Below are 56,839 nucleotides of genomic sequence, written 5' to 3' on the forward strand. Positions count from 1 at the left end.
TCACACAATGGGTCTGGTTGCCGGTCTCATCGGAATCGTCGGCGATCTCCTCCACCTGCTTCTCGGTGGCCTGTAGGCGCCCGCCGGCGCCGGGGAATGGTGCCCCTCACCGGACGCGGTGAGGGGCACCTTCTCGTGCGGGACGGGGCTCAGGCCTCCGGCGTCCCCTGCTGGAACGTCTGACGCCACGACCCGCCGGAGCGGACCCAGACCGAACTGCGCAGCGTGGAACCGTCGCCCGACCGCTCCCGCCACACGAGCAGGATCGACTGCGCCCCGACCCGGCGGGCCTCGATGAGATCCATCGTGCGTTCAGCCGTCGACCGACCGGATGATCCGGCGGCGGCGAGCCTGTCCGCGCGGGACCACACCTCGCCCCGGGCGCACACGTGGCTCCACGAGGGATCCAGCAACTCCTCCAGCCGGTCGCGGTCACCCCGGACCGCCTCCGTGAGCAGCGACCGCTCGAGATCCACGACCAGGTCCAGGTCCGTCCGGTCCGGCGCCTCGTCGGCGTCGTCGGCCAGGGAGAACAGATCGGGCTCGGCGGCGGAGGATGCCCTCGTCGTCGTCGCCTTCGTCGTCGTTTCCCTCGCCTTGCCCGCGCCTGCCGGGGCGGACGCCGGCACCGACGCGGACTCCGACCGCCGAGCGGTGCCACCCGCCGCTGGGGGAGCGGCCGGGTCGTCGCCGGCGCCGACGGCCTGCGCGCCCGGATAACCCGGGCCGGCCTCCGGCTCCTTCTTGGCGGCATGCGCTTTTGCGGCGCCGTTGGCGAGGACGTCAGCTTTCTCGTTGAGCTCGTGGCCGGCGTGGCCCTTGACCCACTCGAACGTGACCTTGCGGCCCTGCATGGCCTCGTCGAGGGCCTTCATCACCTCGACGTTGAGCACGGGCTTGCCGTCGGACTTCTTCCAGCCCTTGCGCTTCCAGCCCGCCATCCACTTGGTGATGGAGTTGATGACGTACTGCGAGTCGCACAGCACGTGAAGGGGCTCCGAGGCGTGCGCGGTCTGGCGCAGCAGGTCCAGGACAGCGGTGAGCTCGCCCTGGTTGTTGGTGCCGCGCTTCCAGCCGCCGCAGCGCCACGTCGAGTCGTCGATGTACCAGGCCCAGCCGGCGGGGCCGGGATTTCCGAGGGCGGAGCCGTCCGCTGCGGCGATGATCGTCACGGTCGACGATCCTGCCACCGTTGCGGACGCGACCATTCACCGGCTCCCCGAGGCTGAGCCGCGGACGGGCTGAACGACTGAGCCGCAGACGGGCTGAGCCTCAATCCAAGATCCACCGATCGAATTACGATCCACCTACGGAATTCCCTAGGTGGATCGCAATTCGATAGGTGGATTGCCTGGCGCGGTGGAGTTGGGCGGCGTCTCGGCGTCCCGGCGACCGCGGGCCACCGAGCCCCGTCGCGCGTGTCAGCCCTGGAGGTCGCCGTCCTCGATGCCGTCGAGATCGATCGCTTCGCCGTCCTTCCGCTCGGCTCGCCGGGAGATCTTGGCCGCCTCGCGCATCTCGATGCCCTCGGTGACGAAGTCGCCGACCTCCTTGGCGATCGAGCCGATCGCGTCCGTGATGATGACGGCGATACGTCCCACCAGCGACGCGCCCGCCTGGACACCTGCCTGGACCTGGTCCTTGTTGCGTTCGAAGTCGCTCATGGACCGCTCCCTTCGTCGGTGATGCCCTTAGACGGTACCCGCGGCTCAGGCGGCGACGGGAGTTTTCTTGCGCTCGATGATCACCGCAGGCGTGTCCGCCGCGGTGGGAGGCAGGGGCAGCGCCAGGCGGAACATCTTGGACCAGACGTTCGCGACCTGCTTCCACAACGGGCCGGTCGTGTACGGCAGGCCGTGCTCCTCGCAGATCGCGCGCACCTCGTCCGCGATCTCCGGGTAGCGGTGCGCGGGAAGATCCGGGAACAGGTGGTGCTCGATCTGGTGCGACAGGTTGCCGGTCGCCAGATGCATGAACGGGCTGCCCGAGATGTTGGCCGACCCCAGCATCTGCCGGACGTACCACTCGCCGCGGGTCTCCTCGGCCGTCTCCTCCTGCGTGAACACCTGGGCGCCGGACGGGAAGTGGCCACAGAAGATCACCGAGAACGCCCAGATGTTGCGGACGACGTTCGCGGTGAGGTTGCCGGCGAACGTGAGCGGGAACAGCGGCCCCGTGAGCGCCGGGTGCACGATGTAGTCCTTGGCCACCTGGCCGCGGACCTTGTTCCACCAGCCGGCGAGCAGGCCCTTGACGTCGGACCACTTGCGCTTGCCCTTGAGGACGTTGTCGTACTCGAGGTCGTGCATCATCACGCCCCACTCGAACAGCATCATCAGCGCGAACGCGTACACGGGATTGCCCAGGCGCAGCGGGGTCCACTTCTGCTCGTACTCCATCCGCAGCAGGCCGTAGCCGATGTCGCGGTCCAGGTCGAGGATGTTGGTGTACGTGTGGTGCATGTAGTTGTGCGAGTGCCGCCACTGGTCCGACGGGCACACGTTGTCCCACTCGAAGCTCGAGGAGTGGAGCATGTCGTCGCGCATCCAGTCGTACTGGCCGTGCATGACGTTGTGGCCGATCTCCATGTTGTCGAGGATCTTGGAAGCGCTCAGCGCGGCGACGCCGGCCAGCCAGGCCGGGGGCAGGAAGCCGAGGAACATCAGCCCGCGGCCGGCCAACTCCAGGCGGCGTTGGGTGCGCACCACCCGCAGGATGTAGTCGCGGTCGGCGGTGCCGAGGTCGGCCCTCACGCGGTCGCGGATGGCATCGAGTTCGCGGCCGATGATCTCGACCGACTCGGCCGACAGCACGATCGGCTCGGGGCCGGGGGTCTTCGCGGTCTTCGCGTCGGCGGACTTGCCGGCCGCCTTGCCGCTGGCCTTCGGCGCCTTCGGCGTGGTGGACTTCTTCGGGCGGAGGCCGGGCAGTTGCAGGAGTGTCATGACGGGGTCCTTCCGGGTCGTTCCGGGCGGGTGGGGATGCAGGTCTAGAGCTCGATCTCGACGTCGCCGACGGGCGCGTTGACGCAGATCTGGACGTGGCAGTCGGGCGTGGAGTCGACCTCGCCGGTGCGCAGATCGCGGGTGGTGCCGGAGACGCGCACGGCCGTGCAGGTGTGGCAGATGCCCATCCGGCAGCCGTGCTGGGGGCTCAGGCCGGCGGCCTCGGCGCCCTCGAGCAGGGTGGTTCCCTCGTTCCGGGCGGTGACGCCGCTGCGCAGGTGGGTCACGGTGCCGCCGTCCCCGTCGGGCACCGGCCCGGTCGCGGAGGTGAAACGCTCACGGAGGACGCCGGAGAACCGCTCGGCACCGAGGACCTCCTCGAGGCCCCGGGCCAGCGGTTCGGGGCCGCAGAGGAACACCGCGGCGTCATCGTGCCAGGGGGCTGTCTCCTCGAGATGGTCGGCGGAGAGGTGGCCGGACAGGCCGCTGGGGGTCGTCCCCTCGGCGGTGGGGACCACCGTGACCGTCACCCCGGACCGGGCCAGCTCACGGAGCTGGTCCCGGAAGGGCACGTCCTCCACGCGGCGGGCGTAGTGCAGCCACGCCACGCGGCCCGGCGCCCCGTCGCCGCAGTGGCCGTCTGAGGCGAGCGTCGAGGCGATCGCCAGCATCGGGGTGATGCCGCTGCCGCCGCTGACCAGCAGCACATCGGCGGGGCGGGCCTCGGGCAACGCCATCTCGCCGACCGGGCTACCCAGGAGAAGTCGCATCCCGGGCGCGGCCTCGTCCCAGAGATGGTTCGAGACCACGCCGTCGGGGTGCCTGCGAACGGCGATGGTCGCCAACCCGTCGCGGCGGGACGCCGGATCGACGGGGGAGTAGTGGCGGCGGTGGACGACGCCGTCCACCACGACCCCGATCTCGAGCGCGGCGCCGGGGGCGGGGCGGTCGACCCCGGCGGGCAACCGCAGGGTGAGGACCGTGACGTCGGGGACCGGCCGGTCGACTGTCACGACGGTCGCCCCGGTGGGGTCGTCGGACCAGTCCACGCCCAGGGAGCGGACGTAGTGTTCGACCGGATGGGGAGTGAGTAGGGTGCGCGTGACCCTGCGGGAGAAGAGTCTGCGGATGGGCGGGGCGGTCATGTGGACCTCCGTCGAGGATATGGGTCGGTGTGGTCGGACGCCGTCGGATGCGGTCGCTCCCCGGCGGTCGTCGCGCCTCGCACCGGGTCGGTGCCGTCGCGGTCGGGGTGCGCATCCGTCCGGTTCGACCACCGGACGTTTTTGAGTGTACAGCCGTTCTCTGAAATGGGAAGAGGGTCGATTTGTGGCCCGGCCCACACCCCGCGGACGGGTGGTTTCTGACGCGTCAGTCCAGGCTGTCGATAGGATGGCGAATGTGACGACGCCCAGGACACGTGCGGAACAGAAGCGGCACACCCGTGCACTCATCGTCGAGGCGGGCCGGAACGGGGTGGCCACGCGCGGCTTCACCGGGCTCGTCGTCCGCGAACTCGCGCGCGAGGTCGGCATCGTCCCCACCGCCTTCTACCGGCACTTCGAGTCCGTCGACGACCTCGCATCGGAACTCGCGTCCGGCGCGGCCGACGCCCTCGGGACGTTCATCGACGAGCTGATCTCCACCGCGACCGACGACCCCGCCACCGACTGGCCCCGCCTGGCCTCCGCCGCCGCCACCCGGGATCCGCAGACCTGGGCCATGCTCGCGCGCGGCCTGGTCGACACCGCGCACCCCGACCACCGGGTCCTCGCGGCCGCCGTCGATTCCGCCCGCCGTCGGCTGGGGATCACCCTGGGTCGGCTCGAGACGCTCTCCGGAGCGAACGACACCTCCATCGACATCGCGGCCGACCTCGTCGTCGTCGTCCTCCTCCGCGCCCTCGTCGAGATGGCCGACGATTCCGACGCCCGCACCACGGTCGACGAGTGCGCCGGGCGTCTGCGGGTCATTCTCGCCGGCGCCGGCGCCGTCTCCTGACCGGCCGTTCCCCGGCCGTTCCCCGACCGTACGCGCCGACGCGGCGGCCGCTACGGACGTGAGGCCGGGCCCCGGGCTAGTTCCGTGACCGCAGCGTGAGGACCGCCCCGGCCACCACGACGAGTCCCGCCGCGCCCAGCGCCAGCCACGTGCTGTAGCGCTCGAGCACCGAGCCGCCGACGATCGCCGTCTCCGGCGTGCCCGCACCGCCGAGGCCGCCGGCCAGGTGCTCGGTCGCGTGATCGGTCGAGTCCTGCGGCCCGGCCTCGAGCACGCCCACAGGGTCCGAGTCGCCCGCCGCGTACCCCGCGTCCAGCAGTGCGGCCGCCTGCTGCCACGGCGGGCTGGGCACACGCGTGCCGTCGAGCAGCACCACCGCGAGCCGCCGACCGTCCCGCTCGGCCGCCCCGATGAACGTGTGCCGGGCATCGTCGGTGAAACCGGTCTTGCCGCCGATCGCGCCCGGGTAGTTGTGGAGCAGCAGGTTGTCGTTGCCCAGCACGAAGCCGGGGTTGATCAGGACCCCGTCCGCGCCCATCGTCGGGCCGGTGTGCTCCGGTACCGCCGCCGGATCCGGTGGTTCGGTGCCCGGACCAGCGGGGTATCCGGGGAAGCCCGTGGACGGGGTGGCGACGATCTCCGCGAACGCCGGGCGGGCCATCGCGTCCCGGAAGATCAGCGACATGTCGTAGGCGGTGGACATCATGCCCGGGCCGTCGAGGCCGTTCACGGTGGCGACATGCGTACTGCGGGCCCCGAGCGCGACGGCGTGCGCGTTCATCGCGGCGCGCGTCTCCTCGATGCCTCCCAGCTGCCGCGCCAGGACGACCGCGGCGTCGTTGCCGGAGGCCATGAGCAGCCCGCTGAGGAGCCGTCCCACGGAGTACTCCCCGCCCGGCCCGATGCCCACGAGGCTGCCCTCGGCACCCTCAAGATCAGCGTCGGCGACCTCCACGACCCGGTCCAGGTCGAGCGAGTCCAGCGCGACGGAGGCGAGCAGTGTCTTGATCACGCTCGCTGGACGGTACCGGCCGTGCGGATCCTTGGCCGCCACGATCTCCCCGGTGTCCAGGTCGGAGACAAGCCACGCGCTGGCGGTGACGTCGCGTGGCACCTCGAATCCGTCGGTCGCCACGACCTCGCAGCCGGCGAGCCCATCCCCGCCCGGAGGGGTGTCGGGCACCGGGGGAGGGGTCGGGGACGTCTGCCCGGGGATCGGGACCTCGGACTCGTCGACGGGAGCGGGCGGGCTGGTGCGGTGCGGGCACCCGGTGATGTCACGCGGGGTGTCGAAGTACGACGGCGACGTGGTCGACGGCAGCACGGCGACCGGCGGCGGCTCCGTCAGCGGAACGGCGGGGGCCGGCTCCACTGCTGTCACGGGTGCCGCTGCCGCGAGCGGTGTCAGTGCGACGAGGGCTGCGGTCACGAGGCCGGCGGCTCGCTGGACGGGCCGTCGTCGGGTGCTGGTCACGGGGGTCGAGTCTACGTCCGGTCGACGTCGTCTCGGGTCGGACCCGCTGGCCCGGGTCTGACCCGCGCTCGCCACGCAGCCGCTCCCCGGGGTGGCGTCTCGCACCCGCTCCGGGGCATGCGAGACGCCATCTCGGCGTGCGGCTGTGGCCCGGGCATGCGGCTGTGGCCCCGGGCGTGCGGCTGGGGTCGCAGCGGGCAGGCGCGTGTGCGGATGCCGGGGGCGGCGGGGAGGGTCGGGGCCACGAGGGAAGGAAATGGCGGAGGGGCCGCACTCTCCGTCTGTGGAGAGTGCGGCCCCGGCCGGTGCTGTGAGGCGACGTCGGAACGCCGCGGGTCAGCGTGGTGGCTGCCCGGTGATCAGCGGGCGAACAGCAGCGCGCGCTTGACCTCCTGGATCGCCTGCGTCACCTGGATGCCACGGGGGCACGCGTCGGTGCAGTTGAAGGTGGTGCGGCAGCGCCACACGCCCTCGGCGTCGTTGAGGATCTCGAGACGCTCGGCGGCGCCCTCGTCACGGGAGTCGAAGATGAACCGGTGCGCGTTGACGATCGCCGCCGGCCCGAAGTACGACCCGTCCGCCCAGAACACGGGGCAGGAGGTCGTGCAGCAGGCGCAGAGGATGCACTTGGTGGTGTCGTCGAAGCGGGCGCGGTCGGTCTGCGACTGGATGCGCTCGGCGGTCGGCTGGTTACCGGACGTGATGAGGTACGGCATGACGTCGCGGTACGACTTGAAGAACGGCTCCATGTCGACGTAGAGGTCCTTCTCCACCGGCAGGCCGCGCAGCGGCGCCACCGTGATGGTGATGGACTTGCCGTCCTTGGGGAGCATGTCCTTCATGAGGACCTTGCACGCCAGGCGGTTCACGCCGTTGATGAGCATGGCGTCCGAACCGCAGATGCCGTGCGCACAGGACCGGCGGAACGCCAGGGACCCGTCGATGTAGTTCTTGACGTACATCAGCAGGTTGAGCAGACGGTCCGACGGCAGGGCCGGGACCTCGTACTCCTTCCAGCCGGCCGAGTCCGGATCCTCCGGGTTGAACCGGGCGATTTTCAGCGTGACCATCGTCGAGCCGGGCGGCACCGGACGGTTGGCGCCGGGGTCCTTGCCGTCGTTGGCCTTGGTGGTGTCGACTGCGGTGCTCATCAGTACTTACGCTCCATCGGCTCGTAGCGGGTCTGCACAACCGGCTTCCAATCCAGCCGGATGTCGGAGAGCAGGTCGAGACCGCCCTCCTTGAACGCCATCGTGTGTTTCATGTACGTGGCGTCGTCGCGGTCCGGGAAGTCCTCGCGGGAGTGACCGCCGCGGGACTCCTTGCGGTTGAGGGCACAGACGACCGTGACCTCCGCCAGCTCCAGCAGGAAGCCCAGTTCGACGGCCTCCAAGAGCTCGGTGTTGAAGCGCTTGCCCTTGTCCGAGACGGTGACGTCGGCGTAGCGGGCCTTGAGGGCGCGGAGCTCGTCACGGGCCTCGGTGAGCGACTGCTCGGTGCGGAAGACCGACGCCTTGTCGTCCATCATGGCCTGCATCTCGCTGCGGATGTCGGCGGCGTTCTCCTGGCCGTGGGGAGCCAGCATGCGCTCCATCCAGTCGCGCACCATCATCTCGGGCTCGGCGGGCAGCTCGACGAAGTCATGACCCGCGGCGTAGTCGGCGGCCGCGATGCCCGCACGTCGGCCGAAGACGTTGATGTCCAGCAGGGAGTTGGTGCCCAGACGGTTGGAGCCGTGGACGGAGACGCAGGCGCACTCGCCGGCGGCGTACAGGCCGGGGACGACGTCCTCGGAGTTGCGCAGCACCTCGCCCTTGATGTTGGTCGGGATGCCGCCCATGACGTAGTGGCAGGTGGGGAAGACCGGCACGAGCTCGGTCACCGGGTCCACACCGAGGTAGGTGCGCGAGAACTCGGTGATGTCGGGCAGCTTCTCCTCCAGCACGTCGGCGCCGAGGTGGGTCACGTCGATGTAGACGTAGTCCTTCTCGGGGCCGGCGCCGCGGCCCTCGCGGACCTCCAGGACCATCGAGCGGGCGACGATGTCACGCGGGGCGAGGTCCTTGATGGTGGGGGCGTAGCGCTCCATGAAGCGCTCACCGTCCGCGTTGCGCAGGATGCCGCCCTCACCGCGGACGGCCTCGGAGATGAGGATGCCCAGGCCGGCGAGGCCGGTCGGGTGGAACTGGTGGAACTCCATGTCCTCCAGCGGAAGGCCCTTGCGGAAGACCACGGCCATGCCGTCACCGGTGAGGGTGTGGGCGTTGGACGTGGTCTTGTACATGCGGCCCGAGCCGCCCGTGGCGAAGACCGTGGCCTTGGAGTGGAAGACGTGCAGGTCGCCGGAGGCGAGCTCGTAGGCGACGCAGCCGGTGGCGACGGGGCCCTCGGGGGTCTCGGTGAGGCACAGGTCCAGGACGTAGAACTCGTTGAAGAACTCGACGTTGTGCTTGACGCAGTTCTGGTAGAGCGTCTGCAGGATCATGTGACCGGTGCGGTCGGCCGCGTAGCAGGCGCGACGTACGGGAGCCTTGCCGTGGTCACGGGTGTGGCCGCCGAAGCGCCGCTGGTCGATCTTGCCCTCGGGCGTGCGGTTGAACGGCAGGCCCATGTTCTCCAGGTCGATGACGGCGGTGATGGCCTCCTTGGCCATGATCTCCGCGGCGTCCTGGTCGACGAGGTAGTCGCCACCCTTGACCGTGTCGAACGTGTGCCACTCCCAGTTGTCCTCCTCGACGTTCGCGAGGGCGGCGCACATGCCGCCCTGGGCGGCGCCGGTGTGGGAGCGGGTGGGGTAGAGCTTGGTGAGGACGGCGGTGCGGGTACGCGGGCCCGACTCGATGGCCGCGCGCATACCCGCGCCGCCGGCGCCGACGATCACGACGTCGTACTGATGCTGGTGGACCTGACGATCGGTCATGGGTTACTCAGTGCTCGCTTTCGGAGAAGTGAAGTCCGCAGACGAAGACGGCCGCGGTCAGAGGTCGTAGGCGAGGCCGAAGATGGCGTAGGTGCCCAGGACCAGGACGAGGCCGGTGGCGACGAACAGGATCGAGTTGAGCCAGAACCGGGTCGAGTCCTTGCGGGAGTAGTCCGCGATGACGGTGCGGACACCGTTGCCGCCGTGGAGCATGGCCAGCCAGAGCATGAGGAGGTCCCACACGGCCCAGAACGGGCTCTGCCAGCGGTCCGCCACGTACGCCCAGTCGATGCGTTGGACGCCCTCGTCGATCATCAGACCGACGGTGAGGTGACCGATCGTGAGGATGACCAGCGCGACGCCCGAGTAGCGCATGAAGATCCACGCCGAGCGTTCGAAGTTGCCGCGCGAGCGCAGGCGGGGCGAGCGCGGCTGCGCCAGGGAGGCCGGCCGGTCGTAGGACGTCTGGAGAACAGGTGCGTCTGCCATGGTGATCGTTCCCCTTAGAGGTGCTGGAAGAGAAGGAAGAGGAGGCGGGCGGTGGCCGCGGCGAACACCACGACCCAGATCGCCAGGACGGCCCACAGCATCTGACGCTGGTACTTGGCGCCCTTCGACCAGAAGTCGACGAGGACGATCCGGAGACCGTTGAGCGCGTGGAAGAGCACGAGCGCGACCAGGCCGATCTCCATGAGGCCGACGATCGGGGTCTTGTACGTGTCGATGACCGCGTTGTAACTCTCCGGGCTCACCGTGACGAGCGCGGTGTCGAGCACGTGTACGAAGAGGAAGAAGAAGATCGCGACGCCCGAGATGCGGTGCGCGACCCAGGACCACATCCCCGGGTCACCCTTGTAGAGGTTGAGCTTCTTTGTGGGGGCCGGACGCGCCGGCGCCTGCGCAGTACTCATGGGCTTGTCGTGCCTCCGAATCGTCTGGGCCTGATGCCATCGGCGCGCGTTCCGGCCCGAGAGCACAGCGGGCGCCTACTAGGACTTTAGACCTGAGATCTGACTAGGCGAAAGCAGGGTGGGTACCGTGGACCGAGCGGGTTCTCCCAGTTAGGGAAGCCTAAAAGATGTTACCGAGGGGTAGGCCAGGTGTCCCAGGACGAAACCGCAGCACAACACAACGCGATCGTCGCCGGCCTCGCCGACGCCGCCCTCGCCGCCGCACGGGGTGCCTACCGTCCGTACTCCGGGCTGGGGGTGGGGGCCGCCGCGCTGGCCGTTGGCCCGGACGCGGATCCGCCCGCCGGCGACCCCGACGGGCGGGTGCGGATGGTCGTCGGGTGCAACGTCGAGAACGCCTCCTACGGCCTGACCCTGTGCGCCGAGTGCTCGCTCGTCTCCGACCTCTACCGCACCGGGGGTGGGAGACTGCTCGAGCTCGTCGTCGTCTCCCACACCGGGGACCCCCTCGCGCCGTGCGGGCGCTGCCGACAACTCCTGCACGAACACGGCGGCCCCGGGCTGGTGGTCCACACCGCGCGCGGCGCGGTGCGCCTCGCCGAGCTCCTCCCGGACGCCTTCGGGCCGGGGGACCTGCGGTGAGTGGCTCCGGGATGAGCGCGCGACACGACGCCGTGCGGATCATCGAGGCCAAGCGGGACGGGCGGGAGCTCGACGACGACGAGATCGACTGGATCGTCGACGGGTTCACCCGCGGGGTCGTCGCACCCGAGCAGTTGTCCGCGCTCGCGATGGCGATCTATTTCCGCGGGATGACCGAGCGGGAGATCTCCCGGTGGACCACGGCGATGGTGGGCTCCGGGACCCGGATGGACCTGTCTGGCCTGACCCGCGGCGGCAGGGTGGTGCCCACCGTCGACAAGCACTCCACCGGCGGCGTGGGCGACGCGATCACCCTCGTCCTGACACCGCTGTTGGCGACGTGGGACGTGGCGGTGCCACAACTGTCGGGCCGGGGGCTCGGCCACACCGGCGGCACGCTCGACAAACTCGAGTCGATCCCCGGGTGGCGCGCGGACCTCGACGCCGACGAGATGCGTGCCGTCCTGACGCGGACCGGGGCCGTGATCTGCGCTGCCGGGGCCGACCTCGCCCCCGCCGACCGGGCCCTCTACGTGCTGCGGGACGTCACCGGCACCGTCCCGTCCATCCCGATGATCGCCGCGTCCATCATGAGCAAGAAGATCGCCGAGGGCACCGGTGCGCTGGTGCTGGACGTGAAGTTCGGCTCCGGCGCGTTCCTGGCCGACCCCGCCGACGCCGCCGAGCTGGCGCGGGTGATGGTCGGGATCGGCGCCGCCGCCGGTGTGCGGACCAGCGCCTTGGTGACCGCCAACCACACGCCCCTCGGTCGCGCCGTGGGCAACGCGCTCGAGGTGGCCGAGGCGCGGGAGATCCTCGCCGGCGGGGGGCCTGCCGACATGGTCGACCTGACCTGCGCGCTGGCGCTCGAGGCGCTCGCCGCGGTGGGGATCCCGGACGCCGACCCGCGTGCCCGGCTGGCGGACGGGCGGGCCATGGACTCCTACCGGGCGATGATCTCCGCGCAGGGCGGGGACCCGGACGCGGTCCTACCGCGGGCGGCGCACGTCGAGGAGGTGCGGGCCCCGGCGTCGGGTCCGATCAGGTGGGACGCGCTCGGGGTCGGTCGCGCGTCGTGGTTGTCCGGGGCGGGGCGTACCCGCCCCGGCGAGGCGGTCGACCCGGGCGCGGGCGTGATGCTGCACCGCGTCGAGGGCGAACACGTCCGCGTCGGCGAGGTGGTGGCCACCGTCCACGCGGGCGACACCGCACGGTTGCCGGCCGCACTCGACGAGGTGGCGGCCGCGTTCGGGACGGGCCCGGATCGCGGTCCTGCCGGCGTTGTGACCGAGCGACTGCGCGGCTGGTGACCGTCCGGGAACGGACGCCGGGGGCGACGCATCCCCGGATCAGGCGAGGTCGGGCGTGGTGACGAGCTTCTCGACGTCGTCGACCAGGTCACGCCACTCGGACGCCTCGTCGTCGTACGGTGCGGTCGGCTCGAGCAGCTTGGCGTCGTCGGGGTTGAGGACGTAGTGCAGGTAGCGCCGTAGCGCCGACCCGCGCCCGGTCACCGACGCCTCGAGTTCGGCGTCGCCGACGTAGGTGGCCAGGTCGGTGACGAACTCGACCGCCAGGCCGAGCTGGTCGGAGTCCACCATCTCCGGCCCGACCTCGATGTCGCGGTCGAGCCCGGCCAGGACGTACACGTTGTCGTCTGTGACGTGCACGTCCAGGCTGCCGTCGGTCGCGGCGATCTTGACGCGCTCGTAGGTGGCCACCCGGCTCAGGGTGTCGTCGTCGTTGTCGGCCAGGTAGCGGGACAGGCCGCGCGCACTGGTGAAGACGTACGCCTGGTCACCGTCGCCGAGGAACACCGGCCGGTCACCCAGGTAGCAGCGCAGACTCAGGTACTCCTGGTCGGCGAACACGATCCTGACGGGGTCGATCCCCACGCTCTCCCAGAGCGAGCCCTCCGGGTACCCGGTCGGGGCGGGCTCGGGCTCCGGCTCCGGCTCGGGGAGCGCGGCCTCGGCGGTCTCCAGGTCGTGGCGCGCACGCTCGACCTCGGCGCGGTCGATCTCCGGGGTGGTCATGACGTCCTGGATGGCGTCGAGGACGTCGTCCCAGCCCTTGGCGACCGTCTTGCGGATGGATTTCCACAGCTTGAGCCCGTCGCGGCCGTAGAACTCGTCCATGCCGTGCGTGACGGACGCGAGCACCGGGTTGCCGTTGAAGAACTTGGTGACGGTGTCCAGTTCGCACACCTCGCCGATCGAGCGGGCGATCGCGAAGGACTGATCGATCTCGTCGACCGACGACTCGGTCGGATCGTCCCCGAGGAGCTCGAGGACGCCGACGAGGTCGTAGCAGTTCTCCTCCGCGGCGCGGAAGGCGAGCACGTCCGATCCGGCGAACTCCTCCCACGAGGGGTGGTCCTGCAGATCGTGCTCCGCGCCGCTGCGGACCAGGGCGAGGAGTTCGGCCGTCGAGTCGAAGGCGTAGAGGTCCTCGTCCAGCCCGAGGAACGCCTCCCAGTCGTCGTTGTCCTCCCGCCAGCTGGGTGCCCAGAGGGTCGTGACGTCTCCCTCCGGGAGACCGAGCTCGATCGGGACGATGTCCTTGGCCATGCCGGTCAGCATATCCACGGCTCGTCAGGCGGTGCCACGGCCCGCCGGGGCGGGGTCGGTGTGATGACGGGCGGCGTTCTCGGCTGCCCGCCTCCGACCGCTCACGGCGAGGGCCACCGAGCCCGAGACCAGCTCCGCGCGACGGGTGTTGGCCTGCTCCACGGCAGCCGACGTGGCCTCGAGGATCGACGCCGCGACCACCTCGGACCCGTGCCTGCGCAACCCGGGCGCCAGCACGAGGTCCACCACGCTCCCGCCGGAGTCCGCGGTCGCGGTGGCGAGTCGGTCCCGGCTGGTCGTCGAAATGCGCAGGGTCTCCAGCTGGTCGTGTGCCGACTCCCACTCGGTCGCGATCCCGCGCAGACGATCGAGGAACGCCTCGACGTCCAGTCCTCCGGCGCTCACCTGACAGACCCGCCCGGCTCGTCGTCCCAGTCCCGCTCGTCCCAGTCCCGCTCGTCCCAGTCGTCGGCGGCGAGGCGTTCCAGCAGATCGCGGGCGTCGCCGGCGGCCGCGGTGAGGCTGCGCAGGACCGCGCGCGCCACCTCCGCGGGCGTGCGGTCGAGGAGGGCTTCCGGAAGGGCCAGGCCCACCGGGACGCCGTCGGTGCCGACCTCGGCGACCACCCCGGTCATCGGGTCGGTGTGCCGGCAGCTGTCGGGTGCCATCAGCCGGTCGGACGGTAGAAGCCGTGGAACGACATGCCGATATTGTCGGTGCGGAGCCCGGACACCGCTACAGGGTCCCCGGCCTCCACGATCTGACCGTTGCCGATGTACATGGCGACGTGGCCGTCCCACACGAGCAGGTCACCGGGCAGGACGTCCTGCGGGGACACCTGGACACCCACGCCCTGTTCCTGGGCCAGGCGGGGGATCTCCACACCGGCGTCCCCGTACGCCCACTGCGTCAGGCCACTGCAGTCCAGCCCCTGGCCGGGAGAGGTGCCGCCCCACACGTACGGCACACCCTGCTGACTGAGCGCGTTGCGGACAGCGCCGGCGGCCTGCTCGTTGGGGGCGGTGACGACCGAGCCGTCGGGCAGGGTCACCTCGGTTCCGCCGCCGATCACCCCGGACCCGGCGTCACCGAACCCCGCCGTCCCGGGCACGGACCCGGACCCGGCGGCGGACTCCGCCGCGACACCCGACGAACCGCCGTCAAACGAGCCGCCGCCCGCGCCGCCCGCGCCGCCGCCCGCAAGGAAAGCCGCGCCGCCCGCGCCGTCCGCGCCGCCGCCCGCAGCCAAGACCGCGCCGCCCGCGTCGCCGCCCGCAGCGAAGACCGCGTCCGGACCGGACTCGGTGTAGGCGACCATGGTGGCGTCGATCGCGCCGCCGGTGCCGGAACCGGCCCCGACCGTGCCCGGCATGCGGGGGGCCGGGGGGATACCGGCGGCGATGGCCCGCATCTCCGCGGTCGGCACCCTCAGCTCGGTCTGGACCCGCTCGGCCACCTGGATCCCACGCGCGAGGTGCTCGGCGGCCAGCCCGAGGAGGCCGGCCTGTCCCGGCGGGGTGAGGAGGGCCGGCCCCATGGCGGCCGCACGGGCGAGGAACTGCTGCACGATCCCTATCACCTCGACAGTCCCCCGGACCACGATCTCAGCGGCCACGGCGGTGACCCGCGCGATCTCCGCGGCGGACTCGCCGAGCGCGCCCATCGTCCGGCCGACCTCGGCGATCGAGTGCGCGGCCCCCAGGGAGGCCAGGGAGTCCCACGACTCCGACAGCAGACGTTCCAGCGGCGGGCCGAGTTGCTGCGCGGCCTCGAGTCCGTCACTGACCGGCCGCATGATGTCCTGCGCCTCGGCGGGGACGAACTCCTCCGCGGACAGCAGATCGAGGATCTGTTTGATGGGGCCGGCGTAGGCCAGCGCGTCGGCGATCACCGGATCACACCCACTTCCCGGTGAGATCGGCGCCGGCGGCGCCGGCGGCGCCGGCGGCACCGGCGGCACCGGCGGCGCCGATCGCCGCAGCGCCGGCGGCGTCGGACTCGTCGAAGAGCCTGGCCGTCTCCAACACGAGCTCCCCGGCGGCGTCGGTGACCCGCGTGAGCCCGGCCAACACCTCGCGGTGCCGCGCGGTCGCCGCCATGAGCGCGGACATGAAGTCGGCGCCCACGGGCCCGACCACGGGCGTCACCGCCTCGATCGGCAGCCCGTCCACCGCCTCGAGCGCACCCCCCAGCGTGTCGGCCAGGGTGGTCAGCCCCGCTCCCAGTTCGCGTAAACCGTCGACATGGACGTCGATCGCCCCGTCCGTCATGTCCTGCGTCCCCTCGTCGTTCTCTCTTGTCCCGTCACAGGGTTCGACGCGTCGAGAAGACGATCCGGTTCCAGCCGGTCCGGGATTTCCTCCGTATGGAATCCTGACGGGCATGGACATCACCGTCGTGGATCACCCGCTGGTCGGGGACCGGCTCCGTACGCTGCGCGACTCCGCCACCGACACGGCCGGGTTCCGCGCCGCGATGGACGCCCTCGGCACCATGCTCTGCTACGAGGCCTTCCGGTCGGTACCGACCACCGAGGTCACCGTGAGCACCCCGATCACGGACACGACCGCGGTCGCGGTGGACGGCGTGCCGCTCGTGGTGCCGGTGCTGCGGGCGGGCCTGGGCCTGTTGGATCCGGCCACTCGTCTGATGCCGGGCGCGCAGGTCGGGTTCATCGGCCTCGCGCGCGACGAGGAGAGCCACCAGCCGGTGTCGTACCTGTGCTCGCTGCCCGAGGACCTGGCCGGACGTCACGTCGTGGTCCTGGACCCGATGCTCGCGACGGGCGGATCGCTGGTGTCGACGCTGGAGACGCTCGCGGCGCGCGGCGCGACCGGGGTCACCGTGGTGTGCGTCCTGTGTGCGCCGGAGGGGATCGAGGCGGTGCGCGCCTCCGGGCTGGCCGCGACCCTGGTCACCGCGACGATCGACGAGCGCCTCGACGAGAACGCCTTCATCGTCCCCGGCCTCGGCGACGCGGGCGACCGCCTCTTCGGCCCCCGCTAACCGGCAACCGCCAACCGCCCACCGGCAAACGCTGAGCGCTAGCCGCCCACCGCGCCTGCGACCGCATCACCGAGCCGCGCGAGCCGGCGTGCGGCGTCGCGGCGGTCCGACGCGGAGGGCCCGGGCGGGGTCCACGCCTCGACGTACGTCTTGAGCAGCGGCTCCGTGCCCGAGGGCCGCACCACCGCGCGCGCACCATCCGAGTCCACGCGGATGCCGGCGGTCCCCTCCAGCGGTCGGACCTCGCCGACGGTGGTGAGAAGCCCGGCCGCCCGCCTCAGCGCCGCCGCCGGGTCCGCGTCGTCCGCCAGGGGCAGCGACACGTTGCGCCGGAGGTGCGCCCCGAACTCCGTGGCCAGTGCGTCGAGTCGCGCGCCGACCGTCGGTCCGCCTGATCCGACCATCGCGCACCACACCGCGGCCGCCGAGACCCCGTCCTTGTCGGCCACGACGTCCGGCAGGACACAGTGCCCGATGGCCTCCTCGTAGGCGTACCGCAGCGGCTCGCCGGCCCGCACGAGCCACTTGAACCCGGTCAGCGTCTCCACGTGCCGACCGCCGCGCGCCGGGACCAACAGCGACGGCACCCGCGAGGAGACGATCGTCGACGCGACGACCGGCACACCGAGCTCGTCGCCCGCGGCCGACCCCGGAAGCGGCGCGCGCAGCAGATGGTCGGCGAGCACCGCGCCCGTCTCGTCGCCGTCGAGCATCCGCCACCGCCCGTCCGGGTCGGCGAACCCCACGGCGCACCGGTCGGCGTCCGGGTCGAGCGCGATCGCGACGTCGGCATCGATCCGCGCCGCTAACGCCAGCAGCCGCGCGGTCGTCCCGGGCCGTTCGGGGTTCGGCGAGGCGACGGTGGGGAAGTCCGGGTCCGGGTCCGCCTGCTCGGCCACCAGCGTCACGTCGAGCACGCCGATCCCGGCCAGGACGCGGCGGCAGAGATCGCCTCCGACCCCGTGGACGGGGGTCAGTGCCACGCGGGGCGGCCGGACGGGCCGTGGCAGGGCCGCGACGACGGAGGCCACGTAGTCGTCGACGAGCACGGGGTCCACCCGCACCGATCCGGGCACGGCCGTGGGGACCGCGACCCCCTCCCGCGCCGCGGCGTGCAGGTGCCGCTCGATCCGGGAGTCGGTCGGCGGCACGATCTGCGCGCCGCCGCGTCCGTAGACCTTGATGCCGTTGTCGCTCGCGGGATTGTGGGAGGCGGTCACCACGAGCCCGGCCACCGCGCCGCGCGCGCGGACCGCCGCGGCCACCACCGGGGTGGGGACGGGCGCGCCGGGGACGACGACGACGAGGTCGTGCGCCGCCAGCACCGCAGCCACCACGTCGACGAATCGGGCCGACCCGTGCCGGGCGTCCCCGCCCACGATGACCGTCGACCCGGGTGGTTCATGTTCCCGCAGGTACCGGGCGACGGCGGTGGCCACGAGGGTGACCGTCTCGTCGTTCATCCGGCCCGGCCCCGGCCCCAGGGGAGCGCGGACGCCCGCGGTGCCGAAGGCCAGCGGTGCGGGATCGGGAACGGGCGCCGTCACGGGTGATGCCCCTCAGCAGCGGGCGACGGCGGGGACGAGGGCGCGCAGGGCCCCGGTGAGGCGGGCGGATCCGGCGGCTCCGGCGGCGAGCACCTCCGAATGGTCCAGCGGCTGCCCGGTGACGCCGGCGGCGAGGTTGGTCACGAGCGACACCGCGACCACGTCGAGGCCCAGCCCGCGGGCGGTGATGGTCTCGGGCACCGTCGACATGCCCACGAGGTCGGCGCCGAGGGTGCGGAGCATGTGGATCTCGGCCGGGGTCTCGTACTGGGGGCCGGGCATGGCGGCGTAGACGCCCTCGGAAGGGCGGCCCGCGTCCACCGCGGCCATCGCGTCGGCGGCCGCCGCGCGCAGGCGGGGGGAGTAGGCGTCGACCATGTCCACGAACAGCGGCCCGGTGAGCGGCGAGCGCCCGGTGAGGTTGAGGTGGTCACGGATGAGGACGAGGTCGCCGACGGCGAGGTCGTCCCGCAGTCCGCCGGCGGCGTTGGTGAGCACGAGCGCCCGCGCTCCGGAGGCGGCCGCGACGTGGGCGGGGTGCACGACGGGTCCGGTACCCCGGCCCTCGTAGAGGTGGGTGCGCCCGGCCACGGACAGCAGCGGCACCCCGTCGACCAGGCAACTGGTGACGGTCCCGCGGTGTCCGGCGACCGCGGGAGTGGCGAACCCGGGGAGGTCGGCGGGGGCGATGGTCACGGCGGAGCCCGGGTCGGCGAGTCCGGTCACGACCTCGGACCAGCCCGACCCCAGGACCAGGGCCACCTCGTGGTGCCCGCGGCCGCTCAGTTCGGCGATCCGGGCGGCGGCCGCGCGGGCCTCGTCGGTGGGCGTCAGCAGGGGCGCCATCCGCGTCAGGCGCCGGGGCCGACGTTGCGCGACGGGCGTGTGCGCAATTCGTGCACGTACTTCTCGGGGGCCCCCGCGCACTCGGCGGCGTCCGCGAGCAAGCCGAGGTAGCGCGCGGACGGCAGGCCGCCCTCGAAGGCGTCCATCACGTACAGCCATGCGAGCACGGTGTCGTCGGTGCCGGCCGGGGCGATGTCCACGGCGAACTCGGACTCCTGCGCGTCGACCGGGGGACCGTCGGGCACGGTGGGCCGGCGCGTGATGCGGACCCGGATCTTGCGGGCGGGCATCCGGTCCGTGCCCTCCCAGCGGTCGAGGGCGCGGACGTCCTCGTCCGGGACGTCGTAGAGCACCACGAACACCCTGGAGTCCGGGTCCTCGACGACGGTGGCGACGGCACCCTCCCACGTGGGGTCGTCCCCGGCGAAGGTCAGGCGCCAGCCCTCGAGCCAACCCGTCCCCGCGAAGGGCGAGTGCGGCGCGCGGGTGTTCATCTGATCGGGATACATGTTCGTCCCGTACGCGGCGTAGAGAGGCACGCCCACAACCCTAGCCCCTTCGGCGGTGGCGGCCAGATGTCCCGGCGTCCCCGATCGTGGCGTTCGACTACCGTGTACGGCGGACGTGACGCGATCCGCCACAGCGGGCTGCGGCGCCCGGCCCTTACCCCTGTGAGCCGTGGAGGACATGTGACGCAACGCATCATCATCATCGGCGGCGGCCCCGCCGGCTACGAGGCCGCGCTGGTCGCGGCCCAGTACGGTGCGGACGTCACGATCGTCGACTCCGACGGCATCGGCGGCAACTGTGTCCTCAGTGACTGCGTGCCGTCCAAGACGTTCATCGCCACCACCGGCGTGCGCACGGACATGCGCCGGGCCGAGGAGATGGGCGTCCAGGCGCACTTCGATCCCACCGCCTACAAGCTGGGTCAGGTCAACGGCCGGGTCAAGTCCCTGGCGCGCGCCCAGTCCGCGGACATCCGGTCGCAGCTCCAGCGTGAGGGCGTTCGGCTGCTGTCCGGACGGGCCCGTCTGCACGACTCCCAGCCCGGCATGGCCTCCCACCGGGTGGCCGTGACGTTCGACGACGGCCAGGAGAAGATCTTCGACGCCGACGTGGTGCTCATCGCCACCGGCTCCAGTCCCCGGGTGCTGTCGGGGGCCGAGCCGGACGGCGAGCGGATCCTCAACTGGCGTCAGCTCTACGACCTCACCGTGCTCCCGACGCACCTCGTGGTGGTGGGATCGGGTGTGACCGGTGCCGAGTTCGTCTCGGCGTTCACGGAGATGGGTGTCAAGGTCACCATGGTCTCCAGCCGCGACCGTGTGCTGCCGCACGAGGACGCCGACGCCGCCCTGGTGCTGGAGGAGGCGCTCAGTGAGCGGGGCGTCTCGCTGGTCAAGCACGCGCGCGCCGACGCGGTCGAGCACTTCCAGGACGGCATCATCGTCCGCCTCGGGGACGGTCGCACGGTCAAGGGGTCCCACGCCCTCATCTGCGTCGGTTCCGTGCCCAACACCGAGGGCCTCGGACTGGAGAGCGCCGGTGTCGAGTTGCAGCGCAGCGGCCACATCAAGGTCGACCGCGTCTCGCGTACCACCGCGCCGGGCATCTACGCCGGCGGCGACTGCACCGACTTGTTCCCGCTCGCCTCCGTGGCCGCCATGCAGGGGCGCATCGCGATGTACCACGCGCTGGGCGAGGGCGTCAGCCCCATCAAGCTCAAGACCGTGGCCTCGGCGGTGTTCACCCGGCCGGAGATCGCCACCGTCGGCATCTCGCACGCGCAGATCGAGAGCGGCGAGGTGCCGGCGCGCGTGGAGGTCATGCCGCTGGCCGGCAACCCCCGGGCCAAGATGCGCAGCCTGCGCCGCGGGTTCGTCAAGCTCTTCTGTCGCCCGGCGTCGGGCGTGGTGGTCGGCGGCGTGGTCGTCGCCCCCACCGCCTCCGAGCTCATCCTGCCGATCTCGGTGGCGGTGCGGAACCAGCTCACGGTGGGCGATCTCGCGGGCTCGTTCTCGGTCTACCCGTCGATGACGGGCACGATCACCGAGGCGGCGCGCCAGCTCATGCGCCACGACGACCTCGACTGACAGGCATCCGGCGCCCCGGCATCCGGTGCGATGGAGACGATGTCGCGTGCCCTGCGCACTGTCCGGAAGGGTCGTTCAGGTTAGGCTAAGCTCCGTCGACGTCGACGACACGGCGTCGGGAACCGCTAAGGAGCCACAATGAAGCTGCGTCGTGTTGCAGCCCTGGCCGCCGCCGGATCCCTCGTACTCGGGCTGGCGGCCTGCACCTCGGACTCCGACGAATCGGACGCACTGGTGCTCTACTCCGGTCGCAGCGAGAGCCTCGTGGCCCCGCTGATCGAGCAGATCTCGGACTCCACCGGGGTGGACATCGAGGTGCGGTACGCCTCCACCCCGGAGATGGCGGCGCAGATCGCGGAGGAGGGGGAGGCCAGCCCCGCGGACGTGTTCTTCTCACAGGACGCCGGGGCCCTCGGTGCCCTCGACAACGCGGGCCTGCTGCAGCAGCTCGACGAGTCCGTGACAGAGGCCGTCCCCGCGGAATACCGCGCGGCGGACGGCACCTGGGTCGCGACCAGCCTGCGGGCGCGCGTCCTGATCTACGACTCCCGGACACTGGACGAGGCCGAGGTGCCCGACACCATCGACGCGGTCCTGGCCCCCGAGTGGAAGGGGCGCGTGGGCTACGCGCCCACCAACGCGTCGTTCCAGTCCTTCGTCACGGCGCTGCGGGTGGACCGGGGCGACGAGGCCGCCGAGCAGTGGCTGCGGGACTTCCTCGCCAACGACCCGCAGACCTTCGAGAACAACAACGCGCTCCTGCAGGCCGTCGACGCGGGCGCCGTCGAACTCGGTCTGACCAACCACTACTACTGGTACAACTCGGCCGCGGAGAAGGGTGCGGAGAACATGCGCGCCCGCGTGAAGTACATGGCGCAGGGCGATCCGGGTGCGCTGGTCAACGTGGCGGGCGTCGCGATCCTCGCCTCCACGGACCGCCCCGACGACGCCCGCCGCGTCGTCGAGGCGTTCCTGGCCGAGCCGGCCCAGACGTATTTCGTCGAGGAGACAAGCGAGTACCCCGTGGTCCCGGGGATCGCCACGGACGCGGCCGGCCTCCCTCCGCTGGACACGCTCGGCGGCCCGGACATCGACCTCGGTCAGCTGGACGGTCTCGAGCAGACGCAGGCCATGCTCGCCCGCGTCGGCATGATCTGACGGACCGGACATCGACCTGCTGACGCGACTGCGCGGCGGCCGGCCCCTCCTCGGGGCGGCCGCCGTGCTGGCGTGTGCGGCGACCCTCATCCCGCTGGTCTACCTGGTCATCCGGGCGGGCGAACGGGGCCCGGCGTCCGCCGCCGAGGTGCTCGGCTCCGGTCGGACGCTGACCCTCCTCGGCAACACCGTCGTGCTGGTCGTGTTGGTCACCACCGCCAGCGTGATCGTCGGGGTGGGGATGGCGTGGCTCGTGGTCCGCACCGACCTACCGGGGGCCCCGGTCATCGGTGCGCTCCTGTGCGTTCCGCTGGCCACGCCGTCGTATGTCCTCGGCTACCTCTGGGTGGCCGACTTCCCGGAGGTCCTCGGGTTGCCGGGGGCCGTCGCGGTGCTCACCATTTCCTGCTACCCGTACGTGTTCCTCCCCGCCTCCGCCGCCCTCCGGCGGGTGGACCCGGGGCTCGAGGAGGTCGCGCGCACCCTCGGGCACGGCACCACCCGCGCCGTGTTCGGGGTGACCTTCCGACAGATCCGACCGGCGGTCGCCGCGGGCGGACTCCTGGTGGCGCTGTACACGCTGTCCGACTTCGGGGCGGTCGCGATGCTCCGCTACGAGGCGTTCACACTGGGCATCTACCACTCCTACCGGGCGGCGTTCGACCGTGTCCCGGCGGCTGTCCTGGCGTGCGTCCTCATCGTGTTGGCCCTGGTCGTGATGGTCGGGGAGCGGCGGGCCCGACGCGGCGAGGTCGCGAGGGTCGGCGCCGGGGTCGACTCGGCGCCCACCCGGCTACCGCTGGGTCGCCTGAAGGGGCTCGCCCTCGTCGTCGTCGCCGTCATCCTCGCGGGCGGGGTGTTCGGCCCGCTCGCCGGCCTCGCCCGGTGGGTGCGCGCCGCGGCGAGCGTGGACGTCTCGTGGACGCCGGTGTTCCAGGCCGCCGGCACCACCGCCGGGGTCTCGGCCGTGGCGGCGCTGGCCACCATCGTCCTGGCGCTGCCGATCGGGATCCTCGCGGCGCGCTCGGACGGGATCGTCGCGCGGTCCACCGAGACCATCGCCCAGGTCGGTTTCGCGCTCCCGGGCATCACGGTGGGCCTCGCGGTGGTGTTCGTGGGGATCCGGCTGGTGCCGGGGCTCTACCAGCAGACACCGATGCTGGTGTTCGCCTACGTGGTGCTGTTCCTGCCGCTCGCAGTGGGAGTGGTGCGCTCCTCGGTCAGCGCCATCCCGGTGAGCCTCGAGGACGTCTCGGCCGGCCTGGGCTCCGGGCGTCTGCGCACGTTCGCCCGGGTGGTCGCGCCACTGGCGATGCCGGGGATCCTCGCGGGCGCGAGCCTCGTGTTCCTCAGCGTGGCCAAGGAACTGCCCGCCACGTTGTTGTTGCGGCCCACGGGCACGGAGACCCTCGCCACCGCGATGTGGTCGCACACCGAGGTGGCGGCCTACTCGCAGGCGGCCCCCTACGCCGCCATGCTGGTCGTCGTGGCGGTCATCCCCGCGTTCGTGCTGAGTCGGTCGTTCGGCTGGGGCGCGGGCGGCCGACGCGACCCGGGCACGGCGACCGCGGCCCCGGGCCGGGCGAACGAGACCGAACGGAGCGCGACGTGACCTGGAAACCCAGCCCCGGCGGGGTACTCGAACTCGACTCCGTCTCGGGCGGCTACGACGGCTCCCCGGTGGTCCGCGGCGTCGCACTCCGGGTGGAGGCGGGAGAATCGGTGGCGGTCCTGGGCGCCTCCGGATCGGGGAAGACCACGATGCTGCGCATGATCGCGGGCCTGCACCCGGTGTCGTCCGGCCGGATCCTGCTGGACGGCCGCCGCATAGACCGGCTCAGTGCCCAGCGGCGCGGGATCGGGCTGGTCCCCCAGCAGGGTGCGCTGTTCCCCCACCTGGACGTGGCGCACAACGTGGGGTTCGGACTGGTGCCGCCGGGCCCCCTGGCGAGGTGGCGCGGCCGCGCCGAGCGTGCCGAGCGCGTCCGCGAGGTGCTCGACCTGGTCAGGCTGGCGGACCGGGCGGGTGACCGGCCGTCGCAGCTGTCGGGCGGTCAGCAGCAGCGGGTGGCGCTCGCGCGGGCACTCGCCCCCGGAGCCGGGCTGATCCTGCTCGACGAGCCCTTCAGCGCGCTCGACGCGGCCCTGCGCGGAGCGGTGAGAGCGGAGGTCGCGGCGTTGCTCGCCGAGGCCGGGGCCACCTCCATCCTCGTCACGCATGACCGTTCCGAGGCGATGGCGACGGCTGACCGCGTCGCGGTCCTCATCGACGGCGAGCTCGCCCAGGTCGACACCCCCGAGCGGCTTTACCACCATCCGGTCAGCCGCGGGGTCGCCGACCTCTCCGGCGAGACCGTCGCCCTGCCGGCCACCGCGACCGGCGCGACCGCGGAGACGGTCCTCGGCACCGTGCCGCTGGACTCGCCTGCCGAGGGACGGGGGACCGTCCTGTGGCGCCCCGAGAGCCTGGAGGTGCGGGGAGTCGAGGCCGCCGGGCTCGATGTCGGGTACGACGACGAGGAGATCCGGGGTCACGCCGTGTGCACCGCCGTCGAGTTCGGGGGTGCCCGGACCCTGGTGCGGATGCGATTCGACGGCACCGACCAGATCTGCGCCGTGCCGGTACCCACGGGTCAGCGCGTCGGGACGGGCTCCCGACTGGCCGTGCGTCCGCTGCGGCCGGCGGTCTTCCACGCCGTCTGACACCCCGTCGACCGCACCCGCCGACCGCACCCGTCGACCGCACCGGTCGCCGCCGGGTCAGCCCTCGACGTCCGCCCAGCCCAGCGTCCGCTCGACCGCCTCGTCCCACCGGTTGATCAACCGCTGACGTTCCTCCTCGGGCATCTGCGGCGTCCAGCGGCAGTCCTCCCTCCACAGCTCACGGAGCCGGTCGGGGGAGTCCCACTGACCCACCGCCAGCCCGGCGGCGAACGCGGCACCCAGTGCGGTGGTCTCGGTGACCTCCGGCCGGATCACGTCCACCCCGAGGATGTCGGCCTGGAACTGCATGAGGAAGTCGTTGACCACCATCCCACCGTCCACCCGCAGCGAATCGGCGGACTCCCCGGCGTCGGCGACCATCGCGGCGGCCATCTCGCGACTCTGGAAGGCCGTGGCCTCGAGCGCGGCCCGCGCCAGGTGCGCCCGGGTGTGGAAGCGGGTCAGGCCCACCATCACGCCGCGGGCGTCCGGCCGCCACCGCGGGGCGAGCAGCCCGGAGAACGCCGGCACCAGGTAGCAGTCGCCGTTGTCCTCCACTGACATCGCGAGGTCCTCGGTCTCGTCGGCGGTGGAGATCACCCCGAGGTTGTCGCGCAGCCACTGCACCAGCGACCCGGCAACCGCCACCGAGCCCTCCAGGGCGTACACGGGATCCGCATCGCCCAGTTGGTAGCACACGGTGGTGAGCAGACCGTTCTCGCTGAACTGCGGCGTCGTGCCCGTATTGAGCAGCAGGAACGCGCCCGTGCCGTAGGTGTTCTTGGCCTCGCCCGGCTCGAAGCAGGTCTGCCCGAACATCGCGGCCTGCTGGTCGCCGAGGATCCCGGCGATGGGCGTGCCGCCGAACATCCGCCGTGTCGTCACGTGCCCCAGCACGCCGGAGGAGGGGACGATCCGCGGCAGCATCGCCCGCGGGACGCCGACCTCACGGCACAGCTCGTCACCCCACTCCAGGGACCGCAGATCCATGAGCAGGGTCCGCGACGCGTTGGTGACATCCGTGACGTGGAGGGCCGCCTCGCCGTCGTCGCCACCCCGGCGCCCACCCGTGAGGTTCCACACCAACCACGAGTCGATGGTCCCCGCCAGCAGTTCCCCGGCCTCGGCCCGCTCGGTCCCGCGTTCGCCCCGCTCGTCCAGGTGCTCGAGGATCCACCGGATCTTGGGGCCGGCGAAGTACGTCGACAGGGGCAGGCCGGTGGCGGCGCGGAACCGGTCGTCGCCGTCCGGGTGGGCCTCGGACAGTCGTGCGCAGATGCCGGAGGTTCGGGTGTCCTGCCACACGATCGCGTTGTAGACCGGATCGCCGGTCTCCCGGTCCCACACCACCACCGTCTCGCGCTGATTGGTGATGCCGATGGCGGTCACCGCCGCCGGTTCGAGGTCCACGCTGCTCGCGACCTGGGCCATGGCGGCGCGGACGTTCTGCCAGATCTCCAGCGGGTCGTGCTCGACCCAGCCCGCCCTCGGCAGGATCTGCCGGTGCTCGACCTGCGCAGTCGCCGCGGGCACCGGCATGCCCCGGTCGTCGAAGAGGATCGCCCGTGTCGAGGTGGTGCCCTGGTCGATCGCGAGGATGTAGGAGCTGCGAGTCACACGGCCAAGACTACGTCCGCGTTCGCGTGGACACGTCCGCCTCGCGCGTAGAGTCGTCGGCAACGGGCCGGAACCCGCGCACGGCCCCGGAGGGAGCGCCCATGCCCACGACCAGGTCCCGATCCGTCCTCGGCCCCGACCGCCGCGCCGAGGCCTGGCGCAGACTGTCGGAGGACACCTTCGACATAGTGATCGTGGGCGGCGGTGTGGTGGGCACCGGCAGCGCGCTCGACGCGGCCACCAGGGGGCTGAACGTGGCGCTCGTCGAGGCCCGCGACTTCGCCGCCGGCACGTCCTCCCGCAGTTCGAAGATGTTCCACGGCGGGTTGCGCTACCTCGAGCAGCTCGATTTCGGCCTGGTGGCCGAAGCCCTCCACGAGCGCGAACTCAGCATGACGCGCCTGGCCCCGCACCTGGTCACGCCGCTGAAGTTCCTCTTCCCGCTCACCCGTCGGTTCTGGGAACGCCCCTATATGGCCGCGGGATTCGTGCTCTACGACGTGATGGGCGGCTCCAAGAGCGTCCCGCCGCAGAAGCACTACAGCCGCGCGGGAGCGCGCCGCGTGGCCCCGGGGCTGCGCGAGGACGCCGTCGTGGGCGGGATCCGTTACTGGGACACCCTCGTCGACGATGCCCGCCACACCCTCACCCTGGCGCGCACCGCCGCTCACCACGGGGCGGTCGTGGCCAACTCCACCCAGGTGATCGGCTACCTCCGCGACGGCGACCGGGTCACCGGGGTGCGGGTGCGTGACGCCGAGACCGGTCGCGAGACCGACGTCCGGGCCAGGGCCGTGCTCAACGCCGCCGGCGTGTGGACCGACCAGCTGCAGAAGATGCTCGGCGAGGAGGGCGGCTTCACCGTGCGGGCGTCCAAGGGCGTGCACATCGTGGTGGACCGCGACAAGGTGGACTCCGAGGCCGCGCTCATCCTGCGCACCGAGAAATCCGTGCTGTTCGTCATCCCGTGGGGCGAGTACTGGATCATCGGCACCACCGACACCGACTGGCAGCTCGACCTGGCCCACCCGGCGGCCACCGGCGCGGACATCGACTACATCCTCGGCCACGTCAACTCGGTGCTCACCACCCCGATCCGGCGCGAGGACGTCCGCGGCGTGTACGCCGGCCTGCGCCCGCTGCTCTCCGGCGGCGCCGACTCCACCGCCAAGCTCTCCCGCGAACACGCCGTGATGACCGTGGCCCCCGGCGCGGTGGTCGTGGCGGGCGGCAAGTACACGACCTACCGCGTGATGGCCGCCGACGCGGTGGACGCCGCCGTGGCGGAACTGGGGGAGCGGGCCGCCGAGGTGCCGCCGTCGACGACAGAGCGGATCCCGCTGCTGGGCGCCGACGGTTACCCCGGGATGGTCAACCGCGCCGACCGGATCGCCGACCAGTACGAGATCCGCGACGACCAGATGCAGCACCTGCTCGGGCGGTACGGGACGCTCGCCGAATACGTCCTCGAGCTCGCCGCCGACCGGCCCGACCTCCTCGATCCCGTCCGGGGAGCCGAGCGCTACCTGCGTGTGGAGATCGTGCACGCCGCCCTCGCGGAGGCCGCCCTGCACCTCGAGGACGTCCTCGTGCGCCGCACCCGGATCTCCATGGAGTACCAGCACGGTGGCGTCGACTGCGCTCGCGAGGTCGCCGAGTTGATGGCGGGAGTTCTCGGCTGGGACGACGACCGCATCGCCAGGGAGGTGGAGCTGTTCGAGCGGCGGGTCGCCGCCGAGGAGGCGAGCCAGGTGGCGGAGTCCGACGACGAGGCGGACGGATTCCTCCGGCGTGTGCCCGAGGTCCGGGAGTTCCTCGCGGACGCGACGTTCGATCCCGCCAGCGCCCAGCCCGTGGTCGACAGCTCGACCGGCTGACCCGGCACCGGACGGGCGGGCCGGCGGCGTCGGCCGGGTGGCCCGGGCGGGTGTCTCGGCCGCGTCCGCGCAGGCCGGTCGGGTGTCTCGGCCGCGTCCGGACTGCCTGACGACGAATCCGCCCCTCGGATCTCGACTCGCTCCCGGGGGCCGGGGCGGAGATCGAGATCCGAGGGGCGGATTCGAGTTCGACGCAGATGCGCCGGGAATTCGGCACGTGGTGGGCGCGAGAACGCCAACCACGTCACGAGGTCACTTGATCTCGCAGAGGACCGTTCCCTGGGTCACGGCGGCGCCGGCATCGACGGCGAGGTCGGTGATGACGCCGTCCTTGTGCGCGGTGACCGGGTTCTCCATCTTCATGGCCTCGAGCACGGCCACCAGGTCGCCGGCGGAGACCTCCTGGCCCTCCTCGACGGCGACCTTCACGACGGTGCCCTGCATCGGGGCCGACACGGCGTCCCCGGACGCGGCCGCACCGGCGGCGCCACCACGGGTGCGGGACTTGGCCTTGCGGCGGACCGTGCCGCCGGCATGGGAGCCGCCGAAGGCCAGGTCACCGGGCAGGGAGACCTCGACGCGACGTCCGTCCACCTCGACGACGACCTTCTTGCGCTCGACGGGCTCGTCGTCGTCGGCCGGCGCACCGGTGGGCGACCACGGCTCGATCGGGTTGTCCCACTCCTCCTCGATCCACTTGGTGTAGATGTCGAAGCTCTTGCCGTCGCCGACATACGCCGGGTTGGTGACGATGTGCTGGTGGAACGGCAGGACCGTGGCCATGCCCTCGACCTTGTACTCGGCCAGGGCGCGGGCCGAGCGGGCGAGCGCCTGGTCGCGGTCCTCGCCCCACACGATCAGCTTGGCGAGCATGGAGTCGAACTGGCCGCCGATGGTGTCACCCTGCTCGACGCCCGAGTCCATGCGCACTCCGGGGCCGGTGGGCTCGTGGTAACCGGTGATGGTGCCGGGGGCGGGCAGGAAGCCGCGACCCGCGTCCTCGCCGTTGATGCGGAACTCGAAGGCGTGGCCACGCGGGGCGGGGTCCTCGGTGAACTCGAGCACCTCGCCCTCTGCGATCTTGAACTGCTGCAGGACGAGGTCGATGCCCGCGGTCTCCTCGGTGACCGGGTGCTCCACCTGGAGGCGGGTGTTGACCTCGAGGAAGGAGATCGTGTCGCCCTGGACCATGTATTCGACGGTGCCGGCGCCGTAGTAGCCGGCCTCCTTGCAGATGGCCTTGGCGGAGTCGTGGATCCGCTTGCGCTGGTCATCGGTGAGGAACGGCGCGGGGGCCTCCTCGACGAGCTTCTGGAAGCGGCGCTGCAGGGTGCAGTCGCGGGTGCCGGCGACGATGACGTTGCCGTGCTGGTCGGCGAGGACCTGGGCCTCGACGTGGCGGGCCTTGTCGAGGTACTGCTCGACGAAGCACTCGCCGCGGCCGAACGCGGCGACGGCCTCACGGGTGGCCGACTCGAAGAGCTCGGCGACCTCCTCCATCCTGTGGGCGACCTTCATGCCGCGACCGCCACCGCCGAAGGCGGCCTTGATCGCGATGGGCAGGCCGTACTGCTCGGCGAACTTCACGACCTCGTCGGCCCCCGCGACGGGGTCCTTGGTACCGGCGGCCATGGGGGCGTTTGCCCGCTCGGCGATGTGGCGGGCGGTGACCTTGTCGCCGAGGTCCCGGATGGCCTGCGGCGGGGGGCCGATCCAGATCAGGCCGGCGTCGATGACGGCCTGCGCGAAGTCGGCGTTCTCGGAGAGGAAGCCGTAGCCGGGGTGGATGGCGTCCGCGCCGGACTTGGCGGCGGCGTCGAGGATCTTGTCGAAGACCAGGTACGACTCCGCGGAGGTGGTTCCTCCGAGAGCGAAGGCCTCGTCGGCCAGCTTGACGAACAGTGCGTCGGCGTCGGGCTCGGCGTATACGGCCACGCTGGCCAGGCCGGCGTCCTTCGCCGCACGGATCACACGGACGGCGATCTCGCCGCGGTTGGCGACGAGGACCTTGGTGATGTGAGAGCTGGCATGACTGGGCACTCAGGGCCTCCTGGAGGTAAGCGTCTCTACTGTCGATCGGCCGTGGGGCCCACCGAGTTCTTCCGCAGTCTAATGAGAGGCCCCCCTCATGTGTGGTGTTGGGGGTCCAAGGGCTGGCCCGCGGGGGCGGGCCAGCCGGGAGTCGGACGGCCTGACCTGCGAAGTTGTTGTGGCCGTCACGTCCTCGGGTGGGGAAACCCGGGTGGATTCACGTCCGGAGCTCGGGTCGCCAGACGCGGTGGGCGTTCATTCCGGCGCCCTCGAGGAGTCGCCGCAGCAGTGGCAGGCTGAGCCCGATCACGCTCGACGGGTCGCCCTCGATCCGGTCGATGAACCAGCCGCCGAGTGACTCGATCGTGAACGCGCCGGCGCACTCGAGCGGCTCGCCGGTGCGCAGGTACACGTCGAGGTCGGCGTCGGAAGGTGCGCCGAAGTGCACCGTGGTGTCGGACGTGTCGGTCTCGGAGTAGGTGACGGCGAGGGGGTCGTCGCCGGTGAGATCGGCCACGATCAGCGCGTGGCCGGTGAGCAGCACCCCGTGACGCCCGCGCATCCTCCGCCAGCGCTCCATGGCGCGCTCGTAGGTGTGGGGTTTGCCCTCCAGGTGACCGTCGACCAACAGCATCGAGTCGCACCCGACCACCACGAGTGTGTCGGCACCGGCCGACCTCGCCTCGGCCGCGAGAGACTCGCCCTCGCGCTGCAGGACGTCCTCCGCCTTGGCGCGGGCCAGTTCCTCCACGACCCGCACGTGCGGGGTCCCCGGCGGCAGGGCGGCCTGCAGGGCGTCCTCGTCGACCTGAGGGTGGCGGATGAGCGGGTCCACCCCCGCCTGCTCGAGGATCCGCAGTCGGGACGGGGAGGCGGAGGCGAGGACGAGCGCGATCATGGGCCTCAGCGTAGCCACCGGGTCAGGACCGCGGCAGCAGCATCGTGATGGTCAGCGTGGTGGGTTCGAGTGCCCGGACCCGGTGACGGAGCTTGGCGGTGAGGTGGAGGATCTCGCCGGTGCGCAGTTCGAGTGTGCGGTCCGGCAGGCCGAACTCCACGCGTCCCCGCAGCAGCTGGATCAGGATGGGGTGGAACGCGGCGTGGTCGGCCATCTCCTGGCCCTCGTCGAACTCGAACGCGACGATCTTGGCGGTCTCGTCCTGGTGGACGACCGTGGCCCCGGGGCGGGTGGCGGACGGCGCCGCCCTCCCGATGACGTCGGTGTGGTGCGTGGCGGTGCCCTCGTCGGTGCCGGCACGGCGGCCGTGATCGCGATCCTCGGCCGCGGGGTCGCGGGTGGGACCGCCGGATGCCCCGGCGTCCCGCCCGGGAGACGTGGCCTCCCGCCCGGCGGAGGTGGCTTCCTCGGACATCGACGGTCCTCCTCGGGAACTGCCCGCCGACCGGTCCGGCGGCGGTCCCACCACCCTACTGATCCGACGCAGCAGCCCTGATACGACACAGCCGCCCCCGTGCCCGTGCTCCAGCGCGTGCATCGGCACGCTGGGGGACGGGGACGGGGGCGGCTCGTGGTGCGGCCCGTCCTCTGCGCTCAGTACTGGCGGCGGTTGAGGAACGAGCTCGGGCTGTATCCGAACGGCGGACGCAGGCGGTCCTCGTAGGATCCCCAGTCATCCCTGACGCCGGTATCGTGCTCACTCGCGTGGGCGGCGTTCCCCTGCGCGGTCGCGAAGACCGCGGACAGGATGCCCACCTCCGTGGGAGTGGGGTTGCCGCCCACGATCTCGAAGAACGGCTTCTCCGGCTGCCCGGCGGGGTCCTGCTGCTGCTCGCCGGTCACAGCGGGATGTTCCCGTGCTTCTTGGCCGGCACCTCGACGACCTTGCGGTCGAGCAGCCGCAGTGCCTGGGCGACCTGCAGGCGGGTGTGCGAGGGCGGGATGACCGCGTCGACGTAGCCACGCTCGGCGGCGACGTACGGGTTGACGAGGGTGTCCTCGTACTCGGCCTGGAGCTTGAGCCGGAGCGCGTCGACGTCCTCGCCGTTGGCCGCGGCCTGCTTGAGCTGATCGCGGTAGACGAAGCCGACGGCTCCGGAGGCGCCCATGACGGCGATCTCGGCGGTCGGCCACGCGAGGTTGATGTCGGCGCCCATGTGCTTGGAGCCCATGACGTCGTACGCGCCACCGTAGGCCTTGCGGGTGATGACGGTGACCTTGCCGACGGTGGCCTCACCGTAGGCGTAGAGCAGCTTGGCGCCGCGGCGGATGATCCCGTCGAACTCCTGGCCGGTCCCGGGCAGGAAGCCCGGCACGTCGACCAGCGTGAGGATGGGGATGTTGAACGCATCGCAGGTGCGGACGAAGCGGGCGGCCTTCTCGGAGGCCTTGATGTCCAGGCAGCCGGCGAACTGGGTGGGCTGGTTGGCGACCACGCCCACGCTGCGGCCCTCGATGCGGCCGTAACCGACGATGACGTTCATCGCGTACTGGCCCTGGATCTCCAGGAACTCGCCGTCGTCGACGATGTGCGAGATGACCTCGTGCATGTCGTACGGGCTGTTGGAGGAGTCGGGGATGATCGTGTCGAGATCGTGGTCCTCGAGCGTGAGGTTGTCCTCGATCGCACCCTCGGCGACGGGGAACGGGAACCGCGGGGCCTCGGCACGGTTGTTGCTCGGGAGGTAGGAGAGCAGGTCCTTGACGAAGTCCAGGGCGTCCTGCTCGTCACTGGCGGTGTAGTGGGACACGCCCGACTTGGTCATGTGCGTGGTGGCGCCGCCGAGTTCCTCCTGCGAGACCTCCTCGCCGGTAACGGTCTTGATGACGTCGGGGCCCGTCACGAACATCTGCGACGTCTTGTCGACCATCACGGTGAAGTCGGTGAGGGCGGGGGAGTAGACGTGGCCGCCGGCCGACGGGCCCATGATCAGGGAGACCTGCGGGATGACACCCGAGGAGAGCACGTTGCGGTGGAAGATCTCGCCGTACAGGCCGAGCGAGACGACGCCCTCCTGGATCCGGGCGCCGGCGCCGTGGTTGATGCCGATCATCGGACGGCCGGTCTTGAGGGCCAGATCCATGACCTTGACGATCTTCTCGCCGTAGACCTCGCCCAGCGACCCGCCGAAGACGGTGGCGTCCTGCGAGAAGACGCAGACGCTCCGGCCGTCGATAGTGCCGTAGCCGGTGATGACACCGTCGCCCAGCGGCCGGCGCTCGGCGAGACCGAACGTCGTGGCCCGGTGGCGGGCCAGCGCGTCGATCTCGACGAACGAGCCCGGGTCGAGAAGGTTCTCGACGCGCTCGCGGGCCGTCATCAGGCCCTTGTCGTGGGTTTTGTCCACCGCGGCCTGCCCCATCGGGGCCCGGGCCTCGTCGAGGCGCCGACGCAGCTCGGACAGCTTCCCGGCGGTCGTGTGGATGTCGGGGGTCGCGGATGCCGTCGGTACGTCGTTAGACAGAGCCGAGTTCACGTCCGGTTCTGAGGCAGTCGTCATGTTGCAAGACTCTAACCAGTGACCCGCCTCCGTGGCGACGTGACCCGGCGTACATCCCCCGGCGGCGACCCCGACCGATGTCCGAGCGGCGACATACGCTGGGGGTCGTGCACGCAGATCCAGGTACCGAGACCCCGCCCAGGTTGGACGCCGACGCGCTCCGTCGCGCTCTGGTGGAGGGCCCGGACGCGCCGTACTCGTCTCTCGACGTCGTCGACGACATCGGTTCGACGAACGCCGAGTTGATCTCCCGCGCGGCCATGGGTGCGCCGGACCGCAGCGTGTTGCTGGCCGAGCACCAGGCGTCCGGTCGCGGTCGCCTCGGTCGCGTGTGGACCGCCCCGCCGCGCACGCAGGTGGTCGTCAGCGTGCTCATCCGACCCGGCGCCGTCTCTGCGGGGCTTTTTGGCTGGTTGCCGCTCGTGACCGGGCTGGCGGTGAGGGACGGGCTGCGCGAGGCCGGAGGCGTGGACGCGACTCTCAAGTGGCCCAACGACGTCCTGGTGGACGGGCGCAAGATCGCCGGGATTCTCACCGAGATGACCACTGTGCCTGCCGGTGGGGACTACTCGGTCCGCCTACCGGCCGTCGTGGTGGGGGTCGGGATCAACGTCTCGCTCACCGGCGAGCAGTTGCCGGTGCCCCACGCCACCTCCCTCGCGCTCTCTGGCGGGTCCGACGACCGGGACAGTGTGGCCCTCGCCGTTCTCGAGGCGTTGGCCCTGCGTCAACGCCAGTGGCGCGAGTGCGAGCGCGGGAGCGGATCGACCGTCTCCGACCAGCTCATGGCGACCTACACCGAGGCCTGCTCCACCGTCGGCACCGAGGTGAGGGTCGAACTGCCGGGGGGCGTCATCAGGACCGGGCGCGCGGACAGGGTCGACCGCGACGGCCGCCTCGTCGTCGTCGACCCCGACGGTGAGTTCGCCGTCGCCGCCGGCGACGTCACCCACGTCCGTGGCGCCGGCGGTCGGTGGGGCGGCTGAGCCGTGGGTTTCATCCGATCGGTCCTCGCGCCGGGGGAGACGCTCATCGTCCACACCCACCCACACTGGCGCGCCCTCGTCCGCCCGGCCCTGGTCACGGTGGTCGGGGCCGGTCTCGCGGGGATCGCCGGCGGCTTCATCGAGGTACAGGTGGTCCACGCCGGGGACCGTACGGCGACCTGGGCCATGGTCGCGGTGCTGTACGCCCTGGTCGTCCTCCGGTTCGGACTCTGGCCCCTGACCCGGTGGACGCGGACCGACCTGGTGGTCACCGACGAGAGGGTGCTCTACCGGCCGTCCGGGTCCTCGCGGCGGTGCGTGGACGTGCCGCTGCGCAGGATCAGCGCCGTCAGGTTCCGCCACACCCTCACCGACCGCGCCCTGGGCACGGGATGCCTGATCCTCGAGCTCGGTCACCTGCCGCCGGTGGAGATCGACCACGTCCCGGAGGTCGCCCGCGTCCACGCCGCCGTCTACGACGAGCTCATGCGACTGCCACCCCCGCCCCCGCCCGCTCCGGTCGCCGCGGCGCCACGGTTCCGCTGGGGGCTCCCGGGGCGGCGGTGACGACCTCGCCCCGCGTGAGACCATGGGCGACGTGAACGACGACTCGCGCATCCGCCGCAATCCCCTCGGCACGCCCGTCGTGGCGATGATCGGCGGGGGACAACTCGCCCGCATGACCCACCAGGCGGCCGTCGCCCTCGGCCAGACGCTCCGCGTGCTCGCCGCCGACCCGCAGGACCCGGCCGCCCAGGTCACGCCGGATGTGGTGATCGGCGCGCACGATGATCCCGACGCGGTCCGCGCCGCCGCGGAGGGCGCCGACGTCATGACCTTCGACCACGAGCACGTGCCCCCGCAGATCCTGCTCGAGCTGGAATCCGCCGGGGTCGCCGTCCGTCCCCGCGCGTCCGCGCTCATCCACGCCCAGGACAAGCTGGTCATGCGGCGGGCGTTGGCGGAGATCGGCGCCCCGGTCCCGCCGTTCACCGGCGTGGACTCGCTCGACGACGTCCGGCGTTTCCACGCGGAACAGGACGGGAACATCGTCCTCAAGGCCGCGCGGGGCGGGTACGACGGTCGGGGCGTGTGGATGCCGGGCTCGCTGGAGGAGGCAGAGCGGATCGCCGACGAGCAGCTCGCCGCCGGGGTGCCGATGATGGCCGAGGCCCGCGTCCCGTGGACCCGGGAGCTGTCCGCGATGGTGGCCCGGTCCCCGTTCGGGCAGGGGGCGGTGTGGCCGGTCGTCGAGACCGTCCAGCGTGACGGGATCTGCTCGGTGGCGATCGCGCCCGCCCCCGGGCTGCCCGACGACCTGCGCTCGGCCGTGCAGGCTACCGCACTCCGACTGGCCGAGCACCTCGACGTGACCGGCGTGATGGCCGTGGAACTGTTCGAGGTGATCGGCTCGGACGGTCGCCCGGGAGTGCTGGTCAACGAGCTCGCGATGCGACCCCACAACTCCGGCCACTGGACGATGGACGGGGCCACCACCAGCCAGTTCGAGCAGCACCTGCGGGCGGTACTCGACTACCCGCTCGGCTCCACCGTCCCGACCGCGCCCCTCACCGTGATGGCCAACGTCCTCGGCGCTCCCGAGACGCCGGAGATGAGTATGGACGAGCGCGTCCACCACCTCGCCGCCCGGTTCCCGCATGCGAAGGTGCACCTCTACGGCAAGTCCGAGCGGCACGGCCGCAAGATCGGGCACGTCAACGTCCTGGCCGACCCGGGTGTCGACCCGGACGACGCGGACCAGGTGGCCTCCGTCCGCGCGGTCGCGGAACTCGCGGCCCACTGGCTCTCCCACGCGCAGTGGGCCGACGGCTGGGACCCCCACACGGGGGCTGCCGTCGGGGACTTCGAACGCTGAGTGCACCACCGCGACGTTGAGCGCACCACACCGAGGAAAGGCGACGAGATGACCGAGCGACAGGACGGGCCGCAGGTCGGTCTGATCATGGGCAGCGACTCCGACTGGCCCACCATGGAGGCCGCGGCGGAGGCGCTCGCCGAGTTCGGGATCACCTTCGAGGTCGGGGTGGTCTCGGCACACCGCACCCCGCAGAAGATGCTCGACTACGCCCGCTCGGCGGCCGGCCGGGGCGTCCGCGTGGTGATCGCGGGTGCGGGCGGCGCCGCGCACCTCCCGGGGATGGTCGCCTCGGCCACGCCGCTGCCGGTCATCGGTGTCCCCGTGCCGCTCAAGCACCTGGACGGCATGGATTCCCTGCTGTCGATCGTGCAGATGCCCGCCGGTGTCCCGGTGGCCACCGTGTCGATCGGCGGGGCGCGGAACGCGGGTCTGCTCGCGGTGCGGATCCTCGCCGCTTCCGACCCCGCCCTGCGCGAACGAATGGAGGCGTTCCAGGCCGAGCTGGAGGCGATGGTCGAGCGCAAGGACGAGGCCCTGCGCCGCCAACTGCTCGGCTGATCGCCATCGCGGGGGCGCGGCGGGGCCGACGGCGCCGACGGGGACCGACTTCCGACTGGTAATTTGAAGGGCCGGACGCGGCCTCGCGTCTCCCGCGGCGATACTGGCGGCCGACGAGCGTCAGTGGCCCCTCCGCGAGAACCTGGCCGGCGCCCGCCGCGCGATCAGCACCGACGAATCCCTCATGGAGGCCCGCATATGTCCGGTAACCCCGACTTCGACCTGTACCGCCCGGCGGAGGAGCACGAAGAGCTCCGGGCCGCGATCCGAGCCCTGTCGGAGAAGGAGATCGAGCCCCACGCCGCGGCCGTCGACGAGGACGAGCGGTTCCCCCAGGAGGCCCTCGACGCGCTCAACGCCTCGGGTTTCAACGCGGTCCACGTGCCGGAGGAGTACGGCGGGCAGGGTGCGGACTCCGTGGCGGCGTGCATCGTGATCGAGGAGGTCGCCCGCGTCTGTGGGTCGTCCTCGCTGATCCCCGCCGTCAACAAGCTCGGCACCATGGGCCTGATCCTGGCCGGTGGGGAGGAGCTCAAGCAGAAGGTCCTTCCCGAGATCGCCGAGGGCAAGATGGCCTCCTACGCGCTGTCCGAGCGCGAGGCCGGCTCCGACGCGGCAGCCATGCGCACCCGCGCCCGCCAGGACGGTGACGACTGGATCCTCAACGGCAGCAAGGCGTGGATCACCAATGGCGGCAAGTCGACCTGGTACACCGTCATGGCCGTGACGGACCCCGAGAAGGGTGCCGGCGGCATCTCGGCGTTCATGGTCCACGCCGACGACGAGGGCTTTGGCGTCTCCAAGACCGAGAAGAAGCTCGGCATCAAGGGTTCGCCCACCGCGGAGCTGTACTTCGAGGACGTCCGCGTCCCGGGCGACCGGATCATCGGCGCGCCGGGCACCGGCTTCAAGACCGCCCTGCAGACCCTCGACCACACCCGCCCGACCATCGGCGCGCAGGCCGTCGGTATCGCGCAGGGCGCCCTGGACGCGGCGATCGCCTACACCAAGGAGCGCAAGCAGTTCGGCCGCGCGATCTCGGACTTCCAGAACACTCAGTTCATGCTCGCCGACATGGCGATGAAGGTGCAGGCCTCGCGCCTGATGGTCTACACGGCCGCCGCCAACGCCGAGCGCGGCTCCGCGCCCGGTGGCGAGAAGCTGGGCTTCATGGCCGCCGCCTCCAAGACCTTCGCCTCGGATGTCGCGATGGAGGTCACCACCAACGTCGTGCAGCTGTTCGGCGGCGCCGGGTACACGCGTGACTTCCCTGTTGAGCGCATGATGCGCGACGCCAAGATCACCCAGATCTACGAGGGCACCAACCAGATCAACCGCATGGTCATGGCCCGCCAGCTCCTGGCCTGATGCCCGGGGCGCCGGCCCGCTGACCGGTACACCCTCTACGAATCCGCTACTCCGATTCCGAATCTGCTACCCGCATCAGGGGAGCGGATCCGGAATCGGAGTAGCGGATTTTCGCGTCGCTGGGGCGCTGGGGCGCTGGGGCGCGGCGTCGCTGGGGCGCGTGTCGCGGGCGCCGGGCGATCAGAGGGTGAGCGTGGTGCGTTCGGTGGCCGCCACGTCGGCGACCGCGGGATCGTCCGCGTCTGCTCCCGTGACGAGCACCGCCGTGCCTCCGGAGGCGAACACCCGGGCCAGGACCTGCACCACGTCGTCGCGATCGGAGCCCGCCACGAGGGCGCGGCCCGCAAGGGCGGGGTCGGCCAGTTCGGACAGCGGAGCGCCGTCGAGAGCGAGCGGACCCCCGCCGGAGGGCACGAACGCGTCCGGGTGGATGCGGCAGGCCTCGGCGAGGTCGGTGACGCCCGGGGGGACCTCGACGCCGGCGGCCGCCAGCGGGCGGCCCATCGGGTCGGTGGTCATGAGGAGGGTCTCGACGTCGGTGGGGTGGCGGTCGAGGCGGTCGGAGACGGTGACGACGGCGACGGCGTCGTCCGCGGCCCCTGTGCTCACCTCGGCGCCCGCCCACCAGGCGCCGAGGAGGACGCCCGCGGTGAGCCAGTGCGCGGGCAGGTCGCACACGATCACGTCGCCCGGCACCACCCCGAGTTCGTCGCGCAGGAGTCCGGCGATCTTCGCGGCCCAGTTCGCGGTGGAGGTGACAGACAGTTCCACTCGTGACGGGGCGGCCTGGTCGTAGTGGGTGACCATGGGGGTTCCCGGGTCGAGTGCGAGGAGCGGCTGCAGGACGGTGTCGGCGGCGGTGGTCACTCTGGGCCTCCCGGGTGGTGGTCGGTCAGTGGGCGCAGTCGGTCGGTGGGCGCAGTCGGTCAGTTGACGCAGGGCACGTCCGAGCCGGCGTCGAAGGTCGGGCGATCCGCGATGGACGGCGGCAGCGGCGCATAGGAGGAGGTGGTGGGGGAGTAGGACTCGGTGCCGGCGGCGTCGCCGGTGGGGCCACTGTAGTCCTCGGCCAGGACGACGCGGACGGAGCCGTCGGGCAGCGCGGGGTCGACCTGCACGGGCAGGCCGCCGAGGGCCTCCGACACGGCGAAGGCGGCGTCGTCGTCGGCGGAGGCTGCGGCGACGTGCGAGGTGTAGGCGGCGGCCGGGTCGGTGAGCAGGTCGCCTGCGGTGTAGCCGAGTTCGGTGAGGGCTCCGGAGACCTGCGCGGCCAGACCGTCGATCGCGGTGGTGTTGACCACGGAGACCGTCACCTCGGCGGGGTCCGGCCCCGGCGCGTCGGTGGGGGTCTGCTCCGGATCGGTGGTGGCGTCGGCGTCCGCTTCCCGATCCTCGGTGCTGGCGAAACCGGCCACGAACTCCGACACCTCGGCGGGGTCGGCGGTGACGATGGACTCGCCCCACTCGGTGAACGAGTCGATGCTGGTGACCGGGATGGTCTCGAATCGGACGTTGCCGCCGCTGATGTCCTGGAGCTTCATGGCGAAGTCGACGAAGTCCCAGTTCTCGTCGATGACGAAGGACCGCTTGGCGGCGTCGACCAGCGCACCGAGTTTCGAGGGGTCGGCCAGGGTGCCGGCGGAGAGGATCTTCTTGACCAGCTGGGACATGAACACCTGCTGACGGACGATCCGGTCGAGGTCGCCCGCGGGCAGGTCATGGCGTTGGCGCACGAAGCTCAGGGCGTCCGATCCGGAGACCGTCTGGACGCCGGCACGGAAGTTCGCGCCCGACAGCGGCTCGTCGACCGGCTCGTTGAGGCAGACGGGGACGCCGCCGACCGCGTCGGTGAGCAGCACGAACCCCAGGAGGCCGATCTCGGCGTAGTGGTCGGCCTGGACGCCGGTGAGATCCTCGACGGCGCCGATGAGGCCGTTGCGCCCGGCCTTGACCGCGGCGCGCTGGTCCTCCTCGGTCAGTTCACCGTCCGGGTCGGACGCGACGGCACGCTCGAGATGGGCCTCCTTGTTCGCGGCGTAGACGCCGTTGATCTTGCTCCCGCCGACCGAGCTGGTCTCCACGTAGACGTCGCGGGGGATGGAGATCGCGGTGGCGGAACTGCCGTCTTCGGGGATCCTGATGAGCAGGATCGTGTCGGTGTTCTCGCCCTCCTCCTCGCCGGTCCGGATCGTGGCCAGTTCCTCTTGGCTGAGGGGGTTGCCCTGCGCGTCGGTCCGGTTGTCCGTGCCCACCAGAAGGATGTCGACGGCGCCGTCGAGGCCACCGTCACCCACGTCGAGACCGCCGGCGGAGGTCAGGTCCGAGCTGAGTCCGTTGAACAGGGTCCACCCGACGCCGGTGACCAGGAGACACAGGGCGGAGACGAGGGCGGCCACGACGCGACCGACCCGGTACGCGACCGGGCGGGCCGGGGTGGCGTGACGCCGTCTCCGTGCCCGGCCGGGGGCACGACGGGGCGTCGCTGGCAGCTCGGCGCTCATCCACCGTCCTTGTCGTCGAGTAGGGCCGCCCGAGGCCGCCGATGATGATCAACGGTACCGCGCCGCGCGCCGGGCGTCGGAATCCGTGGGGTGCGTCGTAGGGTGTTTCGCGTGACGACCCGACTACCCGTCGTGACGGTGACGTACTCGCCGGGCGACCACCTCCGCAGCTTCGTCGAGACCCTCCCCGCGGCCACGACCCGGCAGGTCGGCCTGGTGATGGCGGACAACGGGTCGACGGACGGGGTGCCGGAGGAGGTCGCGGCGGAGTACGGGTTCGCCGAGTTCTTCCCCACGGGCGACAACCTGGGGTACGGCACCGCCATCAACCGGGCGGTGACGCTGATCGCTGGCCGGCCGGAGGATTTCGACCAGGAGTTCGTCCTGGTGGTCAACCCGGACGTGACCTTCGAACCCGGGTCGGTGGACGAGCTCCTCGCCGCCGCCGCACGCTGGCCGCGGGCCGCCGCGTTCGGCCCGCGGATCTCCGAGACCGACGGGTCCGTGTACCCGTCCGCCCGGGCGGTGCCACGTCTGGGCGCGGGGATCGGCCACGCCCTGCTCGGCCAGGTGTGGCCGCGGAACCCGTGGACGGCGGGATACCTCGACGACGCGGACATGGAGACCGAGCGGGCCGCCGGGTGGCTGTCGGGTTCGTGCCTGCTGCTGCGCCGGGCGGCGTTCGATGCCCTGGGCGGGTTCGACGAGCGGTATTTCATGTACCTCGAGGACATCGACCTGGGCGACCGTCTCGGCAGGGCCGGGTGGCAGAACGTCTACGTGCCCGCCGCCGTCATCCACCATGACCAGGGTCACGCTGCGAACGCGGTGCCGGAGTTCACCCTCCGGGCGCACCACCGCAGCGCGTACCTGTTCCAGGCGGACAGGCACCCACACGCCTGGCAGGCACCGATACGCTGGGCGCTCAGAGCGGGCCTGGAGTTGCGGTGTCGCCTGGCGATCCGGTCCGCCCGGCGCGCCGCGGGCTGAGCCCGACACCCCGGAACCGAGTCCCATCCACCGGCCACCGGAGCGGGGCGAGCGCGCCCCCGCCCGCGGCCCTTTCGACAGCAGGAGCCTTCACCGTGACCTCGACGACCCCCGGGAGTGCCACCGCCGACGACGACCTGATCGCGGACACCGAGGCGGTGGTGCTGGTCGGCGGCAAGGGCACCCGGCTCAGGCCCCTGACGATCTCGGCGCCCAAGCCGATGCTGCCCACCGCGGGCCTGCCCTTCCTGACCCACCTGCTCTCCCGGATCCGGGCGGCCGGCATCCGGCGCGTCGTGCTGGGGACCTCCTTCAAGGCCGAGGTCTTCGAGGAGTACTTCGGCGACGGGTCGGCCCTGGACCTGGACATCTCCTACGTCGTGGAGACCGAACCCCTGGGCACCGGCGGCGGCATCCGCAACGTCTTGTCCGAGCTCACCGCCTCGACGGTCATGGTGTTCAACGGCGACGTCCTCGGCGGGACCGACCTGCGGGAAATCCTCGCCCTGCACCGCGAGAAGAACGCCGACCTGACGATGCACCTGGTCCGCGTCTCCGATCCGCGCGCGTTCGGCTGCGTCACCACCGACGACGACGGGCGCGTCCAGGACTTCCTGGAGAAGACCCAGGATCCGCCGACCGACCAGATCAACGCCGGCTGCTACGTGTTCCGCCGTGAGCTCATCGAGCAGATCCCCGAGGGCCAGCCGGTGTCGGTCGAGCGTGAGACCTTCCCCCAGTTGCTCAGTGAGGGCCGGCGCGTCTACGGGTTCGTCGACTCCGCCTACTGGCGGGACATGGGCACGCCGGAGGACTTCGTGCGCGGCTCGGCGGACCTGGTCCGCGGCATCGCCCCGTCGCCGGCGCTCGACGGCCACGCGGGGGAGTCCCTGGTCCACGAGGGTGCCGGGATCGGGGCGGGCGCCGTCCTGGTCGGCGGGACCGTCGTGGGGCGCGGCGCGGAGATCGGGGCCGGGGCCAGACTGGACGGCGCGGTCGTCTTCGACGGTGCCCGCATCGAGGCCGGGGCGACGGTCGAGCGTTCGATCGTCGGATTCGGCGCGAGAATTGGCCACCGGGCGCTCATCCGGGACGGCGTGATCGGTGACGGCGCCGACATCGGTGCCCGCTGCGAGCTCCTGCGCGGTGCCCGCGTGTGGCCGGGGGTGCAGATCCCCGACGGCGGGATCCGCTACTCCACCGACATGTAGGCCCGGCCGGCCCTCGCCACCCATCCGATGTCGCGCCACCCATCGGATCCGGCAGGTGGCGCGACATCGGATAGGCGGCGCTCATGGCGGCTGGCGCTCATGGCCGCTGGAGCGCATTTCGATGGGCCACGCCCGTTCCGGCAACGCCCGTTCCGGCCGGCGGCGCGAATCCGGCCGGCGGCGCGGATCCGGCCGGGGGACCGGTCGGCGTGCGGCTACCGACTCACTCGACCGTCAGGTAGGCGTCGCCTGCCGGCCGCGGCTCCCGTGGCGGGACCGTCTCGGCGGGCACGCCCACCGCGACCGCACCGAGCGGCCGCCACGAGCCCGGCAGTCCGAGCTCGCGGCGGGTGGTGTCGGCGGCGAAGATCGTCGACCCCACCCAGCACGAGCCCAGGCCGCGCGCGGCGAGCGCCACCAGCAGCGACTGCACCGCGGCACCTCCGGCGACGGTGAACATGGTCTCCTCGCAGGCGGCGCGGCGGGCGTCCGGGTAGTCGTGTGCTCCGGCGTCGTCGTCGACGAACGGCAGGATCAGCTCGGGGCAGGTGCGCAGCAGGTCGCCGCGCCCGAGTCGACGGGCCAGGACCTCGCCGGTGTGTCCGTCGGCGCGCAGGTCGCGCTCCCAGTCCGCGCGCAGGGCGTCCAGCAGCCGCACGCGCGCGTGGCCCGCGACCCGCACGAACCGGACGGGAGTGCTGTGGTGCGGTGCGGGGGCGGTGAGCGCATCCGCCACGGCGCCGGCCAGCAGGTCCGCGTCGACGGACTCGTCGGAGAACCGTCGCACCGAGCGGCGGGCGGGCACGGCCTCACGTCGCCCCTGCGCCAGTGCCTCGGCGGTGCCCAGCCGGAACAGGTCCGCGGACCCGTCCCTGACCAGGTCGCGGGCCCGCCGGGGGACGTTCACCTCGCCGTCGTCGTCGTCGTTGTCGTCACTATCGTGGTCGACATCGTCGTCGTCACCGTCGTCCAGCAGCAGGTGCCCGATCCCGCGCACCACGGCGACCGGTCGCGCCCCGAGCTTGCCCTTGACCAGGTCCGCCGCCGACGCGATCTCGTCGGCCACGGCCACGTCGGTCACGAGCAGTTCGTTGCCCTGGCGGTCCACGGCGCCGTCGTACCCCACCGACACCCGCAGTCCGGCGGCGCCGATGGCCATGTCGATCTGGCCGGTGCGCCAGGCCCGGCCCATGGTGTCGGTGACGACGACGGCGACGCGCGCGCCCGTGAGGCGTCGGAGTTCGCGGGCGAGCGCGGCGGCGGAGGCGTCAGGATCCTCGGGGAGCAGCGCGAGCTCGCGGGCCTCGACGTTGGAGCCGTCGACCCCGGCGGCGGCCTGGACGATCCCCAGCCGGTTCTCCGTGATGAGCGTGCGGTTGACGCGCGCGACCACGCGGACCGACTCGGCGTCCACGAGCCGCCGGCGCAGGGCGTCGCGCTGGTCCGGGTCGGTGGGGGCGGGAACGATCCGCCCCTCGGTCTTGGACAGCACCTTGGAGGTCAGCACCACCACGTCGCCGTCGACGAGGCCGTGCCGGTCGGCGGTGAGCGCGTCGGCGAGGGCGCGCGCGAGGTCGTCACCGGGCCGGAACTCGGGCAGGCCGTCGGGTGCCCACATGACGACGTCCGCGGGCGCGGCGTGTTCGACGGTCCAGCGGCGGATCTCGGGGAGCGCGCCGTCGGTCATCGGTCGGTCCGGGCGGGGACCTCAAGGCCGGCCAGGTCGATCGCGGCGGCGACCATGTCCGCGGTGGCGTCGGGGTCGGTCATGAGCAGCGGGACCTCCCGGATCGCGACGCCGTCGACCGCGCCGGAGCCGTCGGCGGGCGCGTCGCCCGGGGCCACGAGCCAGCCGTCGAGCAGGCCGGTGCCGGAGCGGGCGCCGTAGTGGCGCGCCACGGCCGTCGCGGAGGTCTCGACTCCGATCGCCGTGAGGCACGTGTCGGCCATGCCGCGCAGCACCGCCCCGCCGATCACCGGGCTGATGCCCACCACGGGGGCGGGGGTGGACCGCAGCGCGGCGCGGATCCCGGGCACCGCGAGGATCGCGCCGACGGAGACCACGGGGTTGGAGGGGGCGACGACGACGAGGTCGGCCGTCTCGATCGCCTCGAGCGTCTCCGGGGTCGGCGTGGCGGCATCGGCGCCGACCTGCACGAAGCCGGAAGGCGTCAGTTGCGCCCGGTGCTTGACCCACCACTCCTGGAAGTGGATCGCCCGCGGGCCGGGGGCGTCCGCGTCAGGGCCGTCGCCGGGGGTCGCCGCGTCGCCCGCGCCGGTCCCGTCGTCGGCCGTGCCGCCGGTCACGACCACGTGCGTCTCGCAGCGGTCGTCGGTCACGGGCAGCAGGCGCACGCCGGGGGACCAGCGGGTCGACAGCGCCTCGGTGACGTGGGTGAGCCGGTAGCCGGCGTCGAGCATCTGCGTGCGCACCAGGTGGGTGGCCAGATCCTTGTCGCCCAGCCCGAACCAGTCGGGCTGCACGCCGTATGCCGCGAGTTCGTCCCGGCAGTTCCACGTCTCCCCGGCGTGGCCCCAGCCGCGCTCGGGGTCGATGCCGCCGCCGAGGGTGTACATGCAGGTGTCGAGGTCGGGGCAGATGCGGACCCCGTGCATCCAGGCGTCGTCGCCGACGTTGACCACCGCGTCGATACGATGCGGCGAACCCGCTCGGGCGGACTCGGCGTCCAGTCCGAGTAGTCGGCGGGCGCCGAGCAGGAAACGGGCGCCACCGACGCCGCCGGCCAGAACACAGATCTTCACACGGACGAGAGTAGTGACGGTGCGTGCGACGCCGCGCCGGTGGGCCGGACAGGCCCGGTCCGGGAGGGTGGCGGGCGCGCCGGGGACGTGTCTCACGCCACAATCGGGGCGGCGTGTCACCGGCCGCGGCGGGTGGGGAAAATGGTAGGTATCCCCGATTTCGCTTGACCTACGCGGCTTGCATGTGTGTAATCACAGGTGTGTCATTCCCTGGTGGGTGACGGTAAACATCGCACAGACATCAGACAATCCGCGATCCGGCAGGGCTCCCTCGGCCGTGTCGGCGACGGGCACTCCGACGCGGACCATCGCGCACGAACATGCAACACGAAGGGATGACCGTGGATCGACAGTCACGCACCGTCGCGGGACCCGAGCTGGCCCTGGTCGACCTCGGTGTCTCCGGCCTGTTCGTCGAGGACGAGCAGGAGAGCTGGCAGGAACGGGCTCTGTGCGCGCAGACCGATCCCGAGGCGTTCTTCCCGGAGAAGGGCGGGTCGACCCGCGAGGCCAAGAAGATCTGCACCGGCTGCGAGGTCAAGGCCGAGTGCCTCGAGTACGCGCTGGCCAATGACGAGCGCTTCGGCATCTGGGGCGGGCTGTCCGAGCGTGAGCGGCGGCGCATCAAGCGCGACGCCGTCATGTGAGCCGCGTGCGGGTCATCCCAGCCCGTCACCCGGCCCCGTCTTCCGGCGCCACCTCCCACCCCTGACCGCCCCGTACCGGGCGGTCAGTTCTCGTCGGGGCCGGCCTCGACCTCGTCGGGGGAGAGTTCCAAGTGCTGGGAGACCAGTTCGACCAACACGGAGTAGATGAGGTCCCGCAGGTCATCGCTGTCCGGCGCGCGCCGGGACAGGGGCTTGCGGAACAACACCAGCCGCGCCCGGGTCGGCTGCCCCGAGCGGTCGACGCCCGCTGGCACCAGGCGGGCGAGCGGGACGTCGCCGTCGGCCACGACCTCCTCGGGCCACGTCTCGCCGGGACGCAGTCGCATGCGGGGCACCATGTCGACCGCGAGGTCCAGATGCACCAGTCGGGAGTGCCAGTGCTGGTCGATCTCCGCGAACGCCTCGAGCGCGGCGGCGTCGAACTCGGCCGACCGGCTGCGCCACCTCGGCACCTCCGGGGGCAGGATCGGGCCGCGGGGGCCGTGCCCGCGTCGGTCCGCCCGCCGGGAGGTGACCACACGCGGGCCGCGACGCCCCGGGTCCCCGGGGAAATCTCGGACCGAGATCCGGCTGCCGGCGCACACGTCGCTCTGGCCGGCACCGGGGATCGCGGTGCCGGTGGGCGGTCGGCCGGGTACCGGGGCGGTGGGGGTCATGGCGCGAGGATAACCCCGCTCGTGGCGGGTGCGTCGAACCGGCGTGGGCGGGTCGCGGCCCCTCCGCCCCGGGTGCGGGACTACCCTGGGGCCTCGTGAGTGAGAACCGTCGTTGCTGCCGTCCGGGATGTCCCAACCGCGCGGTCGCCACGCTCACCTACGTCTACGCCGACTCGACGGCCGTCATCGGTCCGCTGCCCGCGGTCCGCGAGCCGCACGCCTGGGATCTCTGCGCGGCCCACGCACTGCGCATCACCGCCCCCCGGGGCTGGGACCTGGTGCGCCACCCGGACATCGACACCTCGGCCGAGGACTCGGACCTCACGGCGTTGCTCGACGCGGTCACCGGCGGCCCGGTCGGCGGGCGCAGGACCGGCGCCGCACTGGTCGACGCCGATCGCCTGCGTCGTCTGGGTGTCTCCGATCCCGGGCCGGTCCTCGACGACGCACGGAGCCGCACGGAGGAAGGGTCCGGCCCCGCCACCGGCCCCTCCGGCGCGACCGGACGTCCCCACCTGCGGGTCGTGCCGGACATGGCCACCGCACCCGACACCGGTACCGGCGGGTCCGGCGACGGCCGACCGGAGCCGGGCCCCGCCCCCCGCTGAGCCGCGGCCCGCGAGGTCGGTCCGCCGCCAGTACGGCGCGGGTAGTGTCAGGCAGAACACCGACCGACCCGTCTCACACCCCTGGAGCAACACGTGGCACGTAGCGCCGAGTCCGTCCGAGCAGTCATCAAGGCGTACGACGTCCGTGGTGTCGTCGGCGAACAGATCGATGAGGACTTCGTCCGCGAGGTCGGGGCGTCGTTCGCCCGCCTCATGCGTTCGGAGGGTGCCCGCACCGTGGTGATCGGCCACGACATGCGGGACTCGTCCCCGGGCCTGTCCGCCGCCTTCGCCGACGGGGTGACCGCCCAGGGACTGGACGTGGTGACCATCGGCCTGGCCTCGACCGACCAGCTCTACTTTGCCTCCGGTTCACTCGACTGCCCCGGTGCCATGTTCACCGCCAGTCACAACCCCGCCGCCTACAACGGCATCAAACTGTGCCGCCCCGGCGCCAAGCCGGTCGGGCAGGAGTCCGGCCTGCGGACCATCGCGGACGAGGTCATCGAGGGGGTCCCCGCTCACGACGGCGAGGCCGGCACCGTCACCGAGCGGGACGTCCTGGACGGTTACGGCGAGTACCTGCGCGGACTGGTCGACCTGTCGGGCATCCGCCCGCTCACGGTGGCGGTGGACGCCGGCAACGGGATGGGTGGCCACACCGTGCCCGCCGTCCTGGGCGGGTTGCCGCTCGAGATCGTGCCGCTGTACTTCGAGCTCGACGGCAACTTCCCCAACCACGAGGCGAACCCGCTGGAACCGGCCAACATCGTCGACCTGCAGGCCCTCGTCAGGGAGAGCGGGGCCGACATCGGCCTGGCGTTCGACGGCGACGCCGACCGCTGCTTCGTGGTGGACGAGCGCGGCGAGCCGGTCGCGCCGTCGGCCATCACCGCCCTCGTCGCCGAGCGTGAGCTGGCCAAGGACCCGGGCGCCTCGATCATCTACAACCTCATCACCTCCCGGGCCGTCCCCGAGCTCGTCGAGGAGAAGGGCGGCGTCGCCGTCCGTACCCGGGTCGGGCACAGCTTCATCAAGGCGCAGATGGCCGACACCGGTGCCGTCTTCGGAGGGGAGCACTCGGCGCACTACTACTTCCGCGATTTCTGGGGCGCCGACTCGGGCATGCTCGCCGCGATGCACGTCCTGGCGGCGCTGGGCGGGCAGGACGGGACCCTGTCGGCGCTCATGGCCGAGTACACCCGGTACGCCGCCTCCGGGGAGATCAACTCCACTCTCGACTCCGCCGAGGCCCAGACCGAACGGATGGAGGAGGTCGTCACCGCGTTCTCGAAGCGCGCCGAGTCCATCGACCGGCTCGACGGCGTGACGGTGGACCTCGGCGACGGATCGTGGTTCAACCTGCGCGCCTCCAACACCGAGCCGCTGCTGCGTCTCAACGCCGAGGCGCCTACCAGGGAGGACGTCGCCGCCGTGGTCGACGAGGTCCTCGCGATCGTCCGTGCCTGACCTGACCAGCGACACCGGGGCCGGTCGGGTCGACCTCGACGACCCCGGGGCGTTGCGCGCCGCCGACGCCACGGGTGCGCTGCTCCACGCGTCGATGGCGGGAGCCCAGTTGCGCACCGTGGCCACCGCGGCGGGCGGTGGCGCGCTGGACTCGCTCGACCGATTCCGTCCGAGGGCGGTGGTCTGGGTGTCCGGGCGGTCGGACCGTGCGCGCCACGCGGCCGGCGTGGTGGCCGCACTGGCGGAGATCGGCGGCGGCCCCGCCGTCCCCCCGCTGGTGCTCGCGCGCACCCTGCCCGCGTGGGTCGGTGCTCTCGACGTGGTCCTCGTCTCCGGGGACGACGCCGGCGACCCTCGACTGGTGACCGCGATCGACTCCGCCGCCGGCCGCGGCGCGACCGTCATCGTGGACGTACCCCGGGAGGGCCCGGTCGCCGAGTCCGGCCGCGGCCGGGCCACGTGGCTCGAACCGCTCCCGTACGTGCCGCCCCACCGTGGTGTGCTGCGCCACCTGGCGGCCGGGATGGCCGTGCTCGCCGCGCTGGGCGCCCGGGGCCTGGACGTGGCCGCTGCGGCCGACGCCGTCGACATCGAACTCGAGGGGCTCGGCCCGGAACTGGCCACCCCGGTCAACCCGGCGAAGCTGCTCGCGACATCGGTGGCGGGCCGTGATCCTCTCGTGTGGATCCACTCGGACCCGGTGTCCGCGGCCTACTGTGACCGCGCGGTCGCCGCGTTCTGCGACGCCGGCAGGGTCACGGCCGCGTCCTCGGTCCCCGACGCGGTGCGTGCGCACGCCGAACGGGCCCAGGGTCGTCCGCCGACGGATCCGCTGGCGAGCCTGTTCCACGACGAGGAGTTGGACGGACCACGCGACGATCTGCCCGTCAGGTACGTCGGTATGGTGTTGGGCGCGGACGAGGAGATCGTCCGGCTGGCCGCGGGCCCGCTCGCGGATGTCGAGTGGATCACCGATCGCGGTCGGGACACGGCCGGCGACGCCCCGGCCCCGTTGAGCGGAAAGGTGGCAGCGCTCATGGCCCGCACGGAACTGGCCGCCGCCTACCTCCTCGTCGGAGGTCTGTAGGTCCGTGGTCGCACTCGAACCGGTGGTCCAGGCCTACGCCTGGGGCTCCCGGACCGCGCTTCCCGAGCTGTGCGGGATCACCTCGCCGGCGCCCCACCCCGTCGCCGAGCACTGGTTCGGCGCGCACGACTCCGGCTCCTCGCGGTGCTCGGACGGTCGCGGCCTCGACGCACGGATCGCCGCCGACCCCGAGCGCGAGCTGGGCCCGCGGGTGCTGGCCGAGCACGGCGGGGGACTGCCCTTCCTGGTCAAGCTGCTCTCCGCCGAACAGGCACTGTCGCTCCAGGCCCATCCGTCCCCGGAGAAGGCGCGTGAGGGTTTCGCGGCGGAGGACGCGCGCGGGATCGCCGTCGACGCGCCGGACCGCAACTACCGCGACGTCAACCACAAGCCCGAGATCCTCGTCGCGCTCACCGAGTTCCACGCCCTCGTGGGCTTCCGCCCGGTGGAGCGCACGGTGGCACTGCTCGACGCGCTGGGCGTCGCGTCCCTGAAGCCCTACCGGGACATGCTCGCCGGGCAGCCCGACGCCGAGGGTCTGCGCGCGGTCTTCACCACCTTCGTCACGATGCCGCACGTCGTACTGGCCGGCGTCGTGCCCGACCTGGTGACCTGTGCGGTGTCCTACCTCACCGACCACGGGGTCGAGGGGCCGTGGTCCCCGGTGGCCGCGACGATCACCGAACTCGCCGAGCGGTACCCGACCGATCCGGGGGTCCTGGGTGCGCTGCTGCTCAACCGGGTCGTCCTCCAGCCGGGCGAGGCCGTCTACCTGGGGCCCGGGCAACTCCACGCCTACCTACGGGGCGTCGGTGTGGAGGTCATGGCCAACTCGGACAACGTCCTGCGCGGCGGCCTGACCCCCAAGCACGTCGACGTCCCCGAACTGATGCGGGTGCTCGAGTTCAGCCCGCTCGCAGACCCCACCGTCCGGGCGGTCGAGGCCGACCGCGACATCCCCGGCGAGGTCGACTACCCCACGCCCGAACCCGATTTCGCGTTGTCGCGCATCGACGTGCCGGCCGACGGCGACCCGGCCGCCTGGCGACCGGAGGGCCCCGAGGTGCTGCTGTGCACCTCCGGCGAGGCGGTCGTGGACTCCGACGGGACGAGCGAGGCCCTCGCGCCCGGGCGGGCCGTGTGGGTACCGGCCTCGACCTCCCGGGTGTGTCTGCGCAGTACCGCCGGGGCCACCGTGTTCCGGACCCGCGTCGCCGGCGGGTGACGGGGCCGACACCCCGGCGGGCCGTCCCGCTAGTGTGGGGCGGAAGTCTTTCGCGAGTCAACGAGGAGCTGGTCGAGGAACATGTCCGCTGATCTGCAGGTTCAGTCCGTCAACGGTGTCGAGTTCAAGGTGGCGGATCTGTCGCTGGCGGAGGCGGGCCGCAAGCAGATCCGTCTGGCCGAGCACGAGATGCCGGGTCTGATGGCGCTGCGCGAGGAGTACGCGGCCGAGCAGCCGCTGGCCGGCGCCCGGATCGCGGGGTCGATCCACATGACGGTGCAGACAGCGGTGCTGATCGAGACGCTGACCGCGCTGGGTGCGGAGGTCCGGTGGGCCTCGTGCAACATCTTCTCCACGCAGGACGAGGCGGCCGCGGCGGTCGTGGTGGGCCCGGAGGGGACCCCGGAGGCTCCGCAGGGCGTGCCGGTGTTCGCGTGGAAGGGCGAGACCCTCACCGAGTACTGGTGGTGCACCGAGCAGATCATGACCTGGCCGGAGACCGAGCCGAACATGATCCTCGACGACGGTGGCGACGCCACGATGCTCGTGATCAAGGGCAAGGAGTTCGAGCAGGCCGGCGCCGTGCCCTCGGACGACTCGGCCTGGTCCGCGGAGGAGAAGGTCTTCCACGCGCTGCTGCGTGAGTCCGTTCCGGCCAACCCGGGCAAGTACACGGCGATCGCCGAGTCGGTCCAGGGCGTGACCGAGGAGACCACCACCGGCGTCCACCGCCTGTACCACTTCCACAACGAGGGCGTGCTGCCGTTCCCGGCGATGAACGTCAACGACGCGGTCACCAAGAGCAAGTTCGACAACAAGTACGGCACCCGCCACTCGCTGCTGGACGGCATCAACCGCGGCACCGATGCCCTCATCGGCGGCAAGAAGGCCCTGGTGTGCGGTTACGGCGACGTGGGCAAGGGCTGCGCGGAGGCGCTGGCCGGGCAGGGCGCGCGCGTGCAGGTCACCGAGATCGACCCGATCAACGCGCTGCAGGCGCTGATGGACGGCTTCGACGTGGTCACCGTGGACGAGGCCATCGCCGATGCGGACATCATCATCACCGCCACGGGCAACAAGGACATCATCACCTTCGAGCACATGACGCGGATGAAGAACAAGGCCATCCTGGGCAACATCGGCCACTTCGACAACGAGATCGACATGGCCGGGCTCGAGTCCGCCGAGGGCGTCACCCGCATCAACATCAAGCCGCAGGTCGACGAGTTCGTCTTCGACGACGACGGCCGCTCGATCATCGTGCTGTCCGAGGGGCGCCTGCTCAACCTGGGCAACGCCACCGGGCACCCGTCGTTCGTGATGTCGAACAGCTTCTCCGACCAGGTCATCGCCCAGATCGAGCTGTTCACCAAGGCCGACCAGTACCCGATCGGGGTGCACCTGCTGCCCAAGATCCTCGACGAGAAGGTCGCCCGCCTGCACGTGGAGGCGCTCGGAGGCTCCCTGACCACGCTGGCCAAGGACCAGGCCGAGTACATCGGCGTGGACGTCGAGGGCCCCTTCAAGCCCGACCACTACCGCTACTGAGCGACGCCGGGGATGGTCGCACGGCTGGTGGTCGTCGAGGGACTCGACGGCGCGGGGAAGAACACGCTGACGACGGCGCTCGTCGCCGAGCTCGCCTCCCGCAGTCTCTCGGTCGGCCGCCTGGCCTTCCCCCGGTACGGCACCCTGCACGCCGACCTGGCCGCCGACGCACTGCACGGTGGCCAGGCCGGCACCGCGGACTCGCCCCACGCGATGGCACTGCTGTTCGCGATGGACCGGCACGCCGCGCTGGGCGAGCTCGCGCAGCTGGGGTCCACCCACGACGTGGTGCTGCTCGACCGGTACGTGGCCTCCAACGCCGCGTACACCGCCGCCCGGCTCGGTCCGGACCGCGAGTCCGAGGTGGTCGAGTGGATCGGCACCCTCGAGTTCGACCGGCTCGGGCTGCCCGTCCCCGACCTGCAGATCCTGCTCGACACCCCGGTGGAGCTGGCGGCACGGCGCGCGGGCTCCCGGGAGGCCGCCGATCCGGCGCGCGTCCGCGACCGCTACGAACGCGACGCGGAGTTGCAGGCGGCGACCGGGCGGGTCTACCGTCGGCTCGCCGCCGCAGGGTGGCGTTCGCCCTGGCGCGTGATCGGGGCGGACCCCCACGTGCGGGAGTTGGCCGACCTCGTCGTCGTCCCCCCTCCGGCCGCCGCGCCGCACCCCGGTCCGTCGGGTCGGCCGGGTAAGGTCTGAGAGGGCAGGAACACGACCCGCGGTGCGTGCCCACGGGTGGTGAGCCTGACGACGCCTACACGACACGCCGACACAAGTGGTGACCATGACCCCGAAGATCCTCGTCGTCGACGACGACGCCGCACTGGCAGAGATGCTCACCATCGTCCTGCGGGGCGAGGGGTTCGAGACCGAGATCGTCGGCGACGGAGTCCGGGCCATCGAGACGTTCCGCGCGGTGCAGCCCGACCTGGTTCTGCTGGACCTCATGCTGCCGGGCAAGAGCGGGATCGACGTGTGCCGCGAGATCCGCGCCGAGTCCCGGGTGCCGATCGTCATGCTCACGGCCAAGACGGACACCGTCGACGTGGTGCTCGGCCTGGAGTCCGGCGCGGACGACTACATCATGAAGCCCTTCAAGCCGAAGGAGCTGGTGGCCCGCATCCGGGCCCGCCTGCGTCGCGGCGAGGACGAGCCCAGCGAGGTCCTGCACATCGGCGACGTGACGATCGACGTCCCCGCGCACACGGTCACCCGCGAGGGCACGCCGATCCCGCTCACCCCGCTCGAGTTCGACCTCCTGGTGGAACTGGCCCGCAAGCCCCGCCAGGTGTTCACGCGTGAGGTCCTGCTCGAACACGTGTGGGGCTACCGCCACTCGGCCGACACCCGGCTGGTCAACGTCCACGTCCAGCGCCTGCGGGCGAAGATTGAGAAGGACCCCGAGAACCCGGAGGTCGTCCTCACCGTGCGCGGCGTCGGCTACAAGGCCGGTCCGGTCTCGTGACCACCGCTCGTCCCGACGACGCGGTGGCGTCCACCGGGGACGAGCCCGACACCCGGGACGTGACCGACTCGTCACCGACCTTCCGGGAGCGACTGTCCGAACTCGACCCGGCCGCCATCGGCGGTCGGATCGCGCGGCTGTGGCGGCGGTCGCTGCAGCTGCGGGTCGTCACCTCCACGCTGGCGCTGTCGATGGGCGTGATCCTCACGATCGCGTTCATGTTGCAGAGCCAGATGGCCGCCCAGCTGCTGTCGACCAAACTCGATGCGGCCATCGAGCAGGCCAGCAGGCTCCGCCTCACGGTGCAGGCGCAGATCGCCGCCACCGACGAGGGCACGAGCGAGCAGTCCCGGATCGACCAGGCGCGGAGCGCCATCAGCGACCGCGGGCTCGCCTCCGACGGGGACTCCGTCCACGCCGGCACCTTCGACCCGATCCTCGTGGTGCCGGACCAGACCGGCCGCGGCCAGGTGGTCAGCCCCTCCGGGGCGCAGGTGCCACCGGAGCTGCAGTCCCTGGTCCAGCGGGGCAGGATCGCCTCCCAGTACGTCACCGTCGACTTCCGTGGCGAGCAGGTCAAGGCGCTCATGCTCGGCACGCCGACGGACTCCTCCATCCCCGGACTCGAGCTGTACCTCGTCTACCCGCTCACCGCGGAGGAACAGACCCTCGGGATCATGCGGGGGATCGTCGCCACGGCGGGCCTGGCGATCATCGTCCTGTCCGCGGCGATCGCGTGGATAGTGGCCCGGCAGGTCGTCCTGCCCGTGCGGCAGGCGGCCTCCATCGCCCAGCGCTTCGCCAACGGCCACCTCAAGGAACGGATGGTCATCCGCGGCGAGGACGACGTCGCGCGCCTGGCCATGGCGTTCAACGACATGGCGCAGAGCCTGTCGGACCAGATCACCCAGCTCGAGGAGTTCGGTGACCTGCAGAAGCGGTTCACCTCAGATGTCTCCCACGAGCTACGCACCCCGCTGACCACCGTCCGGATGGCGGCGGACATCATCTCCGACTCCGCCGCCGACCTGGACGCCCCCGCCAAACGCGCGGTGGAGCTGCTCGAATCCGAACTCGACCGGTTCGAGAGCCTGCTCACCGACCTGCTCGAGGTCTCCCGCCACGACGCCGGCATGGCCGAGCTCGCGACGGCCGAGATGGACGTGCGTACCTCCGTCGCGGACTCGGTCGGCACCGTGGCCCACATCGCCGAGGCCGCCGGGGTGGAGGTCGAGGTCGACATGCCCGACGAGCCGGTCATGGCCGAGGTCGACTCGCGGCGCGTCGAGCGGATCCTGCGCAACCTCGTGGCGAACGCGCTCGACCACAGTGAGTCCAAGCCGGTGAAGGTCACCCTGCGGTGTTCGGACGCCGCCCTCGCCGTCTCGGTCCGCGACCACGGGGTGGGGCTCAAACCCGGGGAGGAGACCCGGGTGTTCAACCGCTTCTGGCGCGCCGACCCCTCACGGGTGCGACGTTCCGGCGGCACCGGGCTCGGCCTGGCGATCGCCCTCGAGGACGCCAAGCTCCACGGGGGCCGGCTGGACTGCTGGGGCAGCCCGGGGGAGGGGTCCTGCTTCCGTTTGACCATCCCGCGGCGCCGCGGCGGCACCCTCACCTCCAGCCCGCTGCCCCTCACCCCCGAGGACGAGGCCAGGCTCGTGCGTACCGGCTCGCCGACCCCCCTCGAGCGGGTCCCCGGGGCAGGGGAGAGCCGGCCATGACCCGGCCCCGGCCCCGGTCCCTGCTCGTGTCGGTGGCGCTGGCCTGCGCGACCGGGCTTGCGGCGACCGGGTGCGCCACGCTGCCCTCGTCGTCGTCCCCCCAGGTCATCGACACCTTCTCGCCGGAGGGCAGCGAACTGTCGGTCCCCACACCGGTACCGGACCAGGAACCGGACCTCCTGGTCCGCGACTTCCTCAAGGCCGCGGCGATCGCCGATCAGCGGCACGCCGCCGCCCGTCAGTTCCTCACCCCGGACGCCGCCGAGAACTGGGACGACCTCGCGGAGACCATCATCGTGCTGCGCGCCGACCTCAGCGCCGAGGGC

54 protein-coding genes (1 of these 54 only partly in view) are annotated in these 56,839 nt (G+C 71.9%); 26 read left to right on the forward strand and 28 right to left on the reverse strand.

The genetic code is table 11. From position 1 onward, the window contains the following. Nucleotides 1-149: 149 nt before the first annotated feature. From G6R20_RS12915 to G6R20_RS12930, 4 genes are all read right to left on the reverse strand, one after another. Nucleotides 150-1,172 carry a ribonuclease HI family protein gene (locus G6R20_RS12915; RefSeq protein ID WP_163376675.1) on the reverse strand — a complete coding sequence of 341 codons (1,023 nt, stop codon included), beginning with the start codon at nt 1,170-1,172 and terminating at the stop codon, nt 150-152. 249 nt (nt 1,173-1,421) lie between these two features. Next, on the reverse strand, nt 1,422-1,664 hold the full coding sequence (locus G6R20_RS12920) for a hypothetical protein (protein WP_069389963.1): 243 nt from the start codon (nt 1,662-1,664) through the stop codon (nt 1,422-1,424). 45 nt (nt 1,665-1,709) lie between these two features. After that, entirely contained in the window at nt 1,710-2,945 is a 1,236-nt protein-coding gene (locus G6R20_RS12925; protein WP_163376634.1) for an acyl-CoA desaturase, read from the reverse strand. A 44-nt stretch (nt 2,946-2,989) separates the two neighbouring features. Next, nucleotides 2,990-4,090: an iron-sulfur cluster-binding domain-containing protein gene (locus tag G6R20_RS12930; protein WP_163376635.1), complete on the reverse strand. Its 1,101-nt coding sequence runs from the start codon at nt 4,088-4,090 to the stop codon at nt 2,990-2,992. 247 nt (nt 4,091-4,337) lie between these two features. Between G6R20_RS12930 and G6R20_RS12935 the strand changes: the two genes are divergently transcribed. Further along, on the forward strand, nt 4,338-4,946 hold the full coding sequence (locus G6R20_RS12935) for a TetR/AcrR family transcriptional regulator (protein ID WP_240341449.1): 609 nt from the start codon (nt 4,338-4,340) through the stop codon (nt 4,944-4,946). 76 nt (nt 4,947-5,022) lie between these two features. On the opposite strand, the gene G6R20_RS12940 is transcribed toward G6R20_RS12935, so the two are convergent. The 5 genes from G6R20_RS12940 to sdhC form a co-directional block, all read right to left on the reverse strand. Further along, nucleotides 5,023-6,420 (reverse strand): D-alanyl-D-alanine carboxypeptidase family protein, encoded by a 1,398-nt coding sequence (locus G6R20_RS12940; RefSeq protein WP_163376637.1) that lies wholly within the window; start codon nt 6,418-6,420, stop codon nt 5,023-5,025. 359 nt (nt 6,421-6,779) lie between these two features. Continuing rightward, nucleotides 6,780-7,571 carry a succinate dehydrogenase iron-sulfur subunit gene (locus G6R20_RS12945; RefSeq protein ID WP_163376638.1) on the reverse strand — a complete coding sequence of 264 codons (792 nt, stop codon included), beginning with the start codon at nt 7,569-7,571 and terminating at the stop codon, nt 6,780-6,782. Continuing rightward, nucleotides 7,571-9,340 (reverse strand): succinate dehydrogenase flavoprotein subunit, encoded by a 1,770-nt coding sequence (gene sdhA, locus G6R20_RS12950; RefSeq protein WP_163376639.1) that lies wholly within the window; start codon nt 9,338-9,340, stop codon nt 7,571-7,573. The genes G6R20_RS12945 and sdhA overlap by 1 nt, the downstream gene beginning before the upstream one ends. 57 nt (nt 9,341-9,397) lie before the next feature. Further along, nucleotides 9,398-9,829 (reverse strand): succinate dehydrogenase hydrophobic membrane anchor subunit, encoded by a 432-nt coding sequence (locus G6R20_RS12955; RefSeq protein WP_067712174.1) that lies wholly within the window; start codon nt 9,827-9,829, stop codon nt 9,398-9,400. Between the two features lie 14 nt (nt 9,830-9,843). Continuing rightward, nucleotides 9,844-10,251, reverse strand: coding sequence for a succinate dehydrogenase, cytochrome b556 subunit (gene sdhC / locus G6R20_RS12960; RefSeq protein WP_083249443.1), 408 nt, complete (start codon nt 10,249-10,251; stop codon nt 9,844-9,846). Between the two features lie 225 nt (nt 10,252-10,476). On the opposite strand from sdhC, the gene G6R20_RS12965 reads away from it, so the two are divergent. Further along, the gene (locus tag G6R20_RS12965; protein WP_240341463.1) at nt 10,477-10,893 is read left to right on the forward strand and encodes a cytidine deaminase; all 417 of its coding nucleotides are present in this window, start codon (nt 10,477-10,479) and stop codon (nt 10,891-10,893) included. A gap of 11 nt (nt 10,894-10,904) precedes the next feature. Further along, complete coding sequence (locus G6R20_RS12970) at nt 10,905-12,203, forward strand: thymidine phosphorylase (protein ID WP_119192278.1); 1,299 nt, start codon at nt 10,905-10,907, stop codon at nt 12,201-12,203. Nucleotides 12,204-12,242: 39 nt separating this feature from the next. Here the strand turns inward: G6R20_RS12970 and G6R20_RS12975 are convergent, their stop codons facing one another. Genes G6R20_RS12975 through G6R20_RS12995 form a run of 5 tightly spaced genes read right to left on the reverse strand, consistent with a single transcriptional unit; the run spans nt 12,243 to nt 15,733 of the window. Then, on the reverse strand, nt 12,243-13,475 hold the full coding sequence (locus tag G6R20_RS12975) for a hypothetical protein (protein WP_119192279.1): 1,233 nt from the start codon (nt 13,473-13,475) through the stop codon (nt 12,243-12,245). Nucleotides 13,476-13,487: 12 nt separating this feature from the next. Beyond that, nucleotides 13,488-13,868, reverse strand: a complete 381-nt coding sequence (locus G6R20_RS12980) for a YbaB/EbfC family nucleoid-associated protein (protein ID WP_163376640.1) — start codon at nt 13,866-13,868, stop codon at nt 13,488-13,490. After that, complete coding sequence (locus G6R20_RS12985; RefSeq protein ID WP_163376641.1) at nt 13,865-14,131, reverse strand: hypothetical protein; 267 nt, start codon at nt 14,129-14,131, stop codon at nt 13,865-13,867. The genes G6R20_RS12980 and G6R20_RS12985 overlap by 4 nt, the downstream gene beginning before the upstream one ends. After that, nucleotides 14,131-15,354: a C40 family peptidase gene (locus tag G6R20_RS19025; RefSeq protein WP_163376642.1), complete on the reverse strand. Its 1,224-nt coding sequence runs from the start codon at nt 15,352-15,354 to the stop codon at nt 14,131-14,133. Before G6R20_RS19025 ends, G6R20_RS12985 begins: the two co-directional genes overlap by 1 nt. Before the next feature lie 4 nt (nt 15,355-15,358). Continuing rightward, nucleotides 15,359-15,733: a type VII secretion target gene (locus tag G6R20_RS12995; protein WP_163376643.1), complete on the reverse strand. Its 375-nt coding sequence runs from the start codon at nt 15,731-15,733 to the stop codon at nt 15,359-15,361. Nucleotides 15,734-15,845: 112 nt separating this feature from the next. Between G6R20_RS12995 and upp the strand changes: the two genes are divergently transcribed. Next, nucleotides 15,846-16,469, forward strand: coding sequence for a uracil phosphoribosyltransferase (gene upp, locus G6R20_RS13000; RefSeq protein WP_069388394.1), 624 nt, complete (start codon nt 15,846-15,848; stop codon nt 16,467-16,469). 38 nt (nt 16,470-16,507) lie between these two features. Here upp and G6R20_RS13005 read toward each other — a convergent pair whose 3' ends face one another. The 3 genes from G6R20_RS13005 to G6R20_RS13015 are packed head-to-tail and all read right to left on the reverse strand — an operon-like array spanning nt 16,508 to nt 19,401. Further along, nucleotides 16,508-18,016: a phospho-sugar mutase gene (locus G6R20_RS13005; RefSeq protein ID WP_240341450.1), complete on the reverse strand. Its 1,509-nt coding sequence runs from the start codon at nt 18,014-18,016 to the stop codon at nt 16,508-16,510. A 12-nt stretch (nt 18,017-18,028) separates the two neighbouring features. Continuing rightward, nucleotides 18,029-18,862, reverse strand: a complete 834-nt coding sequence (locus tag G6R20_RS13010) for a purine-nucleoside phosphorylase (protein ID WP_163376644.1) — start codon at nt 18,860-18,862, stop codon at nt 18,029-18,031. Between the two features lie 5 nt (nt 18,863-18,867). Further along, nucleotides 18,868-19,401, reverse strand: coding sequence for a gamma-glutamylcyclotransferase family protein (locus G6R20_RS13015; protein ID WP_067712430.1), 534 nt, complete (start codon nt 19,399-19,401; stop codon nt 18,868-18,870). 150 nt (nt 19,402-19,551) lie between these two features. Here G6R20_RS13015 and G6R20_RS13020 point away from each other — a divergent pair, with 150 nt between their 5' ends. From G6R20_RS13020 to G6R20_RS13035, 4 genes are all read left to right on the forward strand, one after another. Next, nucleotides 19,552-20,958 (forward strand): NAD(P)H-quinone dehydrogenase, encoded by a 1,407-nt coding sequence (locus G6R20_RS13020; protein WP_163376645.1) that lies wholly within the window; start codon nt 19,552-19,554, stop codon nt 20,956-20,958. Between the two features lie 138 nt (nt 20,959-21,096). Next, nucleotides 21,097-22,116, forward strand: coding sequence for an iron ABC transporter substrate-binding protein (locus G6R20_RS13025; protein WP_069389278.1), 1,020 nt, complete (start codon nt 21,097-21,099; stop codon nt 22,114-22,116). Nucleotides 22,117-22,180: 64 nt separating this feature from the next. Then, entirely contained in the window at nt 22,181-23,728 is a 1,548-nt protein-coding gene (locus G6R20_RS13030; RefSeq protein WP_240341451.1) for an iron ABC transporter permease, read from the forward strand. Continuing rightward, entirely contained in the window at nt 23,725-24,819 is a 1,095-nt protein-coding gene (locus tag G6R20_RS13035; protein ID WP_163376646.1) for an ABC transporter ATP-binding protein, read from the forward strand. The genes G6R20_RS13030 and G6R20_RS13035 overlap by 4 nt, the downstream gene beginning before the upstream one ends. Before the next feature lie 57 nt (nt 24,820-24,876). Here G6R20_RS13035 and glpK read toward each other — a convergent pair whose 3' ends face one another. Beyond that, nucleotides 24,877-26,436, reverse strand: a complete 1,560-nt coding sequence (glpK, locus tag G6R20_RS13040) for a glycerol kinase GlpK (protein WP_163376647.1) — start codon at nt 26,434-26,436, stop codon at nt 24,877-24,879. Nucleotides 26,437-26,537: 101 nt separating this feature from the next. Here glpK and G6R20_RS13045 point away from each other — a divergent pair, with 101 nt between their 5' ends. Continuing rightward, the gene (locus G6R20_RS13045) at nt 26,538-28,313 is read left to right on the forward strand and encodes a glycerol-3-phosphate dehydrogenase/oxidase (RefSeq protein ID WP_069389189.1); all 1,776 of its coding nucleotides are present in this window, start codon (nt 26,538-26,540) and stop codon (nt 28,311-28,313) included. Nucleotides 28,314-28,565: 252 nt separating this feature from the next. Here the strand turns inward: G6R20_RS13045 and G6R20_RS13050 are convergent, their stop codons facing one another. From G6R20_RS13050 to G6R20_RS13070, 5 genes are all read right to left on the reverse strand, one after another. Beyond that, nucleotides 28,566-30,353: an acetyl/propionyl/methylcrotonyl-CoA carboxylase subunit alpha gene (locus tag G6R20_RS13050; RefSeq protein WP_119191961.1), complete on the reverse strand. Its 1,788-nt coding sequence runs from the start codon at nt 30,351-30,353 to the stop codon at nt 28,566-28,568. A 208-nt stretch (nt 30,354-30,561) separates the two neighbouring features. Continuing rightward, complete coding sequence (locus G6R20_RS13055) at nt 30,562-31,242, reverse strand: Maf family protein (protein ID WP_119191962.1); 681 nt, start codon at nt 31,240-31,242, stop codon at nt 30,562-30,564. A gap of 22 nt (nt 31,243-31,264) precedes the next feature. Next, nucleotides 31,265-31,717 carry a cupin domain-containing protein gene (locus G6R20_RS13060; RefSeq protein WP_240341452.1) on the reverse strand — a complete coding sequence of 151 codons (453 nt, stop codon included), beginning with the start codon at nt 31,715-31,717 and terminating at the stop codon, nt 31,265-31,267. Nucleotides 31,718-31,896: 179 nt separating this feature from the next. Then, the gene (locus G6R20_RS13065; RefSeq protein ID WP_096905894.1) at nt 31,897-32,145 is read right to left on the reverse strand and encodes an acyl-CoA carboxylase subunit epsilon; all 249 of its coding nucleotides are present in this window, start codon (nt 32,143-32,145) and stop codon (nt 31,897-31,899) included. Further along, entirely contained in the window at nt 32,142-33,803 is a 1,662-nt protein-coding gene (locus G6R20_RS13070) for an acyl-CoA carboxylase subunit beta (protein WP_163376648.1), read from the reverse strand. Before G6R20_RS13070 ends, G6R20_RS13065 begins: the two co-directional genes overlap by 4 nt. Nucleotides 33,804-33,880: 77 nt before the next feature. Here G6R20_RS13070 and G6R20_RS13075 point away from each other — a divergent pair, with 77 nt between their 5' ends. The 5 genes from G6R20_RS13075 (at nt 33,881) to G6R20_RS13095 (ending at nt 38,594) form a co-directional block, all read left to right on the forward strand. Then, the gene (locus G6R20_RS13075; protein WP_163376649.1) at nt 33,881-34,789 is read left to right on the forward strand and encodes a biotin--[acetyl-CoA-carboxylase] ligase; all 909 of its coding nucleotides are present in this window, start codon (nt 33,881-33,883) and stop codon (nt 34,787-34,789) included. Nucleotides 34,790-34,792: 3 nt separating this feature from the next. Beyond that, nucleotides 34,793-35,356, forward strand: a complete 564-nt coding sequence (locus G6R20_RS13080) for a PH domain-containing protein (protein WP_163376650.1) — start codon at nt 34,793-34,795, stop codon at nt 35,354-35,356. Between the two features lie 22 nt (nt 35,357-35,378). Next, complete coding sequence (locus G6R20_RS13085) at nt 35,379-36,665, forward strand: 5-(carboxyamino)imidazole ribonucleotide synthase (RefSeq protein WP_096905891.1); 1,287 nt, start codon at nt 35,379-35,381, stop codon at nt 36,663-36,665. 48 nt (nt 36,666-36,713) lie between these two features. Then, the gene (gene purE, locus G6R20_RS13090) at nt 36,714-37,226 is read left to right on the forward strand and encodes a 5-(carboxyamino)imidazole ribonucleotide mutase (RefSeq protein WP_069389745.1); all 513 of its coding nucleotides are present in this window, start codon (nt 36,714-36,716) and stop codon (nt 37,224-37,226) included. Nucleotides 37,227-37,424: 198 nt separating this feature from the next. Continuing rightward, nucleotides 37,425-38,594 (forward strand): acyl-CoA dehydrogenase family protein, encoded by a 1,170-nt coding sequence (locus G6R20_RS13095; protein WP_120286172.1) that lies wholly within the window; start codon nt 37,425-37,427, stop codon nt 38,592-38,594. 180 nt (nt 38,595-38,774) lie between these two features. Here the strand turns inward: G6R20_RS13095 and G6R20_RS13100 are convergent, their stop codons facing one another. Beyond that, the gene (locus G6R20_RS13100) at nt 38,775-39,461 is read right to left on the reverse strand and encodes a TIGR03089 family protein (RefSeq protein ID WP_069389743.1); all 687 of its coding nucleotides are present in this window, start codon (nt 39,459-39,461) and stop codon (nt 38,775-38,777) included. A 59-nt stretch (nt 39,462-39,520) separates the two neighbouring features. Beyond that, entirely contained in the window at nt 39,521-41,095 is a 1,575-nt protein-coding gene (locus tag G6R20_RS13105; protein ID WP_163376651.1) for an LCP family protein, read from the reverse strand. 111 nt (nt 41,096-41,206) lie between these two features. Between G6R20_RS13105 and G6R20_RS13110 the strand changes: the two genes are divergently transcribed. Then, on the forward strand, nt 41,207-42,085 hold the full coding sequence (locus G6R20_RS13110; protein ID WP_119191966.1) for a glycosyltransferase family 2 protein: 879 nt from the start codon (nt 41,207-41,209) through the stop codon (nt 42,083-42,085). A 95-nt stretch (nt 42,086-42,180) separates the two neighbouring features. Then, nucleotides 42,181-43,296, forward strand: a complete 1,116-nt coding sequence (locus G6R20_RS13115) for an NDP-sugar synthase (RefSeq protein ID WP_227022368.1) — start codon at nt 42,181-42,183, stop codon at nt 43,294-43,296. A gap of 223 nt (nt 43,297-43,519) precedes the next feature. Here G6R20_RS13115 and G6R20_RS13120 read toward each other — a convergent pair whose 3' ends face one another. Beyond that, nucleotides 43,520-44,983 carry a coenzyme F420-0:L-glutamate ligase gene (locus tag G6R20_RS13120; RefSeq protein ID WP_132063707.1) on the reverse strand — a complete coding sequence of 488 codons (1,464 nt, stop codon included), beginning with the start codon at nt 44,981-44,983 and terminating at the stop codon, nt 43,520-43,522. Next, complete coding sequence (locus G6R20_RS13125; protein ID WP_067712261.1) at nt 44,980-46,059, reverse strand: 2-phospho-L-lactate transferase CofD family protein; 1,080 nt, start codon at nt 46,057-46,059, stop codon at nt 44,980-44,982. The genes G6R20_RS13120 and G6R20_RS13125 overlap by 4 nt, the downstream gene beginning before the upstream one ends. 335 nt (nt 46,060-46,394) lie before the next feature. Between G6R20_RS13125 and G6R20_RS13130 the strand changes: the two genes are divergently transcribed. Continuing rightward, a complete protein-coding gene (locus tag G6R20_RS13130) occupies nt 46,395-46,706 on the forward strand; it encodes a WhiB family transcriptional regulator (protein ID WP_067712264.1) in 312 nt (103 codons plus the stop codon). A gap of 83 nt (nt 46,707-46,789) precedes the next feature. Here the strand turns inward: G6R20_RS13130 and G6R20_RS13135 are convergent, their stop codons facing one another. Beyond that, the gene (locus G6R20_RS13135) at nt 46,790-47,311 is read right to left on the reverse strand and encodes a metallopeptidase family protein (protein ID WP_307872458.1); all 522 of its coding nucleotides are present in this window, start codon (nt 47,309-47,311) and stop codon (nt 46,790-46,792) included. A 167-nt stretch (nt 47,312-47,478) separates the two neighbouring features. Between G6R20_RS13135 and G6R20_RS13140 the strand changes: the two genes are divergently transcribed. The 9 genes from G6R20_RS13140 to G6R20_RS13180 form a co-directional block, all read left to right on the forward strand. Then, nucleotides 47,479-47,991: a DUF3499 domain-containing protein gene (locus G6R20_RS13140; protein WP_069389313.1), complete on the forward strand. Its 513-nt coding sequence runs from the start codon at nt 47,479-47,481 to the stop codon at nt 47,989-47,991. 93 nt (nt 47,992-48,084) lie between these two features. Continuing rightward, nucleotides 48,085-49,461, forward strand: coding sequence for a phosphomannomutase/phosphoglucomutase (locus G6R20_RS13145; protein WP_069389314.1), 1,377 nt, complete (start codon nt 48,085-48,087; stop codon nt 49,459-49,461). Next, complete coding sequence (locus G6R20_RS13150; RefSeq protein ID WP_120286166.1) at nt 49,454-50,548, forward strand: hypothetical protein; 1,095 nt, start codon at nt 49,454-49,456, stop codon at nt 50,546-50,548. Before G6R20_RS13145 ends, G6R20_RS13150 begins: the two co-directional genes overlap by 8 nt. Before the next feature lie 4 nt (nt 50,549-50,552). Beyond that, the gene (gene manA / locus G6R20_RS13155; RefSeq protein WP_067712274.1) at nt 50,553-51,773 is read left to right on the forward strand and encodes a mannose-6-phosphate isomerase, class I; all 1,221 of its coding nucleotides are present in this window, start codon (nt 50,553-50,555) and stop codon (nt 51,771-51,773) included. Nucleotides 51,774-51,854: 81 nt separating this feature from the next. Continuing rightward, entirely contained in the window at nt 51,855-53,321 is a 1,467-nt protein-coding gene (gene ahcY / locus G6R20_RS13160; protein WP_067712277.1) for an adenosylhomocysteinase, read from the forward strand. Nucleotides 53,322-53,333: 12 nt separating this feature from the next. Beyond that, the gene (locus tag G6R20_RS13165) at nt 53,334-54,023 is read left to right on the forward strand and encodes a dTMP kinase (protein ID WP_163376652.1); all 690 of its coding nucleotides are present in this window, start codon (nt 53,334-53,336) and stop codon (nt 54,021-54,023) included. A gap of 76 nt (nt 54,024-54,099) precedes the next feature. Beyond that, complete coding sequence (mtrA, locus tag G6R20_RS13170) at nt 54,100-54,789, forward strand: MtrAB system response regulator MtrA (protein ID WP_172815690.1); 690 nt, start codon at nt 54,100-54,102, stop codon at nt 54,787-54,789. After that, nucleotides 54,786-56,513, forward strand: coding sequence for an MtrAB system histidine kinase MtrB (gene mtrB, locus G6R20_RS13175; protein WP_120286163.1), 1,728 nt, complete (start codon nt 54,786-54,788; stop codon nt 56,511-56,513). Before mtrA ends, mtrB begins: the two co-directional genes overlap by 4 nt. Further along, on the forward strand, nt 56,510-56,839 hold the 5' end (the start) of the coding sequence (locus tag G6R20_RS13180; protein ID WP_163376653.1) for an LpqB family beta-propeller domain-containing protein. 1,416 nt of this gene lie beyond the right edge of the window; only the first 330 of its 1,746 coding nucleotides appear in the window; the start codon lies at nt 56,510-56,512; its stop codon lies beyond the right edge, outside the window. The genes mtrB and G6R20_RS13180 overlap by 4 nt, the downstream gene beginning before the upstream one ends.

Origin of the sequence: Dietzia sp. Alg238-R159 (assembly GCF_900537145.1) — a bacterium.
Taxonomy (GTDB): Bacteria; Actinomycetota; Actinomycetes; order Mycobacteriales; family Mycobacteriaceae; genus Dietzia; species Dietzia kunjamensis.

What these genes read in the sequence shown, in the direction of transcription:
- G6R20_RS12920 (WP_069389963.1), bottom strand. Translation starts at nt 1,664, where the DNA reads ATGAGCGACTTCGAACGCAACAAGGACCAGGTCCAGGCAGGTGTCCAG.
- G6R20_RS12925 (WP_163376634.1), bottom strand. Translation starts at nt 2,945, where the DNA reads ATGACACTCCTGCAACTGCCCGGCCTCCGCCCGAAGAAGTCCACCACG.
- G6R20_RS12930 (WP_163376635.1), bottom strand. Translation starts at nt 4,090, where the DNA reads ATGACCGCCCCGCCCATCCGCAGACTCTTCTCCCGCAGGGTCACGCGC.
- G6R20_RS12935 (WP_240341449.1), top strand. Translation starts at nt 4,338, where the DNA reads ATGGCGAATGTGACGACGCCCAGGACACGTGCGGAACAGAAGCGGCAC.
- G6R20_RS12945 (WP_163376638.1), bottom strand. Translation starts at nt 7,571, where the DNA reads ATGAGCACCGCAGTCGACACCACCAAGGCCAACGACGGCAAGGACCCC.
- sdhA (WP_163376639.1), bottom strand. Translation starts at nt 9,340, where the DNA reads ATGACCGATCGTCAGGTCCACCAGCATCAGTACGACGTCGTGATCGTC.
- G6R20_RS12955 (WP_067712174.1), bottom strand. Translation starts at nt 9,829, where the DNA reads ATGGCAGACGCACCTGTTCTCCAGACGTCCTACGACCGGCCGGCCTCC.
- sdhC (WP_083249443.1), bottom strand. Translation starts at nt 10,251, where the DNA reads ATGAGTACTGCGCAGGCGCCGGCGCGTCCGGCCCCCACAAAGAAGCTC.
- G6R20_RS12970 (WP_119192278.1), top strand. Translation starts at nt 10,905, where the DNA reads ATGAGCGCGCGACACGACGCCGTGCGGATCATCGAGGCCAAGCGGGAC.
- G6R20_RS12975 (WP_119192279.1), bottom strand. Translation starts at nt 13,475, where the DNA reads ATGCTGACCGGCATGGCCAAGGACATCGTCCCGATCGAGCTCGGTCTC.
- G6R20_RS12985 (WP_163376641.1), bottom strand. Translation starts at nt 14,131, where the DNA reads ATGGCACCCGACAGCTGCCGGCACACCGACCCGATGACCGGGGTGGTC.
- G6R20_RS12995 (WP_163376643.1), bottom strand. Translation starts at nt 15,733, where the DNA reads ATGACGGACGGGGCGATCGACGTCCATGTCGACGGTTTACGCGAACTG.
- upp (WP_069388394.1), top strand. Translation starts at nt 15,846, where the DNA reads ATGGACATCACCGTCGTGGATCACCCGCTGGTCGGGGACCGGCTCCGT.
- G6R20_RS13010 (WP_163376644.1), bottom strand. Translation starts at nt 18,862, where the DNA reads ATGGCGCCCCTGCTGACGCCCACCGACGAGGCCCGCGCGGCCGCCGCC.
- G6R20_RS13025 (WP_069389278.1), top strand. Translation starts at nt 21,097, where the DNA reads ATGAAGCTGCGTCGTGTTGCAGCCCTGGCCGCCGCCGGATCCCTCGTA.
- G6R20_RS13045 (WP_069389189.1), top strand. Translation starts at nt 26,538, where the DNA reads ATGCCCACGACCAGGTCCCGATCCGTCCTCGGCCCCGACCGCCGCGCC.
- G6R20_RS13055 (WP_119191962.1), bottom strand. Translation starts at nt 31,242, where the DNA reads ATGATCGCGCTCGTCCTCGCCTCCGCCTCCCCGTCCCGACTGCGGATC.
- G6R20_RS13060 (WP_240341452.1), bottom strand. Translation starts at nt 31,717, where the DNA reads ATGTCCGAGGAAGCCACCTCCGCCGGGCGGGAGGCCACGTCTCCCGGG.
- G6R20_RS13070 (WP_163376648.1), bottom strand. Translation starts at nt 33,803, where the DNA reads ATGACGACTGCCTCAGAACCGGACGTGAACTCGGCTCTGTCTAACGAC.
- G6R20_RS13075 (WP_163376649.1), top strand. Translation starts at nt 33,881, where the DNA reads ATGTCCGAGCGGCGACATACGCTGGGGGTCGTGCACGCAGATCCAGGT.
- G6R20_RS13085 (WP_096905891.1), top strand. Translation starts at nt 35,379, where the DNA reads ATGGGCGACGTGAACGACGACTCGCGCATCCGCCGCAATCCCCTCGGC.
- purE (WP_069389745.1), top strand. Translation starts at nt 36,714, where the DNA reads ATGACCGAGCGACAGGACGGGCCGCAGGTCGGTCTGATCATGGGCAGC.
- G6R20_RS13095 (WP_120286172.1), top strand. Translation starts at nt 37,425, where the DNA reads ATGTCCGGTAACCCCGACTTCGACCTGTACCGCCCGGCGGAGGAGCAC.
- G6R20_RS13105 (WP_163376651.1), bottom strand. Translation starts at nt 41,095, where the DNA reads ATGAGCGCCGAGCTGCCAGCGACGCCCCGTCGTGCCCCCGGCCGGGCA.
- G6R20_RS13120 (WP_132063707.1), bottom strand. Translation starts at nt 44,983, where the DNA reads ATGACCGACGGCGCGCTCCCCGAGATCCGCCGCTGGACCGTCGAACAC.
- G6R20_RS13130 (WP_067712264.1), top strand. Translation starts at nt 46,395, where the DNA reads ATGACCGTGGATCGACAGTCACGCACCGTCGCGGGACCCGAGCTGGCC.
- ahcY (WP_067712277.1), top strand. Translation starts at nt 51,855, where the DNA reads ATGTCCGCTGATCTGCAGGTTCAGTCCGTCAACGGTGTCGAGTTCAAG.
- G6R20_RS13165 (WP_163376652.1), top strand. Translation starts at nt 53,334, where the DNA reads ATGGTCGCACGGCTGGTGGTCGTCGAGGGACTCGACGGCGCGGGGAAG.